Source organism: Pseudomonas sp. NPDC089554 (genome assembly GCF_050280645.1).
Classification (GTDB): Bacteria; Pseudomonadota; Gammaproteobacteria; order Pseudomonadales; family Pseudomonadaceae; genus Aquipseudomonas.
Genome location: NZ_JBNNVR010000029.1, coordinates 1 through 51,517, shown reverse-complemented (window position 1 = coordinate 51,517; position 51,517 = coordinate 1). Strand labels below are relative to the sequence as shown.

The 51,517-nt window shown below is 65.1% G+C and carries 40 protein-coding genes and 1 pseudogene; 33 read left to right on the top strand and 8 right to left on the bottom strand.

Annotated elements, in window-relative coordinates; translation table 11 throughout:
- Positions 1-68 precede the first annotated feature (68 nt).
- From ACQKPE_RS11555 to ACQKPE_RS11530, 6 genes and pseudogenes are all read left to right on the top strand, one after another.
- A pseudogene (locus ACQKPE_RS11555) lies at positions 69-1,103 on the top strand (aldehyde dehydrogenase family protein); the annotation flags it as partial.
- Between the two features lie 12 nt (positions 1,104-1,115).
- A complete protein-coding gene (locus ACQKPE_RS11550) occupies positions 1,116-1,601 on the top strand; it encodes a flavin reductase family protein (protein ID WP_427665897.1) in 486 nt (161 codons plus the stop codon).
- A 118-nt stretch (positions 1,602-1,719) separates the two neighbouring features.
- Entirely contained in the window at positions 1,720-2,109 is a 390-nt protein-coding gene (locus ACQKPE_RS11545) for a carboxymuconolactone decarboxylase family protein (protein WP_427665895.1), read from the top strand.
- Between the two features lie 88 nt (positions 2,110-2,197).
- Complete coding sequence (locus ACQKPE_RS11540) at positions 2,198-2,950, top strand: GntR family transcriptional regulator (RefSeq protein WP_427665893.1); 753 nt, start codon at positions 2,198-2,200, stop codon at positions 2,948-2,950.
- A 2-nt stretch (positions 2,951-2,952) separates the two neighbouring features.
- On the top strand, positions 2,953-3,516 hold the full coding sequence (locus tag ACQKPE_RS11535) for an NUDIX hydrolase (RefSeq protein ID WP_427665892.1): 564 nt from the start codon (positions 2,953-2,955) through the stop codon (positions 3,514-3,516).
- A 101-nt stretch (positions 3,517-3,617) separates the two neighbouring features.
- Positions 3,618-5,786: an ATP-binding protein gene (locus ACQKPE_RS11530; protein WP_427665890.1), complete on the top strand. Its 2,169-nt coding sequence runs from the start codon at positions 3,618-3,620 to the stop codon at positions 5,784-5,786.
- Between the two features lie 62 nt (positions 5,787-5,848).
- Here the strand turns inward: ACQKPE_RS11530 and ACQKPE_RS11525 are convergent, their stop codons facing one another.
- Positions 5,849-6,142, bottom strand: a complete 294-nt coding sequence (locus ACQKPE_RS11525; RefSeq protein ID WP_427665888.1) for a DUF1330 domain-containing protein — start codon at positions 6,140-6,142, stop codon at positions 5,849-5,851.
- Between the two features lie 78 nt (positions 6,143-6,220).
- On the opposite strand from ACQKPE_RS11525, the gene ribBA reads away from it, so the two are divergent.
- The 11 genes from ribBA (at position 6,221) to ACQKPE_RS11470 (ending at position 19,907) form a co-directional block, all read left to right on the top strand.
- Positions 6,221-7,333: a bifunctional 3,4-dihydroxy-2-butanone-4-phosphate synthase/GTP cyclohydrolase II gene (gene ribBA / locus ACQKPE_RS11520; protein ID WP_427665887.1), complete on the top strand. Its 1,113-nt coding sequence runs from the start codon at positions 6,221-6,223 to the stop codon at positions 7,331-7,333.
- Between the two features lie 223 nt (positions 7,334-7,556).
- Complete coding sequence (locus ACQKPE_RS11515) at positions 7,557-8,582, top strand: polyamine ABC transporter substrate-binding protein (RefSeq protein ID WP_427665885.1); 1,026 nt, start codon at positions 7,557-7,559, stop codon at positions 8,580-8,582.
- Positions 8,579-9,490 (top strand): ABC transporter permease, encoded by a 912-nt coding sequence (locus ACQKPE_RS11510; RefSeq protein ID WP_427665884.1) that lies wholly within the window; start codon positions 8,579-8,581, stop codon positions 9,488-9,490. The genes ACQKPE_RS11515 and ACQKPE_RS11510 overlap by 4 nt, the downstream gene beginning before the upstream one ends.
- A 6-nt stretch (positions 9,491-9,496) precedes the next feature.
- Positions 9,497-10,306: an ABC transporter permease gene (locus tag ACQKPE_RS11505; RefSeq protein ID WP_427665883.1), complete on the top strand. Its 810-nt coding sequence runs from the start codon at positions 9,497-9,499 to the stop codon at positions 10,304-10,306.
- A 19-nt stretch (positions 10,307-10,325) separates the two neighbouring features.
- Positions 10,326-11,474 carry an ABC transporter ATP-binding protein gene (locus ACQKPE_RS11500; RefSeq protein WP_427665881.1) on the top strand — a complete coding sequence of 383 codons (1,149 nt, stop codon included), beginning with the start codon at positions 10,326-10,328 and terminating at the stop codon, positions 11,472-11,474.
- An 83-nt stretch (positions 11,475-11,557) separates the two neighbouring features.
- Entirely contained in the window at positions 11,558-12,613 is a 1,056-nt protein-coding gene (locus ACQKPE_RS11495) for a GlxA family transcriptional regulator (protein WP_427665879.1), read from the top strand.
- Positions 12,614-12,832: 219 nt separating this feature from the next.
- Positions 12,833-14,035, top strand: a complete 1,203-nt coding sequence (locus tag ACQKPE_RS11490) for an NAD(P)/FAD-dependent oxidoreductase (protein ID WP_427665877.1) — start codon at positions 12,833-12,835, stop codon at positions 14,033-14,035.
- A gap of 147 nt (positions 14,036-14,182) precedes the next feature.
- On the top strand, positions 14,183-15,142 hold the full coding sequence (locus ACQKPE_RS11485; RefSeq protein WP_427665875.1) for a quinone oxidoreductase family protein: 960 nt from the start codon (positions 14,183-14,185) through the stop codon (positions 15,140-15,142).
- A 79-nt stretch (positions 15,143-15,221) separates the two neighbouring features.
- A complete protein-coding gene (yghU, locus tag ACQKPE_RS11480) occupies positions 15,222-16,061 on the top strand; it encodes a glutathione-dependent disulfide-bond oxidoreductase (protein WP_427665873.1) in 840 nt (279 codons plus the stop codon).
- Between the two features lie 109 nt (positions 16,062-16,170).
- The gene (locus ACQKPE_RS11475) at positions 16,171-18,069 is read left to right on the top strand and encodes a hypothetical protein (protein WP_427665871.1); all 1,899 of its coding nucleotides are present in this window, start codon (positions 16,171-16,173) and stop codon (positions 18,067-18,069) included.
- A gap of 134 nt (positions 18,070-18,203) precedes the next feature.
- Complete coding sequence (locus ACQKPE_RS11470) at positions 18,204-19,907, top strand: amidase (RefSeq protein ID WP_427665869.1); 1,704 nt, start codon at positions 18,204-18,206, stop codon at positions 19,905-19,907.
- A 28-nt stretch (positions 19,908-19,935) separates the two neighbouring features.
- Here ACQKPE_RS11470 and ACQKPE_RS11465 read toward each other — a convergent pair whose 3' ends face one another.
- The gene (locus ACQKPE_RS11465; RefSeq protein WP_427665867.1) at positions 19,936-20,838 is read right to left on the bottom strand and encodes a LysR substrate-binding domain-containing protein; all 903 of its coding nucleotides are present in this window, start codon (positions 20,836-20,838) and stop codon (positions 19,936-19,938) included.
- Positions 20,839-20,951: 113 nt separating this feature from the next.
- Here ACQKPE_RS11465 and ACQKPE_RS11460 point away from each other — a divergent pair, with 113 nt between their 5' ends.
- The 3 genes from ACQKPE_RS11460 to ACQKPE_RS11450 all read left to right on the top strand — a co-directional run bounded on the left by ACQKPE_RS11460 (position 20,952) and on the right by ACQKPE_RS11450 (position 23,969).
- On the top strand, positions 20,952-21,347 hold the full coding sequence (locus ACQKPE_RS11460) for a RidA family protein (RefSeq protein WP_427665865.1): 396 nt from the start codon (positions 20,952-20,954) through the stop codon (positions 21,345-21,347).
- 248 nt (positions 21,348-21,595) lie between these two features.
- The gene (locus ACQKPE_RS11455) at positions 21,596-22,693 is read left to right on the top strand and encodes a carboxynorspermidine decarboxylase (protein WP_427665863.1); all 1,098 of its coding nucleotides are present in this window, start codon (positions 21,596-21,598) and stop codon (positions 22,691-22,693) included.
- A gap of 31 nt (positions 22,694-22,724) precedes the next feature.
- Positions 22,725-23,969: a saccharopine dehydrogenase family protein gene (locus ACQKPE_RS11450; RefSeq protein ID WP_427665862.1), complete on the top strand. Its 1,245-nt coding sequence runs from the start codon at positions 22,725-22,727 to the stop codon at positions 23,967-23,969.
- 52 nt (positions 23,970-24,021) lie between these two features.
- On the opposite strand, the gene ACQKPE_RS11445 is transcribed toward ACQKPE_RS11450, so the two are convergent.
- Positions 24,022-24,876, bottom strand: coding sequence for a type 1 glutamine amidotransferase domain-containing protein (locus tag ACQKPE_RS11445; protein ID WP_427665860.1), 855 nt, complete (start codon positions 24,874-24,876; stop codon positions 24,022-24,024).
- Positions 24,877-24,890: 14 nt separating this feature from the next.
- Positions 24,891-25,196: a putative quinol monooxygenase gene (locus ACQKPE_RS11440; protein WP_427665858.1), complete on the bottom strand. Its 306-nt coding sequence runs from the start codon at positions 25,194-25,196 to the stop codon at positions 24,891-24,893.
- Positions 25,197-25,294: 98 nt separating this feature from the next.
- Here ACQKPE_RS11440 and ACQKPE_RS11435 point away from each other — a divergent pair, with 98 nt between their 5' ends.
- From ACQKPE_RS11435 to ACQKPE_RS11425, 3 genes are all read left to right on the top strand, one after another.
- A complete protein-coding gene (locus ACQKPE_RS11435; protein ID WP_427665856.1) occupies positions 25,295-26,212 on the top strand; it encodes a LysR family transcriptional regulator in 918 nt (305 codons plus the stop codon).
- Between the two features lie 84 nt (positions 26,213-26,296).
- Positions 26,297-27,517, top strand: a complete 1,221-nt coding sequence (locus ACQKPE_RS11430) for a putative DNA modification/repair radical SAM protein (protein WP_427665854.1) — start codon at positions 26,297-26,299, stop codon at positions 27,515-27,517.
- Positions 27,508-28,359 (top strand): TIGR03915 family putative DNA repair protein, encoded by an 852-nt coding sequence (locus ACQKPE_RS11425; RefSeq protein ID WP_427665852.1) that lies wholly within the window; start codon positions 27,508-27,510, stop codon positions 28,357-28,359. Before ACQKPE_RS11430 ends, ACQKPE_RS11425 begins: the two co-directional genes overlap by 10 nt.
- A 61-nt stretch (positions 28,360-28,420) precedes the next feature.
- Here ACQKPE_RS11425 and ACQKPE_RS11420 read toward each other — a convergent pair whose 3' ends face one another.
- Both ACQKPE_RS11420 and ACQKPE_RS11415 read right to left on the bottom strand, forming a co-directional pair.
- Positions 28,421-28,900 (bottom strand): VOC family protein, encoded by a 480-nt coding sequence (locus tag ACQKPE_RS11420; protein WP_427665850.1) that lies wholly within the window; start codon positions 28,898-28,900, stop codon positions 28,421-28,423.
- A 79-nt stretch (positions 28,901-28,979) separates the two neighbouring features.
- Positions 28,980-29,315, bottom strand: a complete 336-nt coding sequence (locus tag ACQKPE_RS11415; RefSeq protein WP_427665849.1) for a VOC family protein — start codon at positions 29,313-29,315, stop codon at positions 28,980-28,982.
- Positions 29,316-29,472: 157 nt separating this feature from the next.
- Here ACQKPE_RS11415 and ACQKPE_RS11410 point away from each other — a divergent pair, with 157 nt between their 5' ends.
- Positions 29,473-29,952, top strand: a complete 480-nt coding sequence (locus ACQKPE_RS11410) for a GNAT family N-acetyltransferase (protein ID WP_427665847.1) — start codon at positions 29,473-29,475, stop codon at positions 29,950-29,952.
- A gap of 174 nt (positions 29,953-30,126) precedes the next feature.
- Positions 30,127-31,203: a TerC family protein gene (locus ACQKPE_RS11405; RefSeq protein ID WP_427665846.1), complete on the top strand. Its 1,077-nt coding sequence runs from the start codon at positions 30,127-30,129 to the stop codon at positions 31,201-31,203.
- Positions 31,204-31,256: 53 nt separating this feature from the next.
- Here the strand turns inward: ACQKPE_RS11405 and ACQKPE_RS11400 are convergent, their stop codons facing one another.
- Complete coding sequence (locus ACQKPE_RS11400; RefSeq protein ID WP_427665844.1) at positions 31,257-32,489, bottom strand: acyl-CoA dehydrogenase; 1,233 nt, start codon at positions 32,487-32,489, stop codon at positions 31,257-31,259.
- A 141-nt stretch (positions 32,490-32,630) separates the two neighbouring features.
- On the opposite strand from ACQKPE_RS11400, the gene ACQKPE_RS11395 reads away from it, so the two are divergent.
- Positions 32,631-33,563 carry a LysR family transcriptional regulator gene (locus tag ACQKPE_RS11395; protein ID WP_427665842.1) on the top strand — a complete coding sequence of 311 codons (933 nt, stop codon included), beginning with the start codon at positions 32,631-32,633 and terminating at the stop codon, positions 33,561-33,563.
- Positions 33,564-33,730: 167 nt separating this feature from the next.
- Positions 33,731-34,885 carry a cysteine desulfurase family protein gene (locus ACQKPE_RS11390; protein WP_427665841.1) on the top strand — a complete coding sequence of 385 codons (1,155 nt, stop codon included), beginning with the start codon at positions 33,731-33,733 and terminating at the stop codon, positions 34,883-34,885.
- A 54-nt stretch (positions 34,886-34,939) separates the two neighbouring features.
- Here ACQKPE_RS11390 and ACQKPE_RS11385 read toward each other — a convergent pair whose 3' ends face one another.
- Positions 34,940-36,271, bottom strand: a complete 1,332-nt coding sequence (locus tag ACQKPE_RS11385; protein ID WP_427665840.1) for a lysine N(6)-hydroxylase/L-ornithine N(5)-oxygenase family protein — start codon at positions 36,269-36,271, stop codon at positions 34,940-34,942.
- Positions 36,272-36,490: 219 nt separating this feature from the next.
- Between ACQKPE_RS11385 and ACQKPE_RS11380 the strand changes: the two genes are divergently transcribed.
- The 6 genes from ACQKPE_RS11380 to ACQKPE_RS11355 all read left to right on the top strand — a co-directional run.
- Positions 36,491-37,840 carry a dipeptidase gene (locus ACQKPE_RS11380; RefSeq protein ID WP_427665838.1) on the top strand — a complete coding sequence of 450 codons (1,350 nt, stop codon included), beginning with the start codon at positions 36,491-36,493 and terminating at the stop codon, positions 37,838-37,840.
- Between the two features lie 25 nt (positions 37,841-37,865).
- Positions 37,866-39,143: an aminotransferase class V-fold PLP-dependent enzyme gene (locus ACQKPE_RS11375; RefSeq protein ID WP_427665836.1), complete on the top strand. Its 1,278-nt coding sequence runs from the start codon at positions 37,866-37,868 to the stop codon at positions 39,141-39,143.
- 35 nt (positions 39,144-39,178) lie between these two features.
- Positions 39,179-40,069: a formylglycine-generating enzyme family protein gene (locus ACQKPE_RS11370; protein ID WP_427665835.1), complete on the top strand. Its 891-nt coding sequence runs from the start codon at positions 39,179-39,181 to the stop codon at positions 40,067-40,069.
- 155 nt (positions 40,070-40,224) lie between these two features.
- Positions 40,225-41,874: a cyclic peptide export ABC transporter gene (locus ACQKPE_RS11365; RefSeq protein ID WP_427665833.1), complete on the top strand. Its 1,650-nt coding sequence runs from the start codon at positions 40,225-40,227 to the stop codon at positions 41,872-41,874.
- Between the two features lie 110 nt (positions 41,875-41,984).
- Entirely contained in the window at positions 41,985-49,826 is a 7,842-nt protein-coding gene (locus ACQKPE_RS11360; protein ID WP_427665832.1) for an amino acid adenylation domain-containing protein, read from the top strand.
- Positions 49,826-51,517 (top strand): condensation domain-containing protein (locus ACQKPE_RS11355; RefSeq protein ID WP_427665830.1); only part of this gene is annotated, 1,692 nt, incomplete at its 3' end. The genes ACQKPE_RS11360 and ACQKPE_RS11355, both read left to right, overlap by 1 nt.

Genomic DNA, 51,517 nt, shown 5'->3' with positions numbered 1-51,517 from the left:
GGAACGACTCGGAAAAGACCAACAGCTCGATCCCCTGATCGCTGGCCTGCTTGATCGCCTGAATGACGATCATCCCGTGGAACAGCCCGCTGTACCTCACTGCGATCAAGCTCGCCCCGGCCCTGGCCGCAGGCAACACCATCGTGCTCAAGCCATCCGAACACGCCTCGGCGACCATCCTGGAATTGGCCCGCCTGGCCCTTGAAGCCGGTTTCCCCGCAGGCGTGATCAACGTGGTCACAGGCTTCGGCCCCAGTACCGGCGCGGCGCTGACCCGCCACCCACTGGTGCGCAAGATCGCCTTCACCGGCGGCGCCGCCACCGCCCGCCACGTGGTGCGCAGCAGCGCCGAGAACTTCGCCAAGCTGTCGCTGGAACTGGGCGGCAAGTCGCCAAACATCATCTTCGCCGACGCCGACCTGGACAGCGCCATCAACGGCGCCGTAGCCGGCATCTATGCCGCCTCCGGGCAGAGCTGCGTGGCAGGTTCGCGCCTGCTGGTGCAGGACGAGATCTTCGATGAGTTCGTCGCCCGCCTGGTCGAGCGCGCCAAGCGTATCCGCATCGGCAACCCGCAGGACGACGCCAGCGAAATGGGCCCGATGGCCACCGCGCAACAATTGGCCGTGGTCGAAGGCTTGGTGGCGGCGGCCAAGGCAGAAGGCGCCAAGCTGCACCTGGGCGGCAAGCGTGCCGAGGTCGAGGGTGACGGCTGGTTCTACGAGCCGACCTTGTTCGAGTGCGACAGCAACTCGATGAGCATCATGCAGGAAGAAGTGTTCGGCCCAGTCGCGGCGGTGATCCGCTTCAAGACCGAGCAAGAGGCCCTGGAAATCGCCAACGACTCGCAGTTCGGCCTGGCCGCCGGCATCTGGACCCGCGACCTGGGCCGCGCCCACCGCCTGGCCCGCGACGTGCGCTCGGGGATCATCTGGGTCAACACCTACCGCGCCGTGTCGGCCATGGCGCCGATCGGTGGTTTCAAGAACAGCGGCTATGGCCGCGAGAGCGGCATCGATTCGGTGCTGGCCTATACCGAGCTGAAGACCGTGTGGATCAACCTGTCCACCGCGCCTATGCCCGATCCCTTTGTCATGCGCTAGGAGACCTGCGCGATGATCGAACCAGGCATCTACAAAGACGTGATGGGCTCGTTCCCCTCCGGCGTCACGGTGGTCACCACCTTGGACGCCGACGGCAGCATCGTCGGCATCACTGCCAGCGCCTTCAGTGCGCTGTCCATCGACCCGGCGCTGGTGCTGTTCTGCCCCAACTACGCCTCCGACACCTACCCGGTGCTGCGCGACAGCAAGCAGTTCGCCATCCACCTGCTGGCCGCCGAGCAGACCGCCGAGGCCTATGCCTTCGCTGGCAAAGGCAAGGACAAGGCGCGTGGCATCGACTGGCACCTGAGCGAATTGGGCAACCCGCTGCTGGCCAAGGCCACGGCGATCATCGAGTGCGAGCTGTGGCGCGAGTACGACGGCGGTGACCACGCGATCATCGTCGGCCAGGTGAAAAACCTGATCCTGCCCGAGGCCCCGGCGACGCCGATGGTCTATCACAAGGGCAAGCTCGGCGCATTGCCGCCGCTGGGCTAATGGGCCTGGGGCCGCGCAGCGGCCCCAAAACCTTCAAAGATTTCCCGGGGGCCGTCCCGTCACCCTCAGCTTCGGTCACGGCCCCCTTTTTTCTTCGCTGGCACAGGAGCCCCGGCCCATGAGCAACGAAAAATACCAACAAGGCCTCGCCATCCGCACCCAGGTGCTGGGCGAAGACTACGTCAACCGCTCGATCCAGAACGCCGACGACTTCAGCAAGCCGCTTCAGGAGTTGGTCACCGAATATTGCTGGGGCCATGTCTGGGGTCGCGAGGGCTTATCGCTCAAGGAGCGCAGCATGATAAACTTGGCGATGATTTCCGCCCTGAACCGGCCCCACGAGCTCAAGCTGCATATCCGCGGCGCCTTGCGCAATGGCCTCGGCCGAGAACAGATTCGCGAGATCCTGCTTCAGGTCGGCATTTATTGCGGCGTGCCCGCGGCGGTGGACAGCTTCCGCCTGGCCCGCGAGGCCTTCGCCGAAGCCGATGCGGAACCTACCCGTTAACAACGGGCTGTTCGAACCACTGCAAGGAGCAACTCGGTCGCGGGTGCTCCACGGTGTTGGCGCAACAGCCTCATACAGAGCGCACCTGATGAAACGCCAGCCCCTCGACGACAGCTTCAAGGTCAACCGCAACCCCGTAACCCTGCGCGAAATCGTGCTCGACAAGCTGCGCAGCGCGATCATGAACTTCCACCTGCTGCCGGGCGACCGCCTGGTCGAGCGCGACCTGTGCGACCGCCTCGGCGTCAGCCGCACCTCGGTGCGCGAGGCGCTGCGCCACCTCGAATCCGAAGGCCTGGTGGAGTTCGCCGACGCCAAGGGCCCACGGGTGGCGATCATCACCCTGGAAGACGCCCGCGACATCTACGAGCTGCGTTGCGTGCTCGAAGGCCTGATCGTCCAGCTGTTCACCCTGAACGCCAAGGCCAAGGACATCCGTGCCCTGGAGCGCGCACTGGAAGTCAACCGCCAGACCCTCGAGGAAGGCGAGCTGCAACAGGTGCTCGACTCGGTGCAGGGCTTCTACGACGTGCTGCTCGAAGGCTCCGGCAACCAGGTCGCCGCCACCCAGCTACGCCAGTTGCAGGCGCGCATCAGCTACCTGCGTGCCACCTCGGTGTCCCAGGCCAACCGCCGTGGCGCCAGCAACCAGGAAATGGAAAAGATCGTCGCGGCGATCAAGAGCGGCGACCCGCAGGTGGCGCACCAGGCCTCGGTCGACCACGTGCGCGCCGCTGCCAAGGTGGCGCTGGAGTACCTGCGCCAGAAGCAGGAAGGCAACGCCCAGGTCCGCGACATCGTCGAGCCCCTGGCCCTGAAGGACCCTCGCATAGGCCGCTGACCATGCCCAACGCCCCGCGCTACTGCCCGCACTGCACCGCCGAGCTTGCCCGGGGCGTTCCCACCGGTGATACCCACGAACGCCTGCATTGCCGCGCCTGCGGCTACGTGCACTACGTCAACCCGAAGATCATCGCCGGCTGCATCATCGAGCGCGACGGCAAGTACCTGTTGTGCCAGCGCGCCATCCCCCCGCGCCCCGGCACCTGGACCTTGCCTGCCGGCTTCATGGAAGCAGGCGAGACCACCGAGCAGGCGGCGCTGCGCGAAGTCTGGGAAGAAAGCGGCGTGCGTGGCGAAATCGTCTCGCCCTATTCGATCTTCAGCGTGCCGACGATCAGCGAGGTGTACATCATCTTCCGCGCCATCGCCACGGAGGAAACCGGCCAGTTCGGGCCGGAAACCCTGGCGTACCGCTTCTTCGCCCCGGATGAAATCCCGTGGGATGAAATCTACTACCCGGCCATCCGGCAGATTCTCGAGCGCTACATCCTCGAACGCCAGGCCGGGGTGTACGGCATCTACATGGGCAACGACGACACCGGCAAGGTGCATTTCATTCGCTGACGGTCCCGCGATAAGGCCCATATAGCCACTATAATTCCCTCGCCAGCCACCGATTCTCGGTGCACCCTATCCCCCTTTAATGCAACGGATCGGCACACGACATGGCGAAATGGCTCGACGGCGGCGGACGCATGGCCGATCGCATCCGCACCCTCGACTGGGCTTCCACGCCCCTGGGCCCGCTTGAAACCTGGCCAGACACGCTCAAGACCAGCGTGGCCTTGTGCCTGGGCTCGCATTTCCCCCAGGCGGTGCTGTGGGGCCGCGAACTGATCACCCTGCACAACGATGCCTTCGCGCCGATCCTGGGCGACAAGCCCCTGGCCCTGGGCCGCCCGTTCAGCGAAGTGTGGCAGGAAGCCTGGCACGATATCCGCCCCCTGGCCAACCGCGCCCTGGCGGGTGAAGCAGTGTTCATCCAGAACTTCCCGCTGATGATCGAGCGCGGCGGCGCTCCGGAGCGGGCCTACTTCACCTTCTGCTACAGCCCCATCCGCGACCTCGATGGCCAGGTGGTCGGCATGGTCGACACCGTCACCGAAACCACCGCCAGCGTGGTCGCCAACCAGCGCCTGGCGTTCCTCGACAACCTGGGCCGCGCCGTGGCCCAGGCCACCGAGCCCGACCAGATCCTGGCCACCACCACACAACTGCTGGGCGAGCACCTGGATTTGTCCAGCTGCGCCTACGCGGTGATGGAAGCTGACCAGGACGGTTTCACCATTTGCGGCGACTGGGTAGCGCCCGGCTCGCCACGGCTGGTCGGCCAGTACCGCCTGGCCGACTTCGGCCAACTGGCGGTCAAACGCCTGCGCGCCGGATTGCCCCTGGTCATCAACGACAACCTGCGGGAGCTGGCGCCCGAGGAAGCGGCCACCTTCCAGGCCATCGGCATTACCGCGACCATCTGCATGCCCTTGATCAAAGGCGGCCAGCTGACCGCGCTGATGGCCATCCATGACAACGTACCGCGCACCTGGACAGGCTACGAACAAGCCTTGCTCAGCGAAGTCACCGAACGCAGTTGGGCGCATATCCAGCGAGTCCAGGCCCATGCCGAGAGCCGCGAGGCGATGGCGGCCATGGCTGCGCTCAATGCCACCCTCGAACAACGGGTAGAAGAGCGCACCGCCCAGTTGCTGCACACCGAAGCGGTGCTGCGCCAGACCCAGAAGCTCGAAGCCATCGGCCAGCTCACTGGCGGCGTGGCCCACGACTTCAACAACCTGCTGACCATCCTGCGCTCCTCCTTGCACCTGCTCCAGCGCCCCGCCCTGGACGATGAAAAACGCCAGCGTTACCTGCGCACCATGAGCGATACGGTCGACCGCGGCGCCAAGCTGACCGGCCAACTGCTGGCCTTCGCCCGCCGCCAGGCCCTGAGCCCGCAGGTGTTCGACGCCGGCCCACGGTTGCAGGCAATGGCCGATATGCTCGACACCGCCACCGGCGCACGCATGCAAGTGCTGCTCGAACTGCCCGACAGCCCCTGCCACATCCACGCCGACCTCGCCCAGCTGGAAACGGCGGTGATCAACCTGATGATCAACGGCCGCGATGCCATGGCCGGTGAAGGCACCTTGCACCTGCAACTGCGCCCTACCCAGGCCTTGGCCGGGCAGCCAGGCACCTTCGCCGCGATTTCGGTCATCGACAGCGGCGTGGGCATCGAACCGCACCTGCTCGAACGCATCTTCGACCCTTTCTTCACCACCAAGGCACCCGGCCAGGGCACGGGGCTGGGGTTATCCCAGGTGTTCGGTTTCGCCCAGCAGTCCGGTGGCGATGTGCGGGTCACCAGCACGCCCGGCCAGGGCACCACCTTCACTCTCTACCTGCCCCAGGCCGACGGCCAGGATGCCGCCTTCGCGAGCCAGCAACTCGCTGCACCGCTACAGGCAGAGGCAGGCAAGCGCCGGATCCTGCTGGTAGAGGACAACCTCGAAGTGGGTAACTTCGCGGCGCAGATCCTCGGCGAGCACGGCTACCAGGTGCGCTGGACCACCAGCGCAGAACAAGCACTGGCGCAGTTGGCCAGTGACGATGGGGGATTCGATGCGGTGTTTTCCGATGTAGTAATGCCCGGCATCGGCGGCCTGGCCCTGGCGCGCGAGCTGCGCGAGCAGCGCCCTGCACTCCCTGTGATTCTCACCTCAGGCTACAGCGAAGCGATTGCCGAAGGTGGCTATCAAGGCTTCACCTTCCTGCCCAAGCCCTATTCGGCCGAGCAGGTGTGCCAGGTGCTGGGAAAGGTGCTGGGGGATACCTGAGCAACGCGGCGCCTTTTTCGCGGGCAAGCCCGCTCCCACAAGCACCGTGTCGCACTCCAACGTCATCCCTCGAAACCTTCCACGATGATGATCTCGGCCCGCGCCACACCCTGCCGGTGCCGGCACGCCTCCTGATAGGCGTCCGACCGATAACATGCCACCGCCTGCTCATACGAGTCGAACTCGATCACCACACTGCGCTGCGGCGTCGCGCGCCCCTCCAGCGCCTCGCTGCGCCCACCCCGCGCCAGGAAGCGCCCGCCATGCGCGGCAATCGCCGCAGGCGCGCGCTGGGTGTATTGCAGGTACTGCTCGGGGTCGGTGATATCTACATGGGCAATCCAGTAGGCCTTCATTCGTCGTGCTCCTGTGTCAGTCGATTTATGTATTATGGTATACCACAAGGCATTAGCCGATCATAGCGAGCCCGCACCATGCCCTTCCACAGCATCGAAGCACTTCTCGACGACTACCGCCAAGGCAAGATGGTCCTCTTGGTGGACGACGAAGATCGGGAAAACGAAGGCGACCTGCTGATTGCCGCCGAGCACTGCAACGCCCAAGTCATCAACTTCATGGCCCGTGAGGCCCGTGGCCTGATCTGCCTGACCCTCACCGACGACCACTGCCAACGCCTGGGCCTCGAACAGATGGTGCCAAGCAACGGCAGCGCCTTCAGCACCGCCTTCACTGTGTCCATCGAAGCCGCCACAGGCGTCACCACCGGTATTTCCGCCGCCGACCGTGCTCGCACTGTGGCCGCCGCCATGGCGCCCGACGCCCGCCCGGAGCACCTGGTACAACCTGGCCACATCTTCCCCCTGCGCGCCCGCGAGGGCGGCGTACTCACCCGCGCCGGACACACCGAGGCCGGCTGCGACCTGGCGCGCCTGGCCGGCTTCGCCCCGGCCTCGGTGATCGTCGAAGTGCTCAACGACGACGGCACCATGGCCCGCCGCCCCGACCTGGAACGCTTTGCCGAACGCCACGGCATCAAGATCGGCACCATCGCCGACCTGATCCACTACCGCCTGAGCACCGAGCAAACGGTAAAACGCATCGGCGAACGCGAACTGCCCACCGTGCACGGTACCTTCCGCCTGGTGACCTACGAAGACCGCATCGAAGGTGGCGTGCACATGGCCATGGTGATGGGCGACATCCGGCGCGAGCAGCCAACCCTGGTGCGGGTGCACGTGATCGACCCGCTGCGCGACCTGGTCGGCGCCGAGTACGCGGGGCCGGCGAACTGGACGTTGTGGGCAGCACTGGAGCGGGTAGCCGCCGAAGGGGCTGGCGTGGTGGTGGTGTTGGCCAGCCATGAATCGTCCCAGGCGCTGCTGGAGCGGGTGCCGCAACTGACGCAGCCAGTGCGGCCGTACCAGCGCGGGCAGTCGAAGGTGTATTCGGAGGTGGGTACCGGGGCGCAGATCCTCCAGGACCTGGGCGTGGGCAAGCTGCGCCACCTCGGGCCACCGCTCAAGTACGCGGGTTTGGCGGGGTATGAGCTGGAAGTGGTGCAGAGTATTCCGTTCGAAGGCAACTGATGCCCTAGCCCACCCCGGCCATCACAGAAGATGGCCGGTATCGCCATCCTCTTGCCAAAATCTTGGAATACCATAATATGATATCCCGTAGACCTTAAAACCTGCCGGCCACTCCTACACTCAAGACACGGCCACGCAACACCTACAGATCGCAGCTCCCCGAACACAGTTGGCGGGCGCACGAAGCCCGCCTCGAATAACAAAAGCAACGAGGGCGTTAACCATGCTGTTGAGCAAACGAGTAAGTGCAGTGCTGTCCGCCAGCCTGCTGTCCCTGGCCTGCCAGGCCACCCTGGCCGCCGATAGCCTGAATTTCGTCAGCTGGGGCGGCACTACCCAGGATGCGCAGAAACAGGCATGGGCCGAGCCCTTCAGCGAAAGCAGCAAGGTCAAGGTGGTGCAGGACGGCCCCACCGACTACGGCAAGCTCAAGGCCATGGTCGAAAGCGGCAACGTGCAGTGGGATGTGGTCGACGTCGAAGCCGACTTCGCCCTGCGCGCCGCCAACGAAGGCCTGCTCGAGCCCCTCGACTTCAACACCATTCAGCGTGATCGCATCGACCCGCGCTTCGTTTCCAACCACGGCGTAGGCTCTTTCTTCTTCTCCTTCGTGCTCGGCTACAACGAAGGCAAGCTCGGCGCCAACAAGCCGGTGGACTGGACCGCCCTGTTCGACACCAAGACCTACCCCGGCAAGCGCGCCCTGTACAAATGGCCAAGCCCCGGCGTGTTGGAACTGGCCCTGCTGGCCGATGGCGTAGCCGCCGACAAGCTCTACCCGCTGGACCTGGACCGCGCGTTCAAGAAACTCGACACCATCAAGAAAGACATCGTCTGGTGGGGCGGTGGCGCGCAGTCGCAGCAACTGCTGGCTTCCGGCGAAGCGTCACTGGGGCAGTTCTGGAACGGTCGGGTCTACGCCCTGCAACAAGACGGCGCGCCGGTGGGCGTGAGCTGGAAGCAGAACCTGGTCATGGCCGACTTCCTGGTCATCCCCAAGGGCGCCAAGAACAAGGACGCGGCCATGAAGTTCCTGGCCAACGCCAGCAGCGCCAAGGGCCAGGCAGATTTTGCCAACCTCACCGCCTACGCCCCGGTCAACCTCGACAGCGTCGGCCAACTGGACAAAAAGCTCGCCCCTAACCTGCCCACCGCCTACGCCCAGGACCAGGTCACCCTGGACTTCGCCTACTGGGCCAAGAACGGCCAGGCCATCGCGGCGCGCTGGAATGAGTGGCTGGTCAAATGAAAGTCGCCATCAACGCCCTGCACAGCGCGCAAGGCGCCGCCCCCGGAACCAAGGGCGCGCCCGCGCCCCGACCGCCCATGGCCCAGCGCTGGCGCGGCAGCCGCAACCTGCTGCCGGCCTTATTGTTCCTTGGTCTGTTCTTCTTCGCGCCACTGATCGGCCTGCTGCTGCGCGGCGTGCTCGAACCCGTGCCGGGGCTGGGCAACTATGAACAACTGTTCGCCAACTCGGCCTATGCCCGGGTGCTGTTCAACACCTTCTCGGTGGCCGGGCTGGTCACGCTCATTAGCGTGCTGCTGGGCTTCCCGCTGGCCTGGGCGATCACCCTGGTGCCAAAGGGCTGGGGCCGTTGGCTGCTGAACATCGTGCTGCTGTCGATGTGGACCAGCCTGCTGGCGCGCACCTATTCCTGGCTGGTGCTGCTGCAAGCCTCGGGGGTGATCAACAAGGCGCTGATGGCGATGGGCATCATCGATGCGCCGCTGGAGATGGTGCACAACCTCACGGGCGTGGTGATCGGCATGAGCTACATCATGATCCCGTTCATCGTGCTGCCGTTGCAGGCGACCATGCAGGCCATCGACCCGATGGTGCTGCAGGCAGGCTCCATCTGCGGCGCCAGCCCCTGGACCAACTTCTGGAAGGTGTTCCTGCCGCTGTGCCGCTCGGGGCTGTTCTCCGGCGCCTTGATGGTGTTCGTGATGTCGCTGGGGTACTACGTCACCCCGGCCCTGCTGGGCGGCGCGCAGAACATGATGCTGCCGGAATTCATCGTGCAGCAGGTGCAGTCGTTCCTGAACTGGGGCCTGGCCAGCGCCGCCGCGGCGTTGCTGGTGCTGATCACCCTGGTGCTTTTCTACTTCTACCTGAAGCTGCAACCGGAATCTCCGGTCGGCAACCCGAGGTAAGCCGCCATGCTCCTGACACCCAATGCCATGGGCCGCCCGCTGCGCGTCGGCCTGTACCTCACCACCGGGGTGATCGCGGCCTTCTTGCTGCTGCCGATCCTGTTCATCGTGCTGCTGTCGTTCGGCTCGTCGCAATGGCTGGTATTCCCGCCGCCGGGCTGGACCTTGAAGTGGTACGGCCAGTTCTTCTCCAACCCCGAGTGGATGGACGCGGCCATGGCCAGCCTCAAGGTCGCCGTGCTCACCACCCTGTGCGCCGTAGCGCTGGGCCTGCCGACCGCCTTCGCCCTGGTGCGCGGGCGGTTCCCGGGGCGCGAGATGCTGTACGGGCTGTTCACCCTGCCGATGATCGTGCCGCTGGTGATCATCGCCGTGGCGGTGTACGCGCTGTTCCTCAAGCTGGGCTACACCGGCACGCTGTTTTCCTTCGTGGTCAGCCACGTGATCGTCGCCCTGCCCTTCACCATCATCTCGATCATCAACTCGCTGAAGCTGTTCGACCAGTCGATAGAAGACGCGGCGGTGATCTGCGGCGCCTCGCGCTTGCAGGCGATCTTCAAGGTGACTTTCCCGGCCATTCGCCCGGGGATGATCGCCGGTGGCCTGTTCGCCTTCCTGGTGTCGTGGGACGAGGTGGTGCTCAGCGTGATGATGGCCAGCCCCACCTTGCAAACCCTGCCCGTGAAGATGTGGACCACCCTGCGCCAGGACCTGACCCCGGTGATCGCCGTCGCCTCGACGCTGCTGATCGGCCTGTCGGTGCTGGTGATGGTCATCGCCGCCGCCCTGCGTCGGCGCAACGAAACCCGCGCTTGAGCGCCCGGAGACAACAACAATGAGTGCAGTCATCCAAGACAGCGCACGGAACAAGACCCTGGTCAGCCTGCGCAACCTGAACAAGCACTACGGCGACTTCGCCGCGGTGGACGACATCAGCCTGGACATCCAGGACGGCGAGTTCCTCACCTTCCTGGGCTCCAGCGGCTCGGGCAAGTCCACCACGCTGTCGATGCTGGCCGGTTTCGAGACCCCAAGCAGCGGCGAGATTCTGGTCGAGGGCCAGTCGCTGGTGAACGTGCCGCCGCACAAGCGCGACATCGGCATGGTGTTCCAGCGTTACTCGCTGTTCCCGCACCTGTCGGTACGCGACAACATCGCCTTCCCCCTGGCGATCCGCAAGCTCGGCGCCGGCGAAATCGCCAAGCGGGTGGACGCCATGCTCAAGCTGGTGCAGCTGGAAGCCTTCGCCCACCGCCGCCCCGCGCAGCTTTCCGGTGGCCAGCAGCAGCGCGTGGCGATTGCCAGGGCGCTGGTGTACGAGCCACGCATCCTGCTGATGGACGAGCCGCTGGGGGCGCTGGACAAGAAACTGCGCGAAGACCTGCAGGATGAACTGCGCCAGCTGCACCGGCGCCTGGGCATCACCATCGTCTACGTCACCCACGACCAGGAAGAAGCCATGCGCCTGTCCCAGCGCATCGCCATCTTCAGCCACGGCAAGATCGTCGGCCTTGGCAGCGGCTACGACCTCTACCAGAACCCGCCGAACGCCTTCGTCGCCTCGTTCCTGGGCAACTCCAACTTCCTGCGAGTGAAGGCCAACAGCAATGGCGCAGCCGGTTTCGAGGGCCAGTCGCTTGCTGTACGCCTGACCCCGGGCTTGGGGAACGAACAGGATGCCTTGATCATGGTGCGCCCGGAGAAAGCCCTGGCGCTGACCGTCGAACAGGCCGCCAACGCACCTTTACCGGCCGGTTGGAACGAGGTGCAGGCCAAGGTTGGCGAGGTGCTGTTCCTCGGCGAGAGCCAGACCTGCCATGTAGTGACGCCAGGCGGTACCGAGATGACGGTGAAGGCATTGTCTGCCGCCGGTATGCCGATGCGCCCGGGTGACACCGTCAAGGTGCGTTGGGCGGTGGCCGATGCCTGCATCTACACCGAGTGGGCCGAGAGCGACCTGAGCAAGGCTGCCGGGGCGCATTGATACCAAGAAAGGGCCGCCATGCGGCCCGATCGCGGGCCTGGTAAAGGAGTACCATAAGGCTTCACCCGCCAGCAGCCGCGACCATGACCCACCCCGCCAACGTCCCCGAACACCCGACACCTTCCGTGGACACCCCGCGCCAGGTGCTGTTCCTCGCCTACCCCGAGATGGGCCTGCTCGACCTGACCGGGGCGCAAACAGTGTTCTGGGCCGCCACCAAGGCCTGCGTGGCCCGCGGTCAACCTGGCTACAACGTGCGCACCGCCAGCCTCGAAGGCGGCCTGGTAGGCACTGCCGAAGGCCTGCCGGTGGGCACCGAACCCCTGGCGCCCCTGCTGAACACCGCCATCGACACCCTGGTGGTGCCCGGCGCCCCGGAAATCCTGCGCACCCTTCCCGAGCACGACGAACTGGTGACCTGGCTGCGCCTGGCCGCCGCCAGCGCCCGGCGCACCGCCTCGGTGTGCAGCGGCACCTTCCTGCTGGCCGCCGCCGGGCTGCTCGATGGCCGTCGCGCCGCCACCCACTGGGCCATGTGCGATGCCTTGCGCGTGCGCTTTCCCACAGTGGAAGTAGACCCCGAGTCGATCTTCGTCCAGCAGGACCGGGTATGGACCTCGGCAGGCGTCAGCGCCGGCATCGACCTGGCCTTGGCCCTGGTGGAAGACGACTACGGCCGCGACGTGGCCATGCAGGTGGCGCGCGAGCTGGTGGTGTTCCTCAAGCGCCCCGGCGGCCAGTCGCAATTCAGCGAACTGCTCAAGGCCCAGGGCGAGGACGCCAGCCTGTTCGAAAGCCTGCACCTGTGGCTCAACGACAACCTCGGCGACCCGCGCCTGACCGTCGAGCGCCTGGCCGAGCAGGCCAACATGAGCCTGCGCAACTTCACCCGGGTGTACAAGGCCAAGACCGGCCGCACCCCGGCCAAGGCCATCGAGGTGTTTCGCCTGGAGGCTGCACGCCGCCAGCTGGAGAACAGTGACTGGCATATCGAGCGTATCGCCCGGCAGTGCGGCTTCGGCAACGAAGAGCGTATGCGCCTGGCATTCCAGCGCCACCTGGCGGTCACCCCGCGCGACTACCGCGCACGCTTCGCCCGCAGCATGCCCTTGGCCGAAAGCCAGGGTTCTTTGGCCTAGGGCGGTTTCCACACGGCGCTTAGCATGAAGGCCACGGGTGCCACGCATGTGCATCCGTCGGGCCACGGCGTGGCGTAGACACCAAGGCGTATCATTGCTCCTGCCCCGCCAACCGGCCTGGACGCAACGCTGCTTCGTGTGCAGCGGTTTCCTTGCACCTTCATCTGCCGCGCCCGAGCCGATCCTTCCAAGACAAGAGAAGCTCCAGGAGCAACGACGATGAAACACATCCTGATCATTGGCGCAGGTTTTGCCGGACTGTGGAGCGCCCTTGGCGCTGCCCGCCAGCTCGACAAGCATGGACGCGACGATGTACAGATCACGGTCCTCGCCCCGCAGGCCGAGTTGCGCATTCGCCCACGCTTCTACGAGCCCGACGTACACACCATGGCCGCGCCCCTGCAGGCCTTGTTCGATGCGGTGAACGTGCGTTTCGTGCAAGGCAGCGCCGAGCACATCGACGAAGCGGGCAAGACCGTGCGTTACCGCGATGCCGACCAACAGCTCGAAAGCCTGGGCTACGACCGCCTGATCCTGGCCTGTGGCAGCCAGCTCAACCGGCCACCGGTGCCGGGCCTGGAGCAGGCCTTCGATGTCGATACCCTCGAGTCGGCAGCGCGCCTGGAAACCCACCTCAAGGCGCTGGCCAACCAACCCGACAGCCCCGCACGCAACACCGTGGTGGTGGCCGGCGGCGGTTTCACCGGCATCGAGACCGCCACTGAAATGCCGGCCCGCCTGCGCGCGATCCTCGGCCAGGGCGTTAACCCGCGCGTGGTGGTGATCGACCGCGGTGCGCAGATCGGCGCAGCCCTGGGCGACGGCATTCGCCCGGCCATCGAGCAGGCCAGCGAGGCGCTGGGCGTGGAGTGGCTGTGCGGCGCGACCGTTGCGGCAGTGGATGGTAACGGCGTGGAACTGTGCAACGGCATGCGCATCGAGGCCAGCACGGTGATCTGGACCGTGGGCTTCATGGCCAATGCGCTGACTGCGCAGGTGAACGGCGAACGCGACCGTCAGGGCCGCCTGCACGTCGATGGCCACCTCAAGGTCAAGGGCAGCGAAGCGGTGTACGCCGCAGGCGACGTGGCCTACGCCCCCTGCGACGAGGTCGGCAATTTCGCCGTGATGTCCTGCCAGCACGCCATTCCCCTGGGCCGATACGCGGGTAACAACGCCGCTGCCGAGCTGATCGGCGAAGCGCCGATGACCTACAGCCAGCCCAAGTACGTCACTTGCCTGGACCTCGGCGCCTGGGGCGCGGTGTACACCGAAGGTTGGGACCGCAAGGTCTCGCCGCCCACCGACAAGACCGAGGCCAAGGCACTCAAGCAGCAGATCAACAGCGTGTGGATCTACCCGCCTGCGCCGGAGCGCGCCTCGGCACTGGCGGCAGCCGACCCGCTGATTCCCGTGGCGTAACTGCCAAGCTGCGCCTGCTCCTCCCGGGTAGGCGCAGTTTCGCTGTGCCTTGCCAAATGCCTGCAACTCTAGGGCACTGCCGTTGTCGTTCCCTCTATCACGACAACATCACGGTTACGGATGCACCGACCCGATGGAGGAACGATTTTGAAAGCAGCGGTCTACGACACCCCGGGTGCGCCCGATGTCTTGAAGTACGTCGATATCCCCGACCCAACCCTGGGGCCTGACGATGTGCTGGTTCGCGTCGAGGCGATCTCCATCGAAGGGGGCGACCTGATCAACCGCCGCACCACACCGCCGCCCCATCCTGCCTGGGTAGTGGGCTACGCGGCGTCAGGTACTGTCGCCGCCGTCGGAGCGAACGTGCATAGCCGCCGGGTGGGCGACAGGGTCGCAGCGTTCGACATGCAGGGCTCGCACGCGCAGCTCTGGGCGGTACCGGCAGGGCGTACATGGCTGGTACCTGATGGCGTGGAGGCGGCGGATGCCGCGGTGCTGCCCATCGCCTTCGCAACCGCACAACACTGCCTTTTCACACGGGGCGTGCTGCGCCATGGCGAAACCGTGGTCATCCAGGCCGCTGCCGGTGGCGTGGGGCTGGCGGCCGTTCAGCTCGCTGCACAGGCGGGCGCGACGGTGATCGCGGTGGCAAGCGGCGCCCAACGCAGCGAACGCCTGATGGCGCTTGGCGCCCAGCATGTGGTGGATCGCGTGGTCGATGATGTCCCGGACACTGTTCTGCAAATAACCCACGGGAAAGGTGCCGACCTGATCATCGACCCCGTGGGAACGACGCTATCGTCTTCACTTTCCGCCCTGGCCGCGCAAGGGCGCCTGGTGTTCGTCGGCAACGCCGGTGGCGACAACCTGAGCGTCGACCTGTGGCCCGCCATGCAGGCCAACCAGACACTGCTGGGCGTCTTCATGGGGCCCCTGTTCGAAACGCCTACGGTCAGAGCAAGCGTCAACCACTTGCTGCAAGCGGTCGCCAGCGGCCGAATCCGCCCGGTCATCGAGCGAACCTTTCCCCTGGCCGAGGCCGCTGCAGCCCACGCCTTCGCAGAAACCGCCAAGCCGCTTGGGCGCATCGTGATGATCCCGTGATTGCCTGGCAGCACTTACCCATGGCATAGATACCGCCTACCTCTCGACGTGACATGTCAGCCCTCAGGAGATTCGTTGCATGAGCAAGGCCCCCTACGTACCCCCGGCCGTCTGGACCAACGACACCGCTGCCGGCGGCCAGTTCGCCAGCATCAACCGCCCCATTGCCGGCCCCACTCACGACAAGACCCTGCCCGTCGGCAAGCACCCGCTACAGCTGTACTCCCTGGCCACGCCCAACGGCGTCAAGGTCACCGTCCTGCTCGAGGAACTGCTGGCGCTCGGCCACGCAGGTGCCGAGTACGATGCCTGGCTGATCCGCATTGGCGAGGGCGAGCAGTTCTCCAGCGGTTTCGTCGGGGTCAACCCGAACTCGAAGATCCCCGCCCTGCTCGACCGCAGCGTCGAGCCGCCGGTGCGGGTGTTCGAGTCCGGCTCGATCCTGCTGTACCTGGCCGAGAAGTTCGGCGCCTTCCTGCCCAAGGCCTCGGCCGAACGCGCCGAGAGCCTGAACTGGCTGTTCTGGCAGATGGGCTCGGCGCCCTACCTGGGTGGCGGCTTCGGCCACTTCTACGTGTACGCGCCGGACAAGAACGAGTACGCCATCAACCGCTTCACCATGGAAACCAAGCGCCAGCTCGACGTGTTGGACCGTCGCCTGGCCGAAAGCCGCTACCTGGCGGGCGACGAATACAGCATCGCCGACATCGCCGTGTGGCCGTGGTATGGGCAACTGGTGCGCGGCAACCTGTATGGCGCAGCAGAGTTCCTCTCGGTGCAGGACTACAAGCACGTGCAACGCTGGGCCGAAGAGATCGCCCAGCGCCCGGCAGTGCAACGTGGCAGCCGGGTGAACCGTACCTGGGGCGATGAAGCGACCCAGGTGCCGGAACGCCATTCGGCGGCTGACCTGGGCTAAACCTCAACGCCAAAGTGGCCATTAGCCACTTTCCGATTTAATCTCCCTGCACAACACGCTGGCGGCACTGCCGCCAGCGCTTATCCAAGTGCGACAAGGGAGTGAAGCCATGGATCCTATCGATAGCCCCAGCCAGCTCTGGCTGACGCTGCAAACCCAGGCGGGCCTCGAACTGCGTCGCAAAAAAGGCGAGCCGGGGCGTGATGCCGATGTCGAGGTGGCCTTGCAGCAAGCGCTTGACCTGCCGACCGGTGGCCAGTCTTTGGCCGAGCAACTGAAGGCAGACCAGGCCAGCGGTGCGCCTACCATCAACACCGAGACTTTCCTGCTCAAGCTGCTGAAAAGCCAGGAAGGCTTTGCCCTGATGATGTATGAGCTGCTGGAGATGCTCGAAGACGCCAAGGCCAAGCGTGACAGCGAAACCTTGGCGATCCAGTTTCGCTTCGACCGGGTCAGCGACCCACTGCGGTTCACCCTGGAAGCGTTCGCGCAAACGGTAATGCGGGTGCGAAATGTCCTTGCCCTGCGCGTAAAACTACCGCCCTCGGGGGCGTTGTTCGACTTGCTAGGCAACCTGTGCCATGCATCGGATTTCACCCCGGAAACCTACGATGAGCGGGAATTTCCACCCCTGAAGCCGCTTTCGGCGACCCGTCATGGCACGCTGGAACAGGCTCAGGAAATCGTCAGCGAAGTGGTCGAAGCCTTCCGTAGCCTTTGCCTGTCGTTCGGCGAAAACCGTGACGCAGCCTATGCATCGGCCCTTGCCCAGCGAAACGACGCGCTGAAGAACGCTCAGGAAGTCGTGTATCAGGTCGAAGCCGGATTGAATCATTGGGACCTCGCCATGCGCGATGTCCAAAGGCATATCGCTGACCAAGTCAATGCAGGTTTGCTTGAAAGCGATACCGTGGTTTCCAGAATCGCGTATTTCCTTGATGGCGTCGAACGCTACAAGGACTGGGTTTCTCGACTTCAGGAAGAGGTGCTGGAGCTTCTGAACTTGCCCGTCTGGCGCAAGCGCCATGAGCTGTACTCGGTGTGGGCTGGCAGCGTGCTGCTGCGTACCGCCGAGGCCGAAGCCGACACCTTCCACTACCACGTCAGCGGTGGCGCCTTGTCGTTCGAGTTCGGCGGCAATCGCCTGGCGACCTACGAATACGATGGCGAGCAGTTCGATATCTGGGCCGAACTACGCTCGGACCTGGTCGGGCAGAGCAAAAAGCGCAAGAAAGGCATCCAGCCAGACTTTCGCGTGCTGCGCCCTGCCCTGGCACTTAATCCCAACAACGCGACGCAGTTGGTGCTGGAGTGCAAGCACTACCTCACTCCCAGCCCGTCGAACTTTACCGAGGCAGTGTCGGACTACGCACGCAGTTGCCCAAACGCCAGCGTGGTCCTGGTCAACCACGGCCCGGCAGACGCTGCGGCGTTGAACGCCCTTGTCGACCCATCGATGCAGGCGCGGACCCTCTTCCTCGGTGACGCCACGGTGATTCAGGAGCGCGCGACCCGGGCGTTGGCCAATGCGTTTCGCAAGGCGCTATTCCCCCGTAGCCGTTTGTACACGCCACGTCCGGCTGCGGAGCTGGGCGGCAGCATCACGCTGAAGTGGGGGGCGGAGTTGGTGGACGTAGACCTGCACCTACAGCTCGACTACCTCGAAGGCCGCCACCAAGTGCAGGTCAACTACGACACTCAAGGCGATCTACAGGCATCGCCCTTCGCACAACTGAAGGAAGACCAGCGCAAAGGGCCAGGAACCGAACGCATCGACATCGCACGTTGGGAGAAAGCTATCTACAGCATCAGCGCGAAGATCTTCAGCGGCGGTGGCGCCTTTACACCCGATAACGTCCACTGCGTGGTGCACCTGCCAGGTAGTACGCACACGCTCCAATGCAAAGCCCCAATAGCAGACAACGACTGGAAGATTGCCACGATCTACTGGGACCAAGATGGCGTGTACCTGCGCCCGTGGGTCGAAACCCTGGAGCAGATTGCTTGATCCACCTGGCACACTGTGTGCACCCATCCGTGCCGCGCTGCAACCAGCCATTTCCTCGCTGCATGCCTGCGTCCGGCAAGGCCTTCTTGCTACACTCGCCGGCATGATTTCCACCTGCACGAGTTGGTGACAGCATGATCGAGGTAACCGAGGTTTCCATTGCCGAGCTGCGCGACGCGCTCGCGTCCGGCCGCACGACGGCGGTCGAACTGGTCAAGGCCTACCTGGCCCGGATCGACGCCTACGATGGAGCCGATACCGCCACCGCGCTCAATGCCGTGGTGGTGCGCAACCCAGACGCACTCAAGGAGGCCGAGGCCTCCGACGCCCGTCGCGCACGCGGCGAAACGCTCGGTCCGCTGGACGGCATCCCCTACACCGCCAAGGACAGCTACCTGGTCAAGGGCCTGACCGCCGCCTCCGGCAGCCCGGCGTTCAAGGACCTGGTCGCCCAGCGCGATGCCTTCACCGTCGAGCGCCTGCGCGCTGGCGGTGCCATCTGCCTGGGCAAGACCAACATGCCGCCCATGGCCAACGGCGGCATGCAGCGTGGCGTGTATGGCCGCGCCGAAAGCCCGTACAACGCCGCCTACCTCACCGCGCCCTTCGCTTCCGGCTCCTCCAATGGCGCCGGCACCGCCACTGCGGCCAGCTTCAGCGCCTTCGGCCTGGCCGAGGAAACCTGGTCCAGCGGCCGCGGCCCGGCCTCGAACAACGGCCTGTGCGCCTATACCCCTTCGCGTGGGGTGATCTCGGTGCGCGGCAACTGGCCGCTGACCCCGACCATGGACGTGGTGGTGCCCTACGCCCGGACCATGGCCGACCTGCTGGAAGTGCTCGACGTGGTGGTGGCTGATGACGCCGACACCCGTGGCGACCTCTGGCGCCTGCAACCCTGGGTGCCGATTCCCGCCGCCTCCAGCGTGCGTCCGGCGTCCTACCTGGACCTGGCCGCCGATGCCGGCGCGCTCAAGGGCAAGCGCTTCGGCGTGCCGCGCATGTACATCAACGCCGACGCCGCAGCGGGCACCTCGGAAAAACCCGGTATCGGCGGCCCGACCGGCCAGCGTATCGACACCCGGGCCAGCGTCATCGCGCTCTGGCAGCAGGCACGCCAGGCCCTGGAAGCGGCCGGCGCGCAAGTGCTTGAGGTGGACTTCCCGCTGGTATCCAACTGCGAGGGCGACCGCCCGGGCGCACCGACCGTGTTCAACCGCGGCATCGTCAGCAAGGAATTCCTGCATGACGAGCTGTGGGAGCTTTCCGGCTGGGCCTTCGACGATTTCCTGCGCGCCAACGACGACCCTAAGCTCAACCGCCTGGCCGACGTCGACGGCCCGCAGATCTTCCCCCACGACCCCGGCACCCTGCCCAATCGCGAGGACGACCTGGCGGCGGGCATGGACGAGTACGTCAACATGGCCAAGCGCGGCCTGAAGACCTGGGACCAGATCGCCACCGTACCGGATGGCCTACGCGGCCTGGAGCGTACCCGCAAGCTCGACCTGGAAGACTGGATGGACGCCCAAGGCCTGGACGCGGTGCTGTTCCCTACCGTGGCCGACGTGGGCCCGGCCGATGCCGACGTCAATCCGGCCTCGGCGGACATCGCCTGGAGCAACGGTATCTGGGTGGCCAACGGCAACCTGGCGATCCGTCACCTGGGCGTGCCGACCGTCACCGTGCCGATGGGCGTGATGGCCGATATCGGCATGCCGGTGGGCCTGACCTTCGCCGGCAAGGCCTACGACGACAACGCCCTGCTGCGCTTCGCGGCGGCGTTCGAGTCGACCGGTTCGCGACGTATCGTGCCACCGCGCACGCCGGCGCTGGGCTGATCGACCTTCGGGGTGAGCGCGATAGGCCTCACCCCTGCCGGGCCATCACTTCCACCACCCAGTCGATGAACACCCGCAGCTTGGCACCCACATGGCGGTTCGGCGGGTAGGCCACGTACAGCGGCATCGGCTCCAGCTGCCAGCCTTCGAACAGACGCACCAAGCCGCCATTGGCCAAGTGTGGCCTGGCCATGTAGTCCGGCAGCCACAGTACCCCCAGTCCGGCCAGCCCGGCGGCGAGATAGGCATTGCCGTCGTCCACCGACAGCACTGGCCGGCCCTGTACCTGCAAGCGCTCATCCCCTCGGCTCAAGGCATAGGGCACCGGTTTGCCGCTGCGCGCCCAGAGAAACCCCACCACCCGTTGCCCCGGTCCCTCCAGCTCGCTGGGGTGCAGCGGCGTGCCCAGGCGCGCCAGGTAGGCCGGCGAGGCATACATGCCCAGGCCCAGGTCGGCGACCTTGCGCGCCATCAGCGACTGGTCGAGCAGCTCACCACCGCGCACCACGCAGTCCACGTGCTCGCCGATGATGTCGACGATGCGGTCGCTCACGCCCATGTCGACCTGGATGTCCGGGTAGCGGGCATGGAAATCGGCTAGGGCCGGCACCAGCACCAGGCTGGCCAAGGGGCTGGGCACATCCACCCGCAACTTGCCCCTTGGCGCGCTGGCCGCGCCGCTCAAGCTGCCTTCGGCCTCTTCCAGGTCGGCCAGCAGGCGCACCACGCGTTCGTAGAACTGTGCACCGTCGTTGGTCAGCCGCACCTTGCGCGTGGTGCGGTTGAGCAGGCGTACCCGCAGGCGGGTTTCCAGTTGCTGCACCAGTTGGGTGACGGTGGTGCGGCTCATGTCCAGGGTATCGGCAGCCTTGGTAAAACTGCCGACCTCCACCACCCGGGCGAAGGCGCGCATTGCGTCGAAACGGTCCATCGGCAGCCTCTATTGTTTGGGAATCACAAACAATGATAACCAGAGTTGCGCATTTATCGCGGGCTCGATGCTTCTTACAGTGGTCTCACCCCCAATTGATGGAGACTTTTCCCATGGCCCAACGAGACGTCGTATTCCCCGCCGGGCGCCAGGCGCTGTATGAACTTCACAATTATTCACCCGCCGTGCGCGCGAATGGTTTGCTATTTGTTTCAGGCCAAGTCGGCAGCCGTGAAGACGGCACGCCTGAACCGGGCCTGGAAAACCAGGTGCGTCGGGCATTCGCCAACCTCAATGCGATTCTCGAGGCGGCAGGTTGCACGTTTGCCGATGTGCAGGACGTAACGCTGTTCATCGTCGACCCCGACACACGCTTCCAGGCCATCTGGGATCTGGTGCGCGCCGAGTTCTGGGGGGCTGCGCCCTATCCTGCGACCACGGCTATCGGGGTTACCTGGCTGTCCGGGTTCGATTTCGAGATCAAGGTAGTCGCGCGGCTACCGGACTGAACCACAGCAGCCAAGCGCTGCCCGCCTGGGCAGCGCGCTGGTGCCTAACCTCATGCGCACGCTTCGTCCCACTCTCCCCGCATTATCCAAGACCGTCATATTCCCCTGTTCTAATAGCCCCCATGGCAATCCAATAGCATTGGACGGCCCAAGCCCTGACGAAATGCGCCTCGCGCCCTTTCGATCTGCGGCAACTGAAGGCACAATGCGTGTCCTTTTTTTGGCCGGCCTGGCCGGGGGCCTTTGAAATGATCAAGACGCCGTACTACCTCATCGACAAAACCAAGCTGCTGAGCAACATGGAGAAGATCGCCTACGTGCGCGAACACTCCGGCGCCAAGGCCCTGCTCGCCCTCAAGTGCTTCGCCACCTGGTCGGTGTTCGACCTGATGCAGCAATACATGGACGGCACCACGTCCTCCTCGCTGTTCGAGCTCAAGCTCGGTCGCCAGAAGTTCGCCGGCGAAACCCACGCCTACAGCGTGGCCTGGGCCGACGACGAGGTCGAGGAGATGCTGGAGAACTGCGACAAGATCATCTTCAACTCCATCGGCCAGCTGCAGCGCTTCGCCGAGCAGTCCCAGGGCAAGGTCCGTGGCCTGCGTGTCAACCCGCAAGTGAGCAGCTCCGACTACCTGCTGGCCGACCCCGCCCGTCCCTTCAGCCGCCTGGGCGAGTGGGACCCTGCGAAGATCGAACAGGTCATCGAGCAGATCTCCGGTTTCATGTTCCACAACAACTGCGAGAACGGCGACTTCGGCCTGTTCGACAAGATGCTCTCGCACATCGAGGAGCGCTTCGGCCACCTGCTGCACAAGGTCGAGTGGGTCAGCCTGGGTGGCGGCATCCACTTCACCGGCGAAGACTATGCCGTCGATGCGTTCTGCGCACGCCTGAAAGCCTTCTCGGAAAAATACGCCGTGCAGGTGTACCTGGAGCCCGGCGAAGCCGCCATCACCAACAGCGCCTCGCTGGAAGTGACCGTGCTCGACACCCTGTACAACGGCAAGCACCTGGCCGTGGTCGACAGCTCCATCGAAGCGCACCTGCTCGATTTGTTGATCTACCGCCTCAACGCCAAGATGGCGCCCAACGACGGCGAGCACACCTACATGGTCTGCGGCAAGTCGTGCCTGGCCGGCGACATCTTCGGCGAGTACCAATTCGATCGTCCGCTGGCCATCGGCGATCGCCTGTCGTTCATCGACACGGCTGGCTACACCATGGTCAAGAAAAACTGGTTCAACGGTCTGAAGATGCCGGCCATCGTGGTCAAGCAGCTCGACGGCAGTGTCGAGGTGGTGCGCGAGTTCGGTTTCGAAGACTACGTTTCCAGCCTGTCGTAAGACCGGCGTTCAGTAAGGAGCAAGGGATAAATTGAAGAAGAACGTTCTTATCATTGGTGCAGGAGGTGTCGCCAAGGTGGTGGCCCACAAGTGCGCGCAGCATAACGACGAACTCGGTCGTATTGCCATTGCGTCGCGGAACATCTCCAAATGCCAGGCCATCATCGACAGCGTCAAGGCCAAGGGTAGCCTCAAGGTACCCGCCGACATCCAGGCCTTCTCGCTCAATGCCCTCGATGTCGAGGCAACCAAGGCGCTGATCCGCGAGACCGAATCGCAGATCGTCATCAACGTCGGTTCCGCCTTCCTCAACATGTCGGTGCTGCGTGCCTGCATCGATACCGGTGTCGCCTACCTGGACACCGCCATCCACGAAGAGCCGGGCAAGATCTGCGAAACCCCGCCGTGGTACGGCAACTACGAGTGGAAACACCTCGAAGAGTGCCAACAGAAGAACATCACCGCCATTCTTGGTGTCGGTTTCGACCCGGGTGTGGTGAACAGCTACGCTAAACTCGCGCAGCAACAGTATTTCGATCGCATTGACTCGATCGACATCCTCGACGTCAATGCCGGTTCCCATGGCAAGTACTTCGCCACCAACTTCGACCCGGAAATCAACTTCCGTGAGTTCACCGGTCAAGTCTGGAGCTGGCAGAACAGCCAATGGACCAGCAACACCATGTTCGAGGTCAAGCGCACCGACGACCTGCCGGTGGTGGGTTCGCAGAACCTGTACCTGACCGGACACGACGAAGTGCACTCGATCTCGAAGAACCTGAACGTGCCGAACGTGCGTTTCTGGATGAGCTTCGGCGAGCACTACATCAACGTGTTCACGGTGCTGAAGAACCTCGGCCTGCTCTCCGAGCAGCCGGTGCGCACCGCCGAAGGCCTGGAAGTGGTACCGCTGAAAGTGGTCAAGGCCGTACTGCCCGACCCGGCCTCCCTGGCCCCGGGCTACACCGGCAAGACCTGCATCGGCGACCTGGTCAAGGGCACCAAGGATGGCCAGCCACGGGAAGTGTTCATCTACAACGTGGCCGACCATGAAGAGGCCTACGCCGAGACCGACAGCCAAGGCATCTCCTACACCGCGGGCGTACCGCCGGTAGCCGCCGCGCTGCTGGTCGCCCGTGGCGAGTGGGACGCTGGCCGCATGGTCAACGTCGAGGAACTGCCGGCCGAGCCGTTCCTCAAGGCCCTGGACGTGATGGGCCTGCCGACCCGCGTCAAGGATGAGAAAGGCGACCGTCCGTGGGACGCTGAAGCCTGATTCATCCCCGTATCGGCCCCGCGATGGGGCCGATACTTCTCCTGCCTTTCCCTCACTGCCCCTCTTTCACCCGACTGTCCAATCGTTCTACCAGCGCCTCGGCCAACGCCTTGTCCGAGAATGGGTTCTGCCCGGTGATCAGCTCGCGATCGACCACCACGTTCGGCATCCACGCTTTCGCATAGCTCATTGCACCACCCGCGCTAGCCATGGCTTTCGCGGGGTAGAACAGCAAGCGCTCATCCTTCAACGAACCTTCGAACACCTGCTCTTCCGGGTCGGAGAAGATGGTCATGCGGTACCCCTGGTACACCCAGTTGCTGGCTGCCGGGGTTTCGCCCCGGGCCAAGGCCGCCTGGTAGGCGCCCGGGTCTTTTTGCGCTGAGAGCAAGGCGATGGGGCCGTGGCAGATCGCGGCAGTCGGTTTGCCTGCCTGGTTGAAATGCCGCAACAGCGTGCCGACATCGGGGTTGTTGGCCAGGTCGATCAGTGGCGCATGGCCGCCAGGGATGAACAGGCCCGCGTAGCGGTCCAGGTCACCGGCCAGCACCTCTTTCACCGAAAGGGTGTCATCAATGCCCGGCAGGCCTTTTACCAGCTTCTGGATACGCTGCATCTCCTGAGAGTCGCCTGCGAAGTACTGCGGGTCGACCGAGCGCGCATCAACCGTCGGCGCATTGCCCTTGGGGGTTACCAGCACCAGCGTGTAACCGGCCTTGAGCAGACGATCGGCGGGTACACCGAACTCGTTGAGGTAATAGCCGGTGGCGTACTGCTTGCCATCTTGCAGCGGCAGCTGGTTTTCGCTGGACAGCAGTACCAGCACTTCGCCTTTGGACGCCGCGCTGGCGGCACCGCCGAGCAGCACGCCAGCCAGCGCCAAGGCTATGGGGGTGATCTTGTGCATGAAAGGGTTCCAGATCAGTTGAAAGGGGCAAGGTCAAGAGGGTGGGCGATGTGCACCTGGGTCGGCGCCGCCAGCCACTCGCTGGTGGCGGCGCGGTAGGCTTGGTAGTGCGGGCTCTGGCGATGAGCCTCGACGGCGGCGGCATCGACATAGAGTTCGAATAGCTCGAATGCCAGCACCTCGCCTTCACGCAGGAACAGGTCGTAGCGCAGGTTGCCGGGCTCGGCACGGGTATGGCGGACCATTTCGCGCAGGGCCTTTTCCACCGCGTCGCGGTGCTCTGGGCGAGGTTGGATGGTGGCGAAGAGAGTGACGGGCATTGCAGGCCTCCGATGGCGCTTGCGATTGAAGTGCCGCCATCCTAGCCAGTGCGCTAGCATTCGATAATTCGAAAGCCGTTATTTCTGCGATCCAAAAAATGAATATCGCCAATAAAGACATCAACCTATTGCTGGTTTTCCAGGTGCTCTACCAGGAACGCAACGCCACCCTGGCCGCCGAGCGCATGGCGCTCAGCCAACCGGCCCTCAGCCACAAGCTGAACAAGCTTCGCCACCAGTTCGGCGACCCACTGTTCGTTCGCGCACCACGCGGTCTTACCCCTACGCCACGTGCCCACGAACTGGCTCCCGAAGTACAACGGCTGGTGGAGGATCTGGAGGCCTTCTTCGAACGTTGCGACGGCCAGGATTTCCTCTCCCGCCCTGCCCGCCTACACCTGTACAGCACCGACTATCTGGAGCAGACCCTACTACCCGAGCTGCTGCCAATCTTGCGCAGCCATGCACCGAACCTGACGCTCATTACCCACAACACCCGAGGCCAACTACCGCGCGAAGCCCTGGAGAAAGGCACTTGCGACCTGGCCATCGCAGGGTTCTACACCGACCTGCCCGACACATTCCACCAGCAACGCCTGCTCAGCGAAGACTTCGTGGTGCTGGGCTCGCGTGGTAACCCGAAGTTGGCCGCAGGCCTGAACCTGGAGAGTTTCCTGGCCTGTGAGCACCTGCTTACTACCCTCACCGGCGACCTCGACGGGCTGGTGGACCGCGCCTTGCGTAATCTGGGCCATAGCCGCCGAGTAACCGCTGGGCTGTCGAGCTTTCTGGCGCCAACTCGTCTGGTCCGGGGGACCGACCTGCTGCTGACCTGCCTGCGTTCAGTGGCTGAAGAGGCAGTGCTTCGCGACGACGACCTGTGCCTATACCCGCTGCCACTGGCCTTGCCGCGGGTAGAGGTAATGCAGATCTGGCACGAGCGCACCCATGCCGACCCGCTGCGGCGCTGGTTCAGGCAGCAGCTGTGGGATGTAGCGGCGAAGTGGCGGAAATAGAAATAAACCAACATCGAGCAGCCACTTGCAAATAGGCCAATGCCGGAATACTGTATGAACAACCAGTATTTCAGAGCATTTCCTATGCAACTCATCGCCAAGCTCGGCATCCTCGCCGACGCCGCCAAGTACGACGCCTCGTGCGCCAGCAGTGGCGCGCCCAAGCGCAGCTCTCGTGGCCGGGACGGGCTTGGCGCTACCGATGGCATGGGCATCTGCCACAGCTTCACCCCTGACGGGCGCTGCGTGTCGCTGCTCAAGGTGCTGCTCACCAACTTCTGCCTGTACGACTGCCAATACTGCGTCAACCGCCGCTCCAGCAATGTACCGCGGGCACGCTTCAGCCCCGAGGAAGTGGTGCGCCTGACCCTCGACTTCTACCGGCGCAACTGCATCAGCGGCTTGTTTCTGAGCTCAGGCATCATCCGCTCGGCCGACTACACCATGGAGCAGTTGATTCGCGTGGCGCGGCTGCTGCGAGAGGAGCATGGCTTCCGTGGCTATATCCACCTCAAGACCATCCCCGACGCCGACCCGCTGCTGATCGAGGAAGCCGGGCGCCTGGCCGACCGCCTGAGCGTCAATGTCGAGCTACCGACCGACGCCAGCCTTAAACGCCTGGCCCCGGAAAAACACGCTCACACCATCCGCCAGGCCATGGGGGTGATCCACCAGGGCCAGCAGGCCGTGGCTGGCGAGCCACGCGCGCCGCGCTTCACCCCAGCCGGGCAAAGCACCCAGGTGATCGTCGGCGCCGACACCACCGACGACCGCACCTTGCTGCGCAATGCCGAATCTCTGTACCAGGGTTATGGTCTCAAGCGCGTCTACTATTCGGCCTTCAGCCCCATCCCCGACAGCCCGAACAGCGTGCCCCTGGCAGCCCCGCCGCTGCTGCGCGAGCACCGCCTGTACCAGGCCGACTTCCTCATGCGCGGCTATGGCTACAAGGCCGGCGAACTGCTCGCCCAGGCCGGTAACCTGGCGCTGGACATCGACCCGAAGCTGGCCTGGGCACTGGCCAACCGCGAGGTGTTCCCGTTGGATGTAAACCGCGCAGAACCCGCCTTGCTCGCGCGCATTCCCGGCATTGGCATACGCAGCGTGCAGCGCCTGGTAGCGCTGCGCCGCGAACGACGGGTGCGCTATGACGACCTGATCCAGCTGCGCTGCGTGCTGGAAAAAGCCCGCCCGTTCATCGTCACCAGCGACTACCGCCCCGCCCAGGCGGAACTGCGCAGCGGCTTGTTGCGTGAGCGCCTGCGCGAGCCACAGGCACCGCAACAGATGGGGTTGTGGGGGTGATCGCGCTCGACTGCGACGACCTGTTCAGCACCTGGCGTGACCAGGCGCGGGTGCTGCTGGGGCATGGCATCGACCCTGCCGACGTCACCTGGAACCAGGGTCCGACCAATGACCTGCTCGCAGCCCCTTTGCCATTGCCGCAAGGGCCGGGCCCCTTTCGTGCCAAGGTACCTGCGACCCTGTTGGGGCAGTTGGAACAGGCCGCCCGCTACCGTGGCGAACAACGTTGGAACCTGTTGTATGAAGTGTTGTGGCGCGTTGCCCACGGCGACCGCACCGCCATGCTTGCCGGTGACCGCCTGGGCAGCGAGTTGCAACGACGCATCAAGCAGGTCGGGCGCGAAGCACACCACCTGCATGCCTTCGTACGCTTCGTGCCACTACCGGAACCCCTGGCCCAGCGCCTGCAACTGGAGATGGTGGCCTTCCACGAGCCTGCCCACGACATTCTCGAAAGTGCCAGCGGCCACTTCGCCGAGCGCCTCGGGCGCCTGCGCTGGCTGATTGCGACACCCCAGGACGGCATCCGCTATGACGGCCAGACGCTGGACTACCGCCGCCACTGCCCCGAAGACTGGCGTCAATGGGCGCAGCACGCCGAAGACCCCGGCGCCGACCTGTGGCGCGCCTACTACCGCTCCACCTTCAACCCGGCCCGGCTCAACCCCGACGCCCTGCGCCTGCACATGCCTGGACGCTTCTGGCGGCACCTGCCGGAAGGTATGCTGATTCCCCAGCTCGAAGGCCTGGCGCGTCAGGGCAAGCAGCGCGATGGGCAAGCGCTGGAGGTGGGCTTGCAGCGAGGCAAGCAGGTGATTGGCAAGCCTGCGCGCCAGCTCTGAAGCAAACCTTGCCAAGGGTCCCACACCCGCGGTCACAAAAGCAGCTCGACCCAAGTTATCTTCATCCGCGAAACGCCGCCTCGATCGCCGCAATGTCGATCTTGTCCATCTGCATCATCGCCTCGAACGCCCGCTTGGCCGCGGCGCGGTCGGGGCTGGCGATGGCTTCGGTGAGCACCCTCGGAGTGATCTGCCAGGACACCCCCCATTTGTCGCGGCACCAGCCACATACACTGGCTTCCCCGCCATTGTCGATGATCGCCCGCCAGTAGCGGTCGGTCTCGGCTTGGTCATCGGTTGCCACCTGGAAGGAAAACGCCTCGCTGTGTTTGAACATCGGCCCGCCATTGAGGCCCAGGCAAGGAATACCCATTACGGTGAACTGCACGGTAATGACATCGCCGGCCTTGCCCGAGGGGTAATCGCCCGGTGCCAGATGCACTGCCGTTACCGCGCTGTCGGGAAAGGTCCGGGCATAGAACTCGGCCGCCTCCTGCGCGTCGCCGTCGAACCATAGGCAAATGGCGTTTTTGGGGGTCATGGCAGTGCTCCAAGGTATGGGCATGGACCCTGAAGTCTAGCGGCCAGGGCGCATCAAGCCCCGGCGCAGTGATGTGCGGTCAATGCTGCTCGCTGAACGCCAAGTAGTAGCCGTTGCAGTCGCGCACACCAAACTCCCTGGAGCCGTAGGGCATGTCCTGCAACGGCCAGGCAAGGGTTGTCCGGCCCTTTACCTGCTCGTGGTAGCGGTCGAGGTCAGTGATGCTCAAGTAGAAAGTGCCTGAACATCCAGGCTCGCTACCCCAGAGATCATCTTTAGTGAACACCAGCTGGGAGCCCTGCAGGCTTACAGTGAGGGTGGCTTGCGCCGAGTCGGACACGTTGAAGCCAAGGGCTTCATACCAGGCGCGGGTCTGCTGTAGGTCACGGCAACGCAACAGTGCACTCAAGGGCATGACAACCTCCGGCTTGGGGGCCACTTGGAGGCTCGATGATCCCTTGTAAGCGCCTCGACCAGCAAGCTCGGCTGTATGGTGGGTTTGCCCATGATCTGTATCTCATGCCTAGCCGCCGCAAGCATTAGCATCGAGCTTTCCCCAGCCGGTATCGCACATGAACACTTGCCTCGACCTCCCTGGTCTTACCCTACGCAGGCTGACAGCCGACGACCTCGACATGATTTGCCGTCATCGCCACGCCATGTTCCTCGAAGCAGGCGGCGATGCCGCTCAGTTGCACACCATGAGCGAACATTTTCGCCCCTGGTTGCGCCCACGCCTGGACGATGGTCGCTACTACGGCTTCGCCCTGCTCGACGCCGACCAGCCAATTGCCGCGATCGGCCTGATGAGCCTCGACTGGCCGCCCCACCCGGCACACCCAAAGGATGAGGCACGCGGCTATGTACTGAACGTCTACGTCGAACCCAGCCACCGTCGCCGTGGCCTGGCCTCGGCGCTGATGAAGCTGGCCGAAACCGAGTTCACCCAGCGCGGGCTGAGCTTTGCCGTGCTACATGCAACCGACATCGGCAGACCGGTATATGAGGCGCTGGGCTGGGGCGCGACAGCGGAAATGGCCAAGCGCATTTGAGCCATTGCGCTACAGACTTTCAGCAACAGGCAAAAAAATGTAACAGCCTGCCGCTCGCGAGGTCCTACCCATGAACTAGTCTGAAACCCAGTGATGCCGGGCCCCTCTGACGGATTTCCCGCCATGTCGGAATCACTGTTGCCTTGCGCAACGTCGACAATCAAGGAGGGGCTCATGACAGCTCTGCATACATTCCTCACCACACCTTTGCTCGGTACCAGCACCTGGCTGTGGCTGGTGTTCGTCACCATCGTCGTCGGCCTGCTGGTCCTGGACCTGGGCGTACTGCACCGCGAAGACCGCGAAATCGAAATGCGCGAGAGCCTGCTGTTGTACTCGGGCTACTTCAGCGTCGGCGTGTTGTTCGGCGTGTGGGTGTGGTACGAACTGGGCAGCCAGTCGGCGCTGGAGTTCTACACCGGGTTCCTGGTCGAGCAGTCGCTGTCGATGGACAACGTATTCGTCATGGCAATGATCTTCAGCTTCTTCGCCATCCCTCGCCGTTACCAGCACCGGGTGCTGTTCTGGGGCATCCTCGGCGTGGTGGTCCTGCGTGCGATCATGATCGGCGTGGGCGCGGCACTGGTGCAGAACTTCGAGTGGGTGTTGTACATCTTCGGCGCGTTCCTACTGTTCACCGGGGTGAAGATGGCGTTGTCCAAGGAGGACAGCCACCCCGACCTTGCCAACAACCCGGTACTGCGCTTCGTGCGCCGGCACATGCGCGTCACCGATCAAATCCACGGCAAGCACTTCTTCGTGCAGCTCACGCCGCCCGGACAAACCAAGGCACTGCGCTATGCCACGCCGTTGTTCCTCGCCTTGGTACTGATCGAGCTGGCCGACCTGGTATTCGCCGTCGACAGCGTGCCGGCGATCTTCGCCATCACCCAGGACCCGTTCATCGTCTACACCTCGAACATCTTCGCCATCCTCGGCCTGCGCTCGCTGTACTTCGCCCTGGCGGCGCTGATGCACCGCTTCGTCTACCTCAAGTACGCCCTGGCACTGGTGCTGATCTTCATCGGCTGCAAGATCTTCTACCACGGGTTGGTCGGCAAGGTGCCCGCGCTGCTGTCGCTGGGGGTGACCTTCGGGCTGCTATTCGGTGGCGTGGTGCTCTCGCTGTTCAAGACTCGCCGCGACCCTGTTCCACCAGAGGGGGTCGTCGAGGGCACGACAATGGATGAGCGTCCACCGGCTCAGGTCGATGGCAAGAAAGCCCCCGGGGTGACCGAAACCGGCGGGTAACCAAACATGAAAAGACCCGCCTAGGCGGGTCTTTTCATTGGCTTGATGGTGCGTCAGGAGTGCCCGCTACGCAACATCTCCTTGGGTACGTACTTGCCAATCTCATACTTGCCAATCGCTGCCCGGTGCACTTCATCCGGCCCATCGGCCAGGCGCAAGGTGCGCTGCATGGCATACATGTAGGCCAACGGGAAATCCCCACTCACCCCTGCCCCGCCATGCATCTGGATCGCCCGGTCGATCACCTGCAACGCCACGTTCGGTGCCACCACCTTGATCTGCGCGATCTCGCTGCGGGCCACCTTGTTGCCGACGGTGTCCATCATGTACGCCGCCTTCAGGGTCAGCAGCCGGGCCATGTCGATCTCCATGCGCGAGTCGGCGATCTTGTCGACGTTGCCGCCCAGGCGCGCCAAGGGCCGACCGAACGCGGTACGACTGACCGCACGCTTGCACATCAGCTCAAGGGCCCGTTCGGCCATGCCGACCGAGCGCATGCAATGGTGGATACGGCCTGGGCCAAGACGCCCCTGGGCGATCTCGAAGCCGCGGCCTTCGCCCAGCAGCACATTCTCGTAGGGCACGCGCACATTCTCGAACAGCACCTCGGCGTGGCCATGGGGCGCGTCGTCGTAGCCGAATACCGGCAGCGGGCGGACGATCTTCACACCCGGCGTGTCAGTGGGCACCAGGATCATCGAATGCTGCTGGTGACGCGGGCCATCCGGGTCGGACAAGCCCATGAAGATCATCACCTTGCAACGCGGGTCGCACGCGCCGGAGGTCCACCACTTGCGGCCGTTGATTACCCACTGGTCACCCTCGCGCACGGCGGTGGCGGCCATGTTGGTGGCATCGGACGAGGCCACGTCCGGCTCGGTCATGGCGAACGCCGAGCGAATCTCGCCACGCAGCAAGGGCTCCAGCCACTGCTGCTTCTGCGCCTCGCTGCCGTAGCGCACCAGCACTTCCATGTTGCCGGTGTCCGGCGCCGAGCAGTTGAACGGCTCCGGGCCCAGCAGCGAGCGGCCCATGATCTCGGCCAACGGCGCGTACTCCATGTTGGTCAGGCCCGCACCATACTCGGACTCGGGCAGGAACAGGTTCCATAGCCCCTCGGCGCGGGCCTTGGCCTTGAGCTCCTCCATGATCGCGGTGGGTTGCCAGCGGTCGCCCTCGGCGACCTGGCGCTCGAACACCGGTTCTGCGGGGTACACATGGGCATCCATGAACGCGGTGACGCGCTCGCGAAGAGCCTGGACCTTGGGCGTATAGGCGAAATCCATCGGGGCTACCTTCAAGGAATGAAGAACATGGGGCAGAGCCTAGAGCAGCACAGGCCAATCCACCTAGTCTATTTTCGGCGTGTATTAACATTCATAACCGATATATGATCGGCCGATAATACTCACAATGAGCGGCACCCCATGAACCTCAGCAAGGTCGACCTCAACCTGTTCATCGTCTTCGACGCCATCTATACCGAAGCCAACCTGACCCGCGCCGGGCAGATCGTCGGCATTACCCAGCCGGCAGTGTCCAACGCCCTGTCGCGCCTGCGCGAGACCTTCAACGACCCGCTGTTCGTACGTACCGCCCAGGGCATGGTGCCCACGCCCATGGCGCAGAACATCATCGGCCCAGTGCGCAATGCCCTGGCCCTGCTGCGCATCTCGGTGCAGGAAAGCCGCATCTTCAACCCCCAGCAAGCCAACAAGACCTTCCGCATCAGCATGACCGACCTCACCGAGGCGGTGGTGCTGCCGCTGCTGTTCCAGCGCCTGCGTCGCCTGGCGCCGGGCGTGGTAATCGAAAGCTTTTTGTGCAAGCGCCGCGAGACCACCAAGGAACTGGCCGCCGGGCGCCTGGACTTCGCCGTCGACGCACCGCTGAACACCGACCCGCAGGTGCGCCACGTCAAGCTGATGCAGGACCGCTACGTCTGCGCCCTGCGCCAGGGCCACCCGCTGGGCGAGGCCAAGCTGACCCTGGACGCCTACCTGGGCATGACCCACATCCATATTTCCAGCCGCCGCAACGGCCTGGGCTATGTGGACCTGGCCCTGGGCAAGATGGGCGTGCAACGCAAGATCGCCCTGCGCTCGCAGCATTACCTGATGGCCTCCCAGGTGCTGCAACAGACCGACATGGTGATGACCGTGCCCGAGCGCTTCGCCCGTCGCCACCAACTGCGTTACCAGCCCTTGCCGGTCGAGGTGCCCGCCCTGGAAACCCATTTGTATTGGCATGAAAGCACCGACCAGGACCCGGCCAACCGCTGGATGCGCGAGCAGATCATCGAGTTGTGCCAGCAGGTGGTGGCGCAGGATGAGCGCGAGGGGGCGCTGGAGGTTGGCTGAATCCATCCAGAGGGAATGAAGATAAATAAATCCTACAAAGAAAATCGAATGTAGGATTTATTTCTATCGATAGGACCATTCCGTATAAAAATAGAAAAAACCTCTCCCCGTGCGCCCGTTACTCTTTTCCTCATTCCCCTGCCCTCTCCCTCGCACGGATTCGCTCCATGGCCCAAGCACCGCTGTACCTCGACTACGCCGCTACCACTCCGGTCGATGACCGGGTCATCGAAAGCATGCTCGCCTGCATGGGCCGCCATAGCCACTTCGGCAACCCCGCCTCGAGCGGTCATGCCTTCGGCCAGGCCGCCCGCGAGCTGGTCGAACAGGCCCGCCAGCAGGTCGCTACCCAGGTCGGCGCCGCGCCGCACGACCTGGTATGGACCTCCGGTGCAACCGAATCCAATAACCTTGCGCTCAAGGGTGTCGCCCAAGGCATCGGCCAGCCCGGGCACCTGGTCACCAGTGCGCTGGAGCACAAGGCCGTGCTCGATACCGTGGCCGAACTGGAGCGTCAAGGCTGGGCCGTCACCCGCCTGGCACCGGATGCCCAAGGCCTGATCCAGCCAGAAGCCGTGCAAGCAGCGCTGCGCGAAGACACCCGGTTGGTATCGCTGATGGCGGTAAACAACGAGCTAGGCACCGTCACCGACTTCGCCCGCATCGGCCTGCTGGTGCGGGCACATGGCGCGCTGCTGCATGTCGATGCTGCGCAGGCCGTCGGCAAGGTAAAGATCGAGTTGGGCCAACAGGCCGTCGACTTGATGTCGTTCTCCGCGCACAAGGCCTATGGCCCCAAGGGCATCGGCGCGCTGTATGTCGGTCCACGCGCCCGTAGCGTGCTGCGCTCGCAGATGCACGGTGGCGGTCATGAAGGTGGTTTGCGCTCAGGCACCCTGGCCACCCACCAGATCGTCGGCATGGGCAGTGCCTTCGCGCTTGCCGGCACACCGGGTGACAGCGAGTACCTGCGCATCCAGGCACTCGCCCTGCGCCTGCGCCAAGGCTTGCTGGCGATTGCTGGCGTAAGCCTGAATGGCTGCGCCGAACAACGCATTCCCCATACCCTGAACCTGCACATCGATGCCCAGGGTTTCAACAGCGCAGCATTGGCCAGCGAACTGGCGCTGTCCACCACCTCGGCCTGCAACTCGGCGAGCAACGCTGCCTCCCACGTGCTGCTGGCCCTTGGCCTGGACGAACGCCAGGCGCGCAACAGCGTGCGTATCAGCCTGGGTCGCTATAGCGATGAGGCTCAGGTCGATAAGGCCATTGCTGTGTTCCAAAGCGTGGTGCAAACGGCTTCAGCGGCGCTCTGGTGACGCACACGAAAAAGGGGCCGCATTGCGGCCCCTGTCAATTCAAGCGGGACAGTCTCAACTGGCCGTCGCCAACCGCGACACTGGCGCCGCCTTCGCCCGCGTACGCTCATGCTCGTACAACGACGCCGCAATCTCATCCGCACGAATCGGCAGAATCGACAGCAAGGTATCGCTCAAGCCATGGCTGGCCTGGCTGAAGCCCTGCATGTACAGCCCGGCCTTGCAGCGCTCGTCGGTCAGCAGGCGGTAGTCGCGGTCCACCTCGAAGTCCTGCAAATATTCCTGCACCGGCGCCAGCAGCTCACGGTGCGATTGGCGCTCGTAACCGGTCGCCAGCACCACCGCGTCGTAACCCAGCACACGCGCCTCGCCGCTGGCGGTGTGACGCATGCTCAGTTGCACGCCTTGGGCGGTGGCGGTGGCCTGTTCGACATTGACCAGGGTGTGGAAGGCATGCCGGGCCACGCCGGAAACCTTCTGGCGGTAGAAGATGCCGTAGATGCGCTCGATCAGGTCCAGGTCCACCACCGAGTAGTTGGTGTTGTGGTACTCGTTGACCAAGCGCTCGCGCTCGCCCACCGGCTGCTGGAACACAAGGTCGGTGAACTCGGGTGAGAACACTTCGTTGACGAACGGGCTGTCATCGGCCGGCTTCAATGCCGAGCCGCGAATGATCCAGTCGACCTGCACCGACGGGTAGCTGTCGTTGAGGTCGATGAACGCCTCGGCCGCACTCTGCCCACCACCGATAATCGCGATGCGCATTGGCTTGCCGTCGACACACGGCTGCTTGGCCATGCGCGCCAGATACTGGGAATGATGGAACACCCGCGCATCGCCCTTGAGGCCCGCGAACGTCGCCGGAATGCGCGGCGTGCCACCGGGGCTGACCACCACCGAGCGGCTGGTGCGAGCGAACTCCACGCCCTGGGCATCGCGGGAAATCACCCGCAACGCCTCCACCTGCTGGTTCACCAGCACCGGTTCCACCCGCAGCACCTCCTCGCCGTAGCGGCTCTGGCCCTGGAAGTGCGAGGCCACCCAGCGCAGGTAGTCGTTGAACTCCATGCGGCACGGGTAGAAGGTGCCCAGGTTGATGAAGTCCACCAGGCGGCCATGCTGCTTGAGGTAGTTGACGAACGAATAGGGGCTGGTGGGGTTGCGCAGGGTCACCAGGTCCTTGAGAAAGGAAATCTGCAGCTCACTCTGGGTCACCAGGGTATTGCCGTGCCAGCGGTAGTCGGCCTGCTTGTCGATGAACAGCGCATCCAGCGCCCCTTGCGCCTGGCCACGCTCTTGCAGGGCGATGGCCAGTGCCAGGTTCGACGGGCCGAAGCCGATACCGATCAGGTCGTGAACGACCGTCGATGCAAGTGCCTGCGTCATATCCAGTGTCCTCTAGATAAGCCCCGATGCGGGGAAGAAGAAAATGACCCTGTGGCCATTGGCGAGGCAGCAGGTCGTCTGTTGACTTGAACGAGGACAATGAACGGAAATTTAACCCGGTTTCATCCAGCCCACCGCCCCCGTGCGCACCAACTGCCCCGCTAAATTTCAGGGCCCGCCGCTCGTTCCCCCCAGACAGCAGCGAACCCAGAGATGGCAATGACACGACCACGTTGGAACAAGACCCTGCGTTTCGGCCTGCCGGTGCTGCTGGCACTCGGCGCAGGCGCCAGCGCACTGGCCTGGAACGCGTTCTACCGCGACAACCCCGGCTACAGCTTCGCGGTGATCCGCCAGGCCAACGACCTGCAGGCGCACCTGCTGACCTTCGATGGCCATATCAGCATCCCGCCCACCCTGGGTAGCACTGACAACCCCTTCGCCGGTGACAGCCACGGCCAGTTCGACCTGCCCAAGTTGCAGCGCGGCGGCCTGAGCGGCGCAGCCCTGAGCGTGTTCGGCTGGCCGCCGATCTGGGAAGGTGAAGGCGCGCCCCACCGCCCCACCGCCGACTTCGTCGAGCAGGCCCGCCAGCAGCAGGAAACTCGCTACCGGGTGATCACCGACATCGTCCGCGACCACCCCGACCGCGCGGCCATTGCCTACAGCCCAGAAGACATGCGGCGCCTGCAAGGCGAAGGCAAGTTCGCGATCTTCATCAGCCTGCTCAACGCCTACCCGCTAGGTACCGACCTCGACCAGCTCGACCTGTGGGCCGCCCGTGGCATGCGCATGTTCGGCTTCAACTACGTGGGCAACAACGCCTGGGCCGACTCCTCGCGCCCCATGCCGTTCTTCCACGACCGCGCCGATGCCCTTGGCGGCTTGTCGCCCCTGGGCCGCGACGCCGTGCGCCGACTCAACGCACTAGGCGTGATCATCGACGTGTCGCAGATGTCCGACCTAGCCCTGCAGCAAGTGGCCGAGCTCAGCCGCGCGCCGCTGGTGGCCTCGCACTCCGGCCCCCGGGCGCTGGTAGACATTCCACGCAACCTCAGCGACGACGGCATGCGCCTGATCGCAAAAAGCGGCGGCGTGGTGATGATTCCTGCCTATGGCGACTACCTGCGCCCCATCAGCCAGGCCACCCGCGACCGGCTCGAAGCCCTGCGCCAGCGTTTCGAGCTGCCGCCGCTACCCAACCAGGCCTGGGCACTGATGCCAGGCGACCCGGTCATTTCAAGCTGGCCCGAGCAGCGCTTCGGCGAGTACGCAACGGCCCTCTACGACATCCTCGCCGAAGAGCCCAAGGCCACCTTGCAGGACTTGGGCAACGCCATCGACCACGCCGTCAAGACCGCCGGCATCGACCACGTCGGTATCAGCTCCGACTTCAACGACGGCGGCGGCCTACACGGTTTCGAAGACGTCAGCCAAGTGCGCAACGTCAGCGCCGAACTGCTGGCCCGTGGTTATTCCGAAGCCGATATCGCCAAGCTCTGGGGAGGCAACTTCCTAAGAGCCTGGGCCCAGGTGCGGCAATCCTCACAAACCCTTGGCGCGCGCTGATGCCGCCCTTCGTCGAAGCCTACCCATGACCGACCGCAGAACCTTCCTGAAACAGGCCGGCGTGCTCGCCGCCGCCCTGCCATTGACCGGCCAGCTGGGCGAGGCGTTGGCCAGCACGCCCGCACCTGCCGGGGGCAACAAGTGGCAGCAGCTGCGCCAGCTGTTCGACCAGGATCCGGCCTATATCCACTTCGCCAACTTCCTGGTCACCTCGCACCCACGCCCGGTCACCGAGGCCATCGCCCGCTACCGCGCCCACCTGGACCGCAACCCGGGCCTGGCCATGGACTGGGACCGCGAGGAAACCTGGCAGAACGAAGCCCGCGTACGCGAGTGGGCCGGGCGCTACCTGAACGCCCGCCCGGCGCAGATCGCCCTGACCGGCAGCACCACCGAAGGCTTGTCGCTGATCTTCGGCGGCATCAAGGTGCGTCCCGACCAGGAAATTCTCATCACTCGGCACGAGCACTACTCCACCCACCACGTGCTGAATTTCCGCGCCGAGCGCGAAGGCACACAAGTGCGCCGCATCGAGCTGTTCAAGGCGCCACACAGCGTGTCCAAGGATGAAATTCTCGGCAATATCGCCGCCAGCATTCGCGACAACACCCGAGTGCTCGGCATGACCTGGGTGCATTCGGGCAGCGGCGTGAAGCTGCCAGTCGGCGAGATCGGCCAGCTGGTGGCCGAGCGCAACCGCAACCGCGACGAAAAGGACCGCATTCTCTACATCGTCGATGGCGTGCACGGCTTTGGCGTGGAGAACCTCGACTTCCCGTCCATGCACTGCGACTACTTCATCGCCGGCACCCACAAATGGCTGTTCGGCCCGCGCGGCACCGGCATCGTCTGCGCCCGCTCCGAGCAGCTCACCGACATCAACCCACTGGTGCCGACCTTCTCCCAGGACACCGACTTCGCCACCAGCCTGTCGCCGGGCGGCTACCACGCCTTCGAGCACCGCTGGGCGCTGGACGAGGCATTCAAGCTGCACCTGGGATTGGGCAAGGCCGATGTGCAGGCGCGTATCCACCAGCTCAATGCTGTGCTGCGCCAACGCTTGCAGGCGCTGCCCGGCATCGAGCTGGTCACCCCGACCGCGCCCGAGCTGTCGTCGGGTTTCAGCTTCTTCCGGGTCAAGGGCCGCGAGGCCGACAAGGTCGCCGCGCAGCTGTTGCAGCAGCGCGTGGTGCTGGATGCGGTCAACCGCGACGTCGGCCCAGTGGTGCGCGTCGCCCCCGGCCTGCTCAACGACGAAGCCGAGATCGACCGCTTCATGGCTCTGCTGGCCAAGGCCGTATAGCACCCCCTTTTTCATCTTCTGGAACCGAGAGACACATGACCATCCGCACCCCCATCACTGGCGTCGCCCTCGGCGCACTGCTCTGCACCCTGGCCCCCGCCGCCCTGGCGGCAACCCCGAAGGCCGGCGAAGTGTTCACCGACTGCAAGCCCGGCTGCCCGGAAATGGTGGTGCTGCCCGCCGGCACCTTCACCATGGGCACCCCCGAGGACGAGCAAGGCCGCGAGGAAGACGAAGGCCCGCAGCACCCGGTGACCTTCGCCAAGCCGTTTGCCGTCAGCCGCTTCCAGGTACTCAACGGCGAGTGGCAGGCCTACCTGAAGGACACTGGTTTCCAGATGCCCAGCGGCGACGACCGCCCGGGCCGCGAGTGCATCGCCGGCGTGCCGCGCTACAGCGAAACCAAGGAATACAAGAGCCGCGATGCGGCGCGCTACCCGGCGGTGTGCATGAACTTCCACGAGGCCGAGGCCTATGCCGCGTGGCTGTCGAAGAAGACCGGCAAGCACTATCGCCTGCTCAGCGAAGCCGAACGCGAATACGCCGCGCGCGGCGGCAGTACCGGCCCGCAGCCGTTCCCACGGGACGAAGGCAAGGCCTACAGCATTGCCCAGCACGCCAACACCTATGGGCCGGAGGACGGCTTCAGCTACATCGCCCCGGCAGGCAGCTATGCGCCCAATGCGTTCGGCATCTATGACGCCCATGGCAACGTCTACGAATGGACCGCCGACTGCCAGAACGACAGCTACGTGGGTGCACCCAGCGATGGCAGCGCGTGGAAGGCGGGCGACTGCGTGGTGCGGATGATCCGCGGCAACGACTGGACCGAGGCGCCGATCTTCTCGCGCTCGGGCAACCGCAACTACCGCAACCCCGAGCGCCGTGGCGACTGGCTTGGGTTCCGGGTGGCGCGCGAGTTGTGACTGCCTGACTGCGCCGGATGGCACGGGCTGCGCCCGCGATCACCGGCACAGCCGGTGCCAGGCCCCGCTAAATCCCGCCCCCGCCAACTCGTCTCCCCTCACACGTCCAGCCGAAAAAAATCGGCCTTCAAACCCGTTGCGAACGAGGTAGTTCCATGACCGCAGCATCGCGCAGCGCCACCGGCGAACTCTTGAGCCTGCTCAAGCCGTATCGCCTGCTGGTGGCCTCCTCCATCGTCCTCGGCATCCTCGGCGGCCTGGCCGTCACCGCCCTGCTGGCCACCGTCAACCAAGGCCTGCACAACGGCGACGGCCTGGGCCAGGGCGTGGTGCTGGCTTTCGTCGGCCTGTGCGTGCTGGCACTGCTCAGCAGCATCGCCGCCGACATCGGCACCAACTACGTCGGCCAGCACGTGATCGCCCGCCTGCGCAAGGACCTCGGTGCCAAGGTGCTGTCGGCCCCGATCGACCAGATCGAACGCTACCGCACCCACCGCCTGATCCCGGTGCTGACCCACGACGTAGACACCATCAGCGACTTCGCCTTCTCTTTCGCGCCCCTGGCCATTTCCCTGACCGTGGTGCTCGGCTGCCTGGGCTACCTGGCCAGCCTGTCGTTGCCGATCTTCACCCTCACCCTGGTGGCCATCGGCATCGGCTCGGTGATCCAGTACATCGCCCAGCGCAAGGGTGTGAATGGCTTCATGGCGGCCCGCGAAGCCGAGGACGAGTTGCAAAAGCACTACCAAGCCATTTCCGAAGGCGCCAAGGAACTGCGTATCCACCGCCCGCGCCGCCACACCATGCTGACCCGCAACATCCAGGGCACTGCCGACCATATCCGCGACACCAACGTACGCGCCATCACCATCTACGTGGTCGCCAAGAGCCTGGGCTCGATGCTGTTCTTCGTGGTCATCGGCCTGGCGCTGACGATGCAGTCGCTGTGGCCGGCCAACGACCCGGCGGTGATCAGCGGTTTCGTGCTGGTGCTGCTGTACATGAAAGGCCCGCTGGAAAGCCTGATCGGCAACCTGCCGATCATCAACCGCGCGCAAATCGCCTTCCGCCGCATCGCCGACCTGGCCGAGCGTTTCTCCTCGCCCGAGCCCCACCTGCTGCTCAGCGCCGACGAAACGCCGCGCCCGCCGCTCGAGCGCCTTGAACTGCGCAACGTGCAGTACAGTTTCCCGGCAGTCGAAGGCAGCGAGCCGTTCACTCTGGGCCCGGTCAACCTCAGTGTCGCCCCGGGCGAGATCCTGTTCATCGCCGGCGAAAACGGCTCGGGCAAGACCACCCTGATCAAGCTGCTGCTGGGCCTGTACGCGCCGCACCAGGGCCAGGTGCTGGTCAATGGCAAGGCCATCGATGCGCAAACCCTGGACGACTATCGCCAGCACTTCACCACCATCTTCGCCGACTACTTCCTGTTCGAAGACCTGATCGCCGATGGCCGCGCCCTGCCCGCCGATGCCGGGCAATACCTGGAACGTCTGGAAATCGCCCACAAGGTCAGCGTGCGCGACGGCGCCTTCACCACCACCGACCTGTCCACCGGCCAGCGCAAGCGCCTGGCCCTGATCAACGCCTGGCTCGACGAGCGCCCGGTGCTGGTGTTCGACGAATGGGCCGCCGACCAGGACCCCGCCTTCCGCCGGGTGTTCTACACAGAACTGCTGCCGGACCTCAAACGCCTGGGCAAGACCATCATCGTGATCTCCCACGACGACCGTTATTTCGACATCGCCGACCACCTGGTGCGCATGCAGGCCGGCAAGGTCGTCGAGGAACCTGCCTTCGCCTGACCCACAAGCGGCGAACGCCCGTCGTTCGCCGCTTGCACCGGTAAATCCGCCCCCCGCTTCTTCGTCTTCCTTCGGACAGCACAATTCCTCTGCCGATGGCGACGAAACCGATGACGACTCCACAGCTTCCCCTTTCCGACGACGACCTGCTGGCCCTGTTGATGGCCGACGAACAAGGCGTGCCGGAAGCCATCGCGGCCAAGGCTGGCCACACGCCGCAGCCTTTGTCCTTCGCCCAGCAGCGCCTGTGGTTCCTGCAACAATTCGCCCCGCACAGTTCGGCCTACAACCTGCCCCGCGCCCTGCTGCTCGAAGGCCCGCTCGCCGCCGAGCGCCTGCAGCACGCCCTGCAGCAGGTGGTCGAGCGCCACGACATCCTGCGTACCCGCTTCGCGGAGATCGACGGCCAGCCGCGCCAAGTCGTCGACAGCGCCGCCCGCCTGATTTTGCAACGCCAGGACCTGTCGCCACTGGATGACGCCGCGCGCGAGCAGCGCCTGCAACAGCTGATGATCGCCGAGGCCGGCACGCCCTTCGACCTGGGCCAGGCACCGCTGATTCGCGCCAGCCTGATCGCCCTGGGCAGCCAACGTCACGTGCTGCTGCTGAACATGCACCACATCGTTTCCGACGCCTGGTCCAACCCGATCCTCATGCAGGACCTGGCCCACGCCTACCAAGGCCAACCGCTGTCGCGCCCGGCCATCCAGTACGCCGACTACGCCCGCTGGCAGCGCGAGGACTACCCCACCACGCCGCGCCACACTGAAGCTGCACGCTACTGGCAAGGCTACCTGGGCGATACCATCACCCCGCTGGTACTGCCTACCGACTACCCACGCGACGATGAGCGCGTGCCCCTGGCCGCCACCTACGACCTGCGCCTGCCAACGCCCCAGGTCGAGCGCCTGAACGCCTTCTGCCAAGCCCACGGCCTGACCCCATTCGGCGTGCTGCTGGGCGCCTGGCAACTGCTGCTGGGCCGCCACGCGGGCCAGGACGACTTCACCGTCGGCGTGCCCAACGCCAGCCGCAACCAGGCGCAGACCCAGGAGTTGGTGGGCTACTTCGTCAGCAGCCAGATCTACCGCGCCCAGCTCGACCCCAGCCAGCCGGCCCTCGCCTTCCTGCACGGCCTGCGCCAGCACGCCCTGGCCGCGCTGGAGCATGCCGACCACCCGGTTGAGCTGATTCTCGAAGCGCTGCAGCTGCAACGCAGCACCCAGGCCAACCCGCTGTTCCAGACCCTGTTCAACTGGCGCGTGGCTGGTGGCGAGCAAGGCCCGCTGCACTTTGCCGACCTGGCCTTGGACTTCCTGCCCCTGGGCCAGCAGCAGGCCAAGTTCGACCTGTCACTGGACGTGGCCTACAGCCAACGCAGCATCGAGGCACGCTTCGAGTACGACGCCACGCTGTTCGACGCCCCCCGCATCGCGCATTTGGCCGCTCACTGGGCCAACCTGCTCGACGCCCTGCTCGGCAACCCGCAACAGGCCCTGGGCGAGCTGGCGATGTTCACCGCGCAAGACCAGCAAGCACTGCTCGGTACCCACACAGAAATCGCCCGCCCAAGCCTGTGCCACGTCCACCAGCAAATCGCCGAGCAGGCCGTCCGCACCCCCGAGCGCATTGCCGCAAGCTGCGCCGGGCAGCAACTGAGCTACGCCGAGTTGGACCGCCAGGCCAACCAACTGGCTAATCGCTTGATCGAACTGGGCGTCGGCCCTGACGTGTTCGTCGGCGTGGCCCTTGAGCGCAGCGTCGAGCTGGTGGTCGGCCTGCTGGCGATTCTCAAGGCTGGTGGCGCCTACCTGCCGCTGGACCCGACCTACCCACGCGAGCGCCTGGACTACATGATGCGCGACAGCGGCATCGCCCTGGTGCTGCTGCAAGCGTCCCAGGCCGACAGCTTCAGCGTGTCCGACGGCGTGCAGGCCGTGGCCATGGACAACCTCGCGCACTACAGCGCCGAGGCGCCGCAGGTGGCCGTCGATCCCGAGCACCTGGCCTACATGATCTACACCTCCGGTTCCACCGGGCAGCCCAAGGGCGTACAGGTGCGCCACGGCGCCCTGGCCAACCACATGGCCTGGATGCAGGACGAACTGCGCCTCGGCGCCCACGACCGGGTCTTGCAGAAGACCGCCTTCAGCTTCGACGCCTCGGTCTGGGAATTCTGGTTGCCGCTGCAAAGCGGCGCGCAACTGGTGCTGGCCAGCCCCGCACTGAGCCAAGACCTGTCGCTGCTGTGGCAAGAAGTACAAGCCGAGCGCATCAGCGTGCTGCAAATGGCGCCTTCGCTGCTGCAAGCCCTGCTGACCCAGGCCGACGCCACGCAACTGGCCAGCCTACGCCTGCTGCTGCTCGGCGGCGAAGCCCTGGGCGCGGCCCTGGTAAGCCAGTTGCAGGCACTGTTCGACGGCCGCATCGTCAACCTCTACGGCCCCACCGAAGCCACCATCGACACCAGCCACTTCAGCGTGAGCGGCACCCTCGACAGCGCTATCGCCCCCATCGGCCAGCCGATCGACAACGTGCGCGCCCTGGTGCTCGACGGCCAGTTGCAGCCCTGCCCGGCCGGCACCCCCGGCGAGCTGTACATCGGCGGCGCGGGCCTTGCCCGTGGCTACCACCAGCGCCCGGCGCTGACCGCCGAGCGCTTCGTGCCCAACCCGTTCGCCGCCGATGGCTCGCGCCTGTACCGCAGCGGCGACCTTACCCGCCGCCGCGCCGACGGCACGCTCGACTACCTCAGCCGCATCGACCACCAGGTAAAGATTCGCGGCCTGCGCATCGAGCTGGGTGAAATCGAAAGACAGTTGCTGTCCCAGCCCGGTATCAGCGAAGCCGCCGTGCTGGCCCAGGACACCGCCCATGGCCGCCAGCTGGTCGCCTACCTGGCCCCGCGCCAGGCCCAGGACACCGCCACCCTGCGCCAGGCCCTGCAACAGGTGCTGCCAGACTACATGGTCCCGGCCCACTACCTGTTCCTCGACAGCCTGCCGCTGACCCCCAATGGCAAGCTCGACCGCCGCGCCCTGCCAGCGCTCGACAGCCAAGGCAGCCAGCGCGCCTACCAAGCCCCGCGCGATGCGCTTGAGCAAGGTATCGCCACTATCTGGCAGGACGTGCTGAGGCTCGAACGCATCGGCATCGACGACAACTTCTTCGAACTGGGCGGCGACTCGATCCTGTCGATCCAAGTGGTCAGCACCGCCCGCCGGGCCGGTATCCACTTCACCCCGAAAGACCTGTTCAAGCACCAGACCATCCAGGCCCTGGCCCAGGTTGCAAGCGTGGGCGACAACACCGTGCAAGCCGACCAAGGCCCGGTCAGTGGCCCGGCACCGCTGCTGCCGATCCAGCAGGCGTTCTTCGCAAGCGCCGTGGAGCGCCGCGCCCAGTGGAACCAGTCGGTGATGCTCAGACCCACCGCCACGCTCGACGCCGACCTGCTGGCCCGTGCCTTGGCCATGCTGGTTGAGCACCACGACGCCCTGCGCCTGCGCTTCACCCAGCAAGCGGGCGCCTGGCAGGCCGAACACGCCGCCATCGCCCCTCAGGACCTGCTCTGGCAAGCCGACGTGGCCGACGCCCAGGCCCAGCAAGCCATGGCTAACGAAGCCCAGCGCAGCCTCGACCTTGCCGACGGCCCGCTGCTGCGCGCCGTGTTGATGAGCCTGGCCGACGGCAGCCAGCGCCTGCTGCTGGTGATCCACCACCTGGTGGTCGACGGCGTGTCGTGGCGCATCCTGTTCGACGACTTGCAGCAGGTCTACGGTCAGTTGCAGGCGGGCGAGACACCCAAGCCAATGGCCAAGACCAGTTCCTTCAAGGCCTGGGGCGAGCGCCTGCGCGAACACGCCCGCAGCGACGCAGCCCAGGCCGAATTGCAGTACTGGCACGAGCAACTGGCCGGCATCGATGCCGACCTGCCCGGCGCCAAGGCCGATGCCAGCCTGGCCCAGGCGCATGCCCGCAGCGTCGGCGTGCAACTGAGCCCGGCACACACCCGCCAGCTGCTGCAAGCCGCGCCCGCCGCCTACCGCACGCGCATCAACGACCTGCTGCTGACCGCCCTGGCCCGCGCCGTACAATGCTGGAGCGGCCTGCCCGAGGTGCTGGTGCAGCTCGAAGGCCACGGCCGCGAAGCGCTGTTCGACGAACTCGACCTGACCCGCACCGTCGGCTGGTTCACCAGCCTGTTCCCGGTGCGCCTGTCGCCCCAGGCCGAGCTCGGCGCCTCGATCAAGACCATCAAGGAACAACTGCGCGCCGTGCCGGACAACGGCATCGGCCACGGCGCCCTGCGCTACCTGGGCACCCCCGAGGTGCGCGAACAGTTGCATGCGCTGCCGACTCCGCGCATCACCTTCAACTACCTGGGCCAGTTCGACGGCAGTTTCGATACCGACAACGGCGCCCTGTTCGCCCCCTGCGCCGACCCGGTGGGTGACGAGAAGAGCCCCGGCACCGCGCTGGGCAACTGGCTGACGGTCAACAGCCAGGTCTACGACGGCCAGCTGAACATGGCCTGGAACTTCAGCCAGGCGATGTTCGAACCCGCCAGCATCGAGCAACTGGCGCAGCTGTGCCTGCACGAGCTGGAGCAGGTGATCGAGCATTGCGCCAGCGGCGAACCTCTGGGCGTGACGCCCTCGGACTTCCCCCTGGCGCGCCTGACCCAGCAACAGCTGGACGCCCTGCCGATTCCCCTGCGCAACGTCGACGACATCTTCCCGCTGTCGCCCATGCAGGAAGGCCTGCTGGTGCATACCCTGCTGGAGCAGCACTCGGGCATCTACTTCATGCAGGAGTGCTACACCATCCGCGAACCGCTGGACTACGCACTGTTCGACGCCGCCTGGCAGCAGGTGGTGCAGCGCTACGAGGCGGTGCGCGCCTCGTTCTGGTGGAACACCGGCGGCGAGCTGTTGCAGGTGATCCACCGCGACACCAAGGTGGCGGTCGAGCTGCTCGACCTCAGCGACTTGCCGCTTGCCCAGGCCGAGCCGCAGATCCTCGAACTGCTGCGCCAGGAACGCGAAACCGGTTTCGACCTGGGCAAGGCACCACCGATCCGCTTCAAGCTGATCAAGCTGGCCGACCAGAGCCACCGCTTCGTGATGAGCAACCACCACATCCTGATCGATGCCTGGTGCCGCTCGCTGCTGATGTCGGACTTCTTCGAGCTCTACCACGCCGCCCTCGAGCAGCGCCCCAGCCAGCTACGCACGCCGTATCGCTTCCGCAACTTCATCGAGTGGCTGCAACAGCAAGACCCACAGACCGCCGAAAGCTTCTGGCGCGAGCAACTGGCGGGCCTTGAGCAGGCCACGCCGCTGCCCACCGACCGCCCGCAGGTCAGCGACCGCTCGCACTCGGTGATCGACGACAACTACACCTGGCTCTCCACCGAGCAGAGCGCGCAGCTGCTGGCGTCGGCCAACCAGCACCGCCTGACCGTCAACACCTTCGTGCAGGCCGCCTGGGCGCTCACCCTGCACCACCACAGCCGCTCGCGCGATGTGGTGTTCGGCGTGACCGTGTCCGGGCGCCCGGCGCACATTCCCGAGATGCAGGACACCGTCGGCCTGTTCATCAACAGCGTGCCGCTGCGTATCCAGCTGCCTACGCCAGACCAGCAGGCCAGCACCCTGGACTGGCTGCTGGGCGTGCTCGACAGCAACGTGTCGCTGCGCGAATACGACTACCTGCCGCTGGTGCGCATCCAGGCCTGTAGCGAGTTGCAGAAAGGCCAGCAGTTGTTCGACAGCCTGTTCGTGTTCGAGAACGCCCCCATGGACGCCTCGGTCGGCAGCGATGCCCGTGACATGGGCGTGGTCTCGGAGTCGTCGCGCACCCACACCAACTACCCAATCACCGTGGTGGTCTACCCGGGCGAACAGTTGGGCCTGCACCTGTCCTACGACACCCGCTACTTCGAGCGCGCGACCATGGACACGCTGCTGGCGCAGTTCCAGCAGTTCCTGGTCAGCCTGCCCGGCCAGTTGCACGCGCCATTGGAGCAGGTGGCGCAGTTGGAAACCGGCGACAGCCGCCAGTTCGTGCTGCAACACAACCAGACAGACGCGGCCCATGCCCTGGACCGTTCGTTCGTCGAGCTGTTCGAGGCCCAGGTAGACCGCCGCAGCGATGCCATCGCCGCCACCTGCGAAGACCAGCAGTGGAGCTACGCCGAGCTCGACCGCCAGGCCAACCGCATCGGCCACGCCCTGCTCGCCCACGGCGTGGCCCAGGACCAACCGGTCGCCCTGCTGGCCGACCGCGGCCTGGACCTGCTGGCCAGCATCGTCGGCGCCTTCAAGGCCGGCGCCGGCTACCTGCCGCTGGACCCCAGCCACCCCGACGAGCGCATCGGCAATATCCTGGCCCTGAGCCGCACCCCGGCGCTGGTCTGCACCGCCCGCCACCGCAGCCGCGCCCAAGCGCTGTTGACGGGCCTTGAGCACCCGGTGCAACTGCTGGTGTGGGAAGAGCTGCTGGCCAGCGACTACAGCACCGCCCGCCCCGGCATCCACAGCGCGCCCAACAGCCTGGCCTACGTGATCTTTACCTCCGGCTCCACCGGCCTGCCCAAGGGCGTGATGGTCGAGCAGGCCGGCATGCTCAACAACCAGCTGAGCAAGCTGCCGTACCTGGGCCTGGATGAGCAGGACATCATCGCCCAAACCGCCTCGCAGAGCTTCGACATCTCGGTGTGGCAGTTCCTCACCGCGCTGCTGTGCGGCGCCCAGGTGCGGATCTTCCCGGACGCGGTGTCCAAGCACCCTGCCCACCTGCTGCGTGAGGTGCGCGAGCAGCGTGTCAGCGTGCTGGAAATCGTCCCAGCGCTGATTCAAGCCCTGCTCGAAGAACAGCACGCCGACCTGCCAAGCCTGCGCTGGTTGCTGCCTACCGGCGAAGCCCTGCCCGCTGAAACCGCTGCCGCCTGGCTGCAACGCTACCCAGAAATCCCATTGGTGAACGCCTACGGCCCCGCCGAATGCTCGGACGACGTGGCCTTCTTCCGCATCGATGAAGCGTCCACCCAGCGCACCTACATCCCTATCGGCTACCCCACCGACAACAACCGCCTGTACCTGCTCGACGACTACCTCGACCCGGTGCCGGACGGTGCGGTGGGCGAGATCTGCATCGCCGGTACCGGCGTGGGCCGCGGCTATTGCGCCGACCCCGGCAAGACCGTGGCGGTGTTCGTGCCCAACCCCTTCGCCCTGCTGCCCGGCGAGCGCCTGTACAAGACCGGCGACCTGGCGCGTCGGCGCAAGGAAGACGGCGCCCTGGAATACCTGGGCCGGGTCGACCAGCAGGTCAAGGTCAACGGTTTCCGGATCGAGCTGGGCGAGATCGAGGCGCAGATCAGCCAGTTCGACGGCGTGCGCGAAGCCGCCGTGCTGGTGGCCGAACACGCCCTGGGCAAGCAACTGGTGGCCTTCCTGACCCTGGAAAACCACGCCCAGGCCGACGGTATGGGCCTGGAGGCACTGCGCGATTTCCTCAAGGCGCGCCTGCCGGCCTACATGACCCCCGCCCTTTACCAGGTGCTGGAGCAGATGCCGCGCAACGCCAACGGCAAGCTCGACCGCAAGGCCCTGGCGCGCCTGGAAGTCGGCGGCCACGAACAGGTGTTCCGCGCCCCGGAAAGCGAGCTGCAACAGGCGGTTGCGAGCATCTGGCAAGCCGTGCTCAAGACCGAGCGCATCGGCCTTGACGACAACTTCTTCGCCCTGGGCGGCAACTCGCTGCTGGCCACCCAGGTGACCTCGCGTATCCACCTGCAACTGGCCATCGAGGCGCCGCTGGCGGCGCTGTTCGAAAGCGCCAGCCTGGAAGATTTCGCCCGGCGCCTGCCTGCCGCAGCCGCGCCCACCACCGAAACCGAATTGACCGACCTGTTCGATCTGCTCGATGTGCTGGAGACCCAATGATGCAAAGCAAAGCCCTGTCCGACTTGATCGAGCGTTTCATCAAGTTGCCAACAGCCCAGCGCAAGGCCCTCTACCCGCAGATGCTGGGCAAGGGCATCAACGTCGCCCGCCTGCCGATCCCGGTCACCCGCCAGGCCTTCGCCCAGGTGCCGCTGTCGTTCGCCCAGGAGCGCCAGTGGTTCCTCTGGGAGCTGGACCCGACCAGCACCGCCTACAACCTGCCCACCGCCCTGCGCCTGCGCGGCGCCTTGGACACCCAGGCCCTGCAAGCGGCCTTCGATGCGTTGGTGGCGCGGCATGAAAGCTTGCGCACGCGTTTTGTCGAAAGCGATGGCGTGCGCCACCAGGTGATCGACGCGTCGGCCGCCCTGCACATCGAACAGCTGGCCTTGCCCGCAGGTGAAGGCACGCTCGAGGCGCGCCTGCAAGCGTACGTCAACGCGCAAGTGGCGCGGCCCTTCGACCTGCTGGGCGAGCCGCTGCTGCGGGTTCAACTGGTGACCTTGGGAGCGGACGACCATGCGTTGCTGCTGGTACAGCACCACATCGTCTCCGATGCCTGGTCGATGCAGGTGATGGTCGAGGAGTTGGTGGGTCTGTACCACGCCGCCAGCGTCGGGCAGCCGGCCATGCTGCCTGAGCTGCCGATCCAGTACGCCGACTATGCGGTGTGGCAGCGCCACTGGATGGAAGCGGGCGAGCGCGAACGCCAGCTGGAGTACTGGACCCAGCAGTTGGGCAGCGACCAGAACGTGCTCGAGCTGCCCACCGACCACCCGCGCCCGCCCACCCCGAGCGGCCGGGGTGCACGCCTGGACCTGGCGCTGGACGCCGAGCTGGCTGAGCGCCTCAAGCAGTTGGCCAAGGCGCAGAACGTCACCTTGTTCATGCTGTTGCTGGCTTCGTTCCAGACCCTGTTGCACCGCTACAGCGGCCAGGATGACATCCGCGTCGGCGTGCCCATCGCCAACCGCAACCGGGTGGAAACCGAGCGGCTGATCGGCTTCTTCGTCAACACCCAGGTGCTCAAGGCCGAATTCGGCGTACAGCAGTCGTTCGTGGCGCTGTTGGATCAGGTTAAAGCCGCCTCACTGGGCGCGCAGGAACACCAGGAGCTGCCGTTCGAGCAACTGGTCGAGGCGTTGCAGCCGGAGCGCAGCCTGAGCATCCACCCGCTGTTCCAGGTGATGTTCAACCACTTGGGTGCGCAGCCATCGCAAGGTGGCGCAGCGCCTGGGGCGGCGTTGCAGGTGGAGGGGTTGACCTGGGCGACGCAGAGCGCGCAGTTCGACCTGACCCTGAATACCAGCGAGACGGCGACGGGGTTGGTCGCGACCTTGACCTATGCGCAGGATCTGTTCGAGCACGGCAGCATCGAGCGCATGGGGCGGCATTGGCTGAACCTGTTGCAGGGCATCGTCGCCAACCCGCAGGCCAAGGTGGCTGAGTTGCCGCTGCTGGATGCCGAGGAACGGGCGGTGATCGTCGAGCAGTGGAATGACACGGCTGTGACCGATTACCCACTGGAGACGCCGGTTCATCATCTGATCGAACAGCAGGTGCTGGCCACGCCAGATGCGCCGGCCTTGCGCTTTGGTGAGCAGGAACTGAGCTACCTAGAGCTGAACCAGCGCGCTAACCAGCTGGCTCACCAACTGATCGCCCTGGGCGTTGGCCCGGAAGTGCTGGTC

What these genes read in the sequence shown, in the direction of transcription:
- ACQKPE_RS11550 (WP_427665897.1), top strand. Translation starts at nt 1,116, where the DNA reads ATGATCGAACCAGGCATCTACAAAGACGTGATGGGCTCGTTCCCCTCC.
- ACQKPE_RS11545 (WP_427665895.1), top strand. Translation starts at nt 1,720, where the DNA reads ATGAGCAACGAAAAATACCAACAAGGCCTCGCCATCCGCACCCAGGTG.
- ACQKPE_RS11540 (WP_427665893.1), top strand. Translation starts at nt 2,198, where the DNA reads ATGAAACGCCAGCCCCTCGACGACAGCTTCAAGGTCAACCGCAACCCC.
- ACQKPE_RS11535 (WP_427665892.1), top strand. Translation starts at nt 2,953, where the DNA reads ATGCCCAACGCCCCGCGCTACTGCCCGCACTGCACCGCCGAGCTTGCC.
- ACQKPE_RS11530 (WP_427665890.1), top strand. Translation starts at nt 3,618, where the DNA reads ATGGCGAAATGGCTCGACGGCGGCGGACGCATGGCCGATCGCATCCGC.
- ACQKPE_RS11525 (WP_427665888.1), bottom strand. Translation starts at nt 6,142, where the DNA reads ATGAAGGCCTACTGGATTGCCCATGTAGATATCACCGACCCCGAGCAG.
- ribBA (WP_427665887.1), top strand. Translation starts at nt 6,221, where the DNA reads ATGCCCTTCCACAGCATCGAAGCACTTCTCGACGACTACCGCCAAGGC.
- ACQKPE_RS11515 (WP_427665885.1), top strand. Translation starts at nt 7,557, where the DNA reads ATGCTGTTGAGCAAACGAGTAAGTGCAGTGCTGTCCGCCAGCCTGCTG.
- ACQKPE_RS11510 (WP_427665884.1), top strand. Translation starts at nt 8,579, where the DNA reads ATGAAAGTCGCCATCAACGCCCTGCACAGCGCGCAAGGCGCCGCCCCC.
- ACQKPE_RS11505 (WP_427665883.1), top strand. Translation starts at nt 9,497, where the DNA reads ATGCTCCTGACACCCAATGCCATGGGCCGCCCGCTGCGCGTCGGCCTG.
- ACQKPE_RS11500 (WP_427665881.1), top strand. Translation starts at nt 10,326, where the DNA reads ATGAGTGCAGTCATCCAAGACAGCGCACGGAACAAGACCCTGGTCAGC.
- ACQKPE_RS11495 (WP_427665879.1), top strand. Translation starts at nt 11,558, where the DNA reads ATGACCCACCCCGCCAACGTCCCCGAACACCCGACACCTTCCGTGGAC.
- ACQKPE_RS11490 (WP_427665877.1), top strand. Translation starts at nt 12,833, where the DNA reads ATGAAACACATCCTGATCATTGGCGCAGGTTTTGCCGGACTGTGGAGC.
- yghU (WP_427665873.1), top strand. Translation starts at nt 15,222, where the DNA reads ATGAGCAAGGCCCCCTACGTACCCCCGGCCGTCTGGACCAACGACACC.
- ACQKPE_RS11475 (WP_427665871.1), top strand. Translation starts at nt 16,171, where the DNA reads ATGGATCCTATCGATAGCCCCAGCCAGCTCTGGCTGACGCTGCAAACC.
- ACQKPE_RS11470 (WP_427665869.1), top strand. Translation starts at nt 18,204, where the DNA reads ATGATCGAGGTAACCGAGGTTTCCATTGCCGAGCTGCGCGACGCGCTC.
- ACQKPE_RS11465 (WP_427665867.1), bottom strand. Translation starts at nt 20,838, where the DNA reads ATGGACCGTTTCGACGCAATGCGCGCCTTCGCCCGGGTGGTGGAGGTC.
- ACQKPE_RS11460 (WP_427665865.1), top strand. Translation starts at nt 20,952, where the DNA reads ATGGCCCAACGAGACGTCGTATTCCCCGCCGGGCGCCAGGCGCTGTAT.
- ACQKPE_RS11455 (WP_427665863.1), top strand. Translation starts at nt 21,596, where the DNA reads ATGATCAAGACGCCGTACTACCTCATCGACAAAACCAAGCTGCTGAGC.
- ACQKPE_RS11445 (WP_427665860.1), bottom strand. Translation starts at nt 24,876, where the DNA reads ATGCACAAGATCACCCCCATAGCCTTGGCGCTGGCTGGCGTGCTGCTC.
- ACQKPE_RS11440 (WP_427665858.1), bottom strand. Translation starts at nt 25,196, where the DNA reads ATGCCCGTCACTCTCTTCGCCACCATCCAACCTCGCCCAGAGCACCGC.
- ACQKPE_RS11435 (WP_427665856.1), top strand. Translation starts at nt 25,295, where the DNA reads ATGAATATCGCCAATAAAGACATCAACCTATTGCTGGTTTTCCAGGTG.
- ACQKPE_RS11430 (WP_427665854.1), top strand. Translation starts at nt 26,297, where the DNA reads ATGCAACTCATCGCCAAGCTCGGCATCCTCGCCGACGCCGCCAAGTAC.
- ACQKPE_RS11420 (WP_427665850.1), bottom strand. Translation starts at nt 28,900, where the DNA reads ATGACCCCCAAAAACGCCATTTGCCTATGGTTCGACGGCGACGCGCAG.
- ACQKPE_RS11415 (WP_427665849.1), bottom strand. Translation starts at nt 29,315, where the DNA reads ATGCCCTTGAGTGCACTGTTGCGTTGCCGTGACCTACAGCAGACCCGC.
- ACQKPE_RS11410 (WP_427665847.1), top strand. Translation starts at nt 29,473, where the DNA reads ATGAACACTTGCCTCGACCTCCCTGGTCTTACCCTACGCAGGCTGACA.
- ACQKPE_RS11405 (WP_427665846.1), top strand. Translation starts at nt 30,127, where the DNA reads ATGACAGCTCTGCATACATTCCTCACCACACCTTTGCTCGGTACCAGC.
- ACQKPE_RS11400 (WP_427665844.1), bottom strand. Translation starts at nt 32,489, where the DNA reads ATGGATTTCGCCTATACGCCCAAGGTCCAGGCTCTTCGCGAGCGCGTC.
- ACQKPE_RS11395 (WP_427665842.1), top strand. Translation starts at nt 32,631, where the DNA reads ATGAACCTCAGCAAGGTCGACCTCAACCTGTTCATCGTCTTCGACGCC.
- ACQKPE_RS11390 (WP_427665841.1), top strand. Translation starts at nt 33,731, where the DNA reads ATGGCCCAAGCACCGCTGTACCTCGACTACGCCGCTACCACTCCGGTC.
- ACQKPE_RS11385 (WP_427665840.1), bottom strand. Translation starts at nt 36,271, where the DNA reads ATGACGCAGGCACTTGCATCGACGGTCGTTCACGACCTGATCGGTATC.
- ACQKPE_RS11380 (WP_427665838.1), top strand. Translation starts at nt 36,491, where the DNA reads ATGACACGACCACGTTGGAACAAGACCCTGCGTTTCGGCCTGCCGGTG.
- ACQKPE_RS11375 (WP_427665836.1), top strand. Translation starts at nt 37,866, where the DNA reads ATGACCGACCGCAGAACCTTCCTGAAACAGGCCGGCGTGCTCGCCGCC.
- ACQKPE_RS11370 (WP_427665835.1), top strand. Translation starts at nt 39,179, where the DNA reads ATGACCATCCGCACCCCCATCACTGGCGTCGCCCTCGGCGCACTGCTC.
- ACQKPE_RS11365 (WP_427665833.1), top strand. Translation starts at nt 40,225, where the DNA reads ATGACCGCAGCATCGCGCAGCGCCACCGGCGAACTCTTGAGCCTGCTC.
- ACQKPE_RS11360 (WP_427665832.1), top strand. Translation starts at nt 41,985, where the DNA reads ATGACGACTCCACAGCTTCCCCTTTCCGACGACGACCTGCTGGCCCTG.